The sequence below is a fragment of the Hoyosella sp. YIM 151337 genome (assembly GCF_026041215.1).
In the GTDB taxonomy this organism is placed as follows: domain Bacteria; phylum Actinomycetota; class Actinomycetes; order Mycobacteriales; family Mycobacteriaceae; genus Hoyosella.
On the sequence record NZ_JAPEIQ010000026.1, the window covers coordinates 57672 to 115342 of the forward strand.

General features: G+C 62.5%; 53 protein-coding genes (2 of these 53 cut by a window edge). 22 read left to right on the forward strand and 31 right to left on the reverse strand.

Annotated features, from left to right (window positions below; genetic code table 11):
* Positions 1-1055, reverse strand: the beginning of a protein-coding gene (locus tag ONR57_RS12860) for a non-ribosomal peptide synthetase (protein ID WP_265123891.1). Its footprint begins 13093 nt before the window's first position; the window shows 1055 of its 14148 coding nt (coding positions 1-1055); the start codon lies at positions 1053-1055; its stop codon lies beyond the left edge, outside the window.
* A 724-nt stretch (positions 1056-1779) separates the two neighbouring features.
* Between ONR57_RS12860 and ONR57_RS12865 the strand changes: the two genes are divergently transcribed.
* From ONR57_RS12865 to ONR57_RS12885, 5 genes are read left to right on the forward strand one after another with little or no spacing between them, the layout of a single operon-like run.
* The gene (locus ONR57_RS12865; protein ID WP_265123892.1) at positions 1780-2910 is read left to right on the forward strand and encodes an isochorismate synthase MenF; all 1131 of its coding nucleotides are present in this window, start codon (positions 1780-1782) and stop codon (positions 2908-2910) included.
* Positions 2907-3665: a 2,3-dihydro-2,3-dihydroxybenzoate dehydrogenase gene (locus tag ONR57_RS12870; protein WP_265123894.1), complete on the forward strand. Its 759-nt coding sequence runs from the start codon at positions 2907-2909 to the stop codon at positions 3663-3665. Before ONR57_RS12865 ends, ONR57_RS12870 begins: the two co-directional genes overlap by 4 nt.
* Positions 3658-5289 carry a (2,3-dihydroxybenzoyl)adenylate synthase gene (locus tag ONR57_RS12875; RefSeq protein ID WP_265123896.1) on the forward strand — a complete coding sequence of 544 codons (1632 nt, stop codon included), beginning with the start codon at positions 3658-3660 and terminating at the stop codon, positions 5287-5289. The genes ONR57_RS12870 and ONR57_RS12875 overlap by 8 nt, the downstream gene beginning before the upstream one ends.
* Entirely contained in the window at positions 5286-5933 is a 648-nt protein-coding gene (locus ONR57_RS12880) for an isochorismatase family protein (RefSeq protein ID WP_279347768.1), read from the forward strand. Before ONR57_RS12875 ends, ONR57_RS12880 begins: the two co-directional genes overlap by 4 nt.
* A gap of 29 nt (positions 5934-5962) precedes the next feature.
* Positions 5963-7261, forward strand: a complete 1299-nt coding sequence (locus ONR57_RS12885; protein ID WP_265123897.1) for a lysine N(6)-hydroxylase/L-ornithine N(5)-oxygenase family protein — start codon at positions 5963-5965, stop codon at positions 7259-7261.
* Between the two features lie 38 nt (positions 7262-7299).
* Here ONR57_RS12885 and ONR57_RS12890 read toward each other — a convergent pair whose 3' ends face one another.
* Positions 7300-8094 (reverse strand): class I SAM-dependent methyltransferase, encoded by a 795-nt coding sequence (locus tag ONR57_RS12890; RefSeq protein ID WP_265123898.1) that lies wholly within the window; start codon positions 8092-8094, stop codon positions 7300-7302.
* 107 nt (positions 8095-8201) lie between these two features.
* Between ONR57_RS12890 and ONR57_RS23330 the strand changes: the two genes are divergently transcribed.
* The 4 genes from ONR57_RS23330 (at position 8202) to ONR57_RS12910 (ending at position 12729) form a co-directional block, all read left to right on the forward strand.
* Positions 8202-9842 (forward strand): LuxR C-terminal-related transcriptional regulator, encoded by a 1641-nt coding sequence (locus ONR57_RS23330; protein ID WP_265123899.1) that lies wholly within the window; start codon positions 8202-8204, stop codon positions 9840-9842.
* Between the two features lie 96 nt (positions 9843-9938).
* Positions 9939-10397, forward strand: a complete 459-nt coding sequence (locus ONR57_RS12900; RefSeq protein ID WP_265123901.1) for a hypothetical protein — start codon at positions 9939-9941, stop codon at positions 10395-10397.
* Between the two features lie 138 nt (positions 10398-10535).
* Complete coding sequence (locus ONR57_RS12905) at positions 10536-10691, forward strand: alpha/beta hydrolase (RefSeq protein WP_265123903.1); 156 nt, start codon at positions 10536-10538, stop codon at positions 10689-10691.
* Positions 10692-11295: 604 nt separating this feature from the next.
* Entirely contained in the window at positions 11296-12729 is a 1434-nt protein-coding gene (locus ONR57_RS12910; protein ID WP_265123905.1) for an SIR2 family protein, read from the forward strand.
* A gap of 986 nt (positions 12730-13715) precedes the next feature.
* On the opposite strand, the gene ONR57_RS12915 is transcribed toward ONR57_RS12910, so the two are convergent.
* From ONR57_RS12915 to ONR57_RS12960, 10 genes are all read right to left on the reverse strand, one after another.
* A complete protein-coding gene (locus ONR57_RS12915; RefSeq protein ID WP_265123907.1) occupies positions 13716-14489 on the reverse strand; it encodes a maleylpyruvate isomerase family mycothiol-dependent enzyme in 774 nt (257 codons plus the stop codon).
* A 12-nt stretch (positions 14490-14501) separates the two neighbouring features.
* On the reverse strand, positions 14502-15071 hold the full coding sequence (locus tag ONR57_RS12920; RefSeq protein WP_265123909.1) for a TetR/AcrR family transcriptional regulator: 570 nt from the start codon (positions 15069-15071) through the stop codon (positions 14502-14504).
* A 281-nt stretch (positions 15072-15352) separates the two neighbouring features.
* Positions 15353-15928 (reverse strand): hypothetical protein, encoded by a 576-nt coding sequence (locus ONR57_RS12925; protein WP_265123912.1) that lies wholly within the window; start codon positions 15926-15928, stop codon positions 15353-15355.
* Between the two features lie 20 nt (positions 15929-15948).
* On the reverse strand, positions 15949-16512 hold the full coding sequence (locus ONR57_RS12930) for a hypothetical protein (protein WP_265123914.1): 564 nt from the start codon (positions 16510-16512) through the stop codon (positions 15949-15951).
* A 229-nt stretch (positions 16513-16741) separates the two neighbouring features.
* Positions 16742-17593, reverse strand: coding sequence for a TetR/AcrR family transcriptional regulator (locus tag ONR57_RS12935; protein ID WP_265123916.1), 852 nt, complete (start codon positions 17591-17593; stop codon positions 16742-16744).
* Between the two features lie 50 nt (positions 17594-17643).
* Positions 17644-18297, reverse strand: coding sequence for a response regulator transcription factor (locus tag ONR57_RS12940; protein WP_265123918.1), 654 nt, complete (start codon positions 18295-18297; stop codon positions 17644-17646).
* Positions 18298-18641: 344 nt separating this feature from the next.
* Positions 18642-19493: a hypothetical protein gene (locus tag ONR57_RS12945; protein ID WP_265123920.1), complete on the reverse strand. Its 852-nt coding sequence runs from the start codon at positions 19491-19493 to the stop codon at positions 18642-18644.
* Complete coding sequence (locus tag ONR57_RS12950) at positions 19486-20469, reverse strand: DUF2510 domain-containing protein (RefSeq protein ID WP_265123921.1); 984 nt, start codon at positions 20467-20469, stop codon at positions 19486-19488. Before ONR57_RS12950 ends, ONR57_RS12945 begins: the two co-directional genes overlap by 8 nt.
* Before the next feature lie 12 nt (positions 20470-20481).
* A complete protein-coding gene (locus tag ONR57_RS12955; RefSeq protein ID WP_265123923.1) occupies positions 20482-22764 on the reverse strand; it encodes a hypothetical protein in 2283 nt (760 codons plus the stop codon).
* 24 nt (positions 22765-22788) lie between these two features.
* Entirely contained in the window at positions 22789-25131 is a 2343-nt protein-coding gene (locus ONR57_RS12960; RefSeq protein WP_265123924.1) for a PQQ-like beta-propeller repeat protein, read from the reverse strand.
* Positions 25132-25383: 252 nt separating this feature from the next.
* Here ONR57_RS12960 and ONR57_RS12965 point away from each other — a divergent pair, with 252 nt between their 5' ends.
* Positions 25384-25668 (forward strand): hypothetical protein, encoded by a 285-nt coding sequence (locus ONR57_RS12965; RefSeq protein WP_265123925.1) that lies wholly within the window; start codon positions 25384-25386, stop codon positions 25666-25668.
* A 69-nt stretch (positions 25669-25737) separates the two neighbouring features.
* Here ONR57_RS12965 and ONR57_RS12970 read toward each other — a convergent pair whose 3' ends face one another.
* The 6 genes from ONR57_RS12970 to ONR57_RS12995 all read right to left on the reverse strand — a co-directional run bounded on the left by ONR57_RS12970 (position 25738) and on the right by ONR57_RS12995 (position 31760).
* Complete coding sequence (locus ONR57_RS12970) at positions 25738-26790, reverse strand: hypothetical protein (RefSeq protein ID WP_265123926.1); 1053 nt, start codon at positions 26788-26790, stop codon at positions 25738-25740.
* Positions 26787-27953 carry a sensor histidine kinase gene (locus ONR57_RS12975; RefSeq protein WP_265123927.1) on the reverse strand — a complete coding sequence of 389 codons (1167 nt, stop codon included), beginning with the start codon at positions 27951-27953 and terminating at the stop codon, positions 26787-26789. Before ONR57_RS12975 ends, ONR57_RS12970 begins: the two co-directional genes overlap by 4 nt.
* 2 nt (positions 27954-27955) lie before the next feature.
* Complete coding sequence (locus tag ONR57_RS12980; protein ID WP_265123928.1) at positions 27956-28678, reverse strand: response regulator transcription factor; 723 nt, start codon at positions 28676-28678, stop codon at positions 27956-27958.
* A gap of 142 nt (positions 28679-28820) precedes the next feature.
* A complete protein-coding gene (locus ONR57_RS12985; protein WP_265123929.1) occupies positions 28821-29903 on the reverse strand; it encodes a hypothetical protein in 1083 nt (360 codons plus the stop codon).
* Positions 29900-31096, reverse strand: coding sequence for a sensor histidine kinase (locus tag ONR57_RS12990; RefSeq protein WP_265123930.1), 1197 nt, complete (start codon positions 31094-31096; stop codon positions 29900-29902). The genes ONR57_RS12985 and ONR57_RS12990 overlap by 4 nt, the downstream gene beginning before the upstream one ends.
* Positions 31056-31760 (reverse strand): response regulator transcription factor, encoded by a 705-nt coding sequence (locus ONR57_RS12995; protein WP_265123931.1) that lies wholly within the window; start codon positions 31758-31760, stop codon positions 31056-31058. The genes ONR57_RS12990 and ONR57_RS12995 overlap by 41 nt, the downstream gene beginning before the upstream one ends.
* Before the next feature lie 383 nt (positions 31761-32143).
* Here ONR57_RS12995 and ONR57_RS13000 point away from each other — a divergent pair, with 383 nt between their 5' ends.
* Together ONR57_RS13000 and ONR57_RS23335 are read left to right on the forward strand one after the other, a co-directional pair.
* The gene (locus ONR57_RS13000) at positions 32144-32446 is read left to right on the forward strand and encodes a LuxR C-terminal-related transcriptional regulator (protein WP_374116440.1); all 303 of its coding nucleotides are present in this window, start codon (positions 32144-32146) and stop codon (positions 32444-32446) included.
* A gap of 83 nt (positions 32447-32529) precedes the next feature.
* The gene (locus ONR57_RS23335) at positions 32530-36336 is read left to right on the forward strand and encodes a helix-turn-helix domain-containing protein (protein WP_265123932.1); all 3807 of its coding nucleotides are present in this window, start codon (positions 32530-32532) and stop codon (positions 36334-36336) included.
* Between the two features lie 3 nt (positions 36337-36339).
* Here the strand turns inward: ONR57_RS23335 and ONR57_RS13010 are convergent, their stop codons facing one another.
* Positions 36340-36546: a hypothetical protein gene (locus ONR57_RS13010; RefSeq protein WP_265123933.1), complete on the reverse strand. Its 207-nt coding sequence runs from the start codon at positions 36544-36546 to the stop codon at positions 36340-36342.
* 192 nt (positions 36547-36738) lie between these two features.
* Positions 36739-38103 (reverse strand): class I SAM-dependent methyltransferase, encoded by a 1365-nt coding sequence (locus ONR57_RS13015; protein WP_265123934.1) that lies wholly within the window; start codon positions 38101-38103, stop codon positions 36739-36741.
* Between the two features lie 47 nt (positions 38104-38150).
* On the opposite strand from ONR57_RS13015, the gene ONR57_RS13020 reads away from it, so the two are divergent.
* The 4 genes from ONR57_RS13020 to ONR57_RS13035 all read left to right on the forward strand — a co-directional run bounded on the left by ONR57_RS13020 (position 38151) and on the right by ONR57_RS13035 (position 40173).
* The gene (locus tag ONR57_RS13020; protein ID WP_265123935.1) at positions 38151-38924 is read left to right on the forward strand and encodes a helix-turn-helix domain-containing protein; all 774 of its coding nucleotides are present in this window, start codon (positions 38151-38153) and stop codon (positions 38922-38924) included.
* A gap of 147 nt (positions 38925-39071) precedes the next feature.
* Complete coding sequence (locus ONR57_RS13025; protein ID WP_265123936.1) at positions 39072-39341, forward strand: nucleotidyltransferase domain-containing protein; 270 nt, start codon at positions 39072-39074, stop codon at positions 39339-39341.
* Between the two features lie 54 nt (positions 39342-39395).
* Positions 39396-39773, forward strand: a complete 378-nt coding sequence (locus ONR57_RS13030; RefSeq protein WP_265123937.1) for a nucleotidyltransferase domain-containing protein — start codon at positions 39396-39398, stop codon at positions 39771-39773.
* A complete protein-coding gene (locus tag ONR57_RS13035) occupies positions 39763-40173 on the forward strand; it encodes a DUF86 domain-containing protein (RefSeq protein WP_265123938.1) in 411 nt (136 codons plus the stop codon). The genes ONR57_RS13030 and ONR57_RS13035 overlap by 11 nt, the downstream gene beginning before the upstream one ends.
* An 88-nt stretch (positions 40174-40261) precedes the next feature.
* On the opposite strand, the gene ONR57_RS13040 is transcribed toward ONR57_RS13035, so the two are convergent.
* Positions 40262-41401, reverse strand: a complete 1140-nt coding sequence (locus ONR57_RS13040) for a lipase family protein (protein ID WP_265124127.1) — start codon at positions 41399-41401, stop codon at positions 40262-40264.
* A 295-nt stretch (positions 41402-41696) separates the two neighbouring features.
* Here ONR57_RS13040 and ONR57_RS13045 point away from each other — a divergent pair, with 295 nt between their 5' ends.
* A complete protein-coding gene (locus ONR57_RS13045; protein ID WP_265123939.1) occupies positions 41697-42326 on the forward strand; it encodes an alpha-ketoglutarate-dependent dioxygenase AlkB in 630 nt (209 codons plus the stop codon).
* Positions 42327-42334: 8 nt separating this feature from the next.
* On the opposite strand, the gene ONR57_RS13050 is transcribed toward ONR57_RS13045, so the two are convergent.
* Positions 42335-43189 carry a helix-turn-helix transcriptional regulator gene (locus ONR57_RS13050; protein ID WP_265123940.1) on the reverse strand — a complete coding sequence of 285 codons (855 nt, stop codon included), beginning with the start codon at positions 43187-43189 and terminating at the stop codon, positions 42335-42337.
* Positions 43190-43274: 85 nt separating this feature from the next.
* On the opposite strand from ONR57_RS13050, the gene ONR57_RS13055 reads away from it, so the two are divergent.
* Complete coding sequence (locus ONR57_RS13055) at positions 43275-43805, forward strand: SRPBCC family protein (RefSeq protein WP_265123941.1); 531 nt, start codon at positions 43275-43277, stop codon at positions 43803-43805.
* Here ONR57_RS13055 and ONR57_RS23340 read toward each other — a convergent pair.
* Complete coding sequence (locus tag ONR57_RS23340) at positions 43777-44826, reverse strand: class I SAM-dependent methyltransferase (RefSeq protein WP_265123942.1); 1050 nt, start codon at positions 44824-44826, stop codon at positions 43777-43779. The two genes, ONR57_RS13055 and ONR57_RS23340, sit on opposite strands and share 29 nt — an antisense overlap.
* Positions 44827-44840: 14 nt before the next feature.
* Positions 44841-45665: an MBL fold metallo-hydrolase gene (locus ONR57_RS13065; protein WP_265123943.1), complete on the reverse strand. Its 825-nt coding sequence runs from the start codon at positions 45663-45665 to the stop codon at positions 44841-44843.
* Positions 45666-45824: 159 nt separating this feature from the next.
* Here ONR57_RS13065 and ONR57_RS13070 point away from each other — a divergent pair, with 159 nt between their 5' ends.
* On the forward strand, positions 45825-48677 hold the full coding sequence (locus tag ONR57_RS13070; RefSeq protein WP_265123944.1) for an AAA family ATPase: 2853 nt from the start codon (positions 45825-45827) through the stop codon (positions 48675-48677).
* A gap of 11 nt (positions 48678-48688) precedes the next feature.
* On the opposite strand, the gene ONR57_RS13075 is transcribed toward ONR57_RS13070, so the two are convergent.
* Positions 48689-49180, reverse strand: a complete 492-nt coding sequence (locus tag ONR57_RS13075; protein WP_265123945.1) for a DUF3237 domain-containing protein — start codon at positions 49178-49180, stop codon at positions 48689-48691.
* A gap of 216 nt (positions 49181-49396) precedes the next feature.
* Positions 49397-50335 carry a DUF2867 domain-containing protein gene (locus tag ONR57_RS13080; protein ID WP_265123946.1) on the reverse strand — a complete coding sequence of 313 codons (939 nt, stop codon included), beginning with the start codon at positions 50333-50335 and terminating at the stop codon, positions 49397-49399.
* A 55-nt stretch (positions 50336-50390) separates the two neighbouring features.
* On the opposite strand from ONR57_RS13080, the gene ONR57_RS13085 reads away from it, so the two are divergent.
* Positions 50391-50954: a TetR/AcrR family transcriptional regulator gene (locus ONR57_RS13085; protein ID WP_265123947.1), complete on the forward strand. Its 564-nt coding sequence runs from the start codon at positions 50391-50393 to the stop codon at positions 50952-50954.
* A gap of 39 nt (positions 50955-50993) precedes the next feature.
* The gene (locus tag ONR57_RS13090; protein WP_265123948.1) at positions 50994-52430 is read left to right on the forward strand and encodes a wax ester/triacylglycerol synthase family O-acyltransferase; all 1437 of its coding nucleotides are present in this window, start codon (positions 50994-50996) and stop codon (positions 52428-52430) included.
* A 63-nt stretch (positions 52431-52493) separates the two neighbouring features.
* On the opposite strand, the gene ONR57_RS13095 is transcribed toward ONR57_RS13090, so the two are convergent.
* Entirely contained in the window at positions 52494-53888 is a 1395-nt protein-coding gene (locus ONR57_RS13095; protein ID WP_265123949.1) for a wax ester/triacylglycerol synthase domain-containing protein, read from the reverse strand.
* Positions 53889-54003: 115 nt separating this feature from the next.
* Here ONR57_RS13095 and ONR57_RS13100 point away from each other — a divergent pair, with 115 nt between their 5' ends.
* Positions 54004-54987, forward strand: coding sequence for an alpha/beta hydrolase family protein (locus ONR57_RS13100; protein WP_265123950.1), 984 nt, complete (start codon positions 54004-54006; stop codon positions 54985-54987).
* Here the strand turns inward: ONR57_RS13100 and ONR57_RS23345 are convergent.
* The 4 genes in view from ONR57_RS23345 to ONR57_RS23350 are tightly spaced (each overlapping or abutting the next) and all read right to left on the reverse strand, a layout consistent with a single transcriptional unit that may run on beyond the window.
* A complete protein-coding gene (locus tag ONR57_RS23345; protein ID WP_265123951.1) occupies positions 54959-56128 on the reverse strand; it encodes a glycosyltransferase in 1170 nt (389 codons plus the stop codon). The genes ONR57_RS13100 and ONR57_RS23345 overlap by 29 nt on opposite strands.
* On the reverse strand, positions 56129-56938 hold the full coding sequence (locus tag ONR57_RS13110; RefSeq protein ID WP_265123952.1) for an alpha/beta fold hydrolase: 810 nt from the start codon (positions 56936-56938) through the stop codon (positions 56129-56131).
* On the reverse strand, positions 56935-57276 hold the full coding sequence (locus ONR57_RS13115; protein WP_265123953.1) for an acyl carrier protein: 342 nt from the start codon (positions 57274-57276) through the stop codon (positions 56935-56937). The genes ONR57_RS13110 and ONR57_RS13115 overlap by 4 nt, the downstream gene beginning before the upstream one ends.
* Positions 57276-57671, reverse strand: partial view of a beta-ketoacyl synthase N-terminal-like domain-containing protein gene (locus ONR57_RS23350; RefSeq protein WP_265123954.1) — the end only. 3957 nt of this gene lie beyond the right edge of the window; only the last 396 of its 4353 coding nucleotides appear in the window; its start codon lies beyond the right edge, outside the window; it ends in the stop codon at positions 57276-57278. The genes ONR57_RS13115 and ONR57_RS23350 overlap by 1 nt, the downstream gene beginning before the upstream one ends.

Genomic DNA, 57671 nt, shown 5'->3' on the forward strand with positions numbered 1-57671 from the left:
TATCGCTGATGCGTCCTCATGTCACGCAGCGCCCCCGCCACACGTTGGGCGACATCCCCAAGTTCGTCGTCACTGCGCACGGTGACCCGCAAAGGCAGCACATTCACCACCATCGCCGGAGTGGTGAGCGCGAGCCGGCCTGACCTCGCCATGAGAGGCAGGGCGATGACGACGTCGGAGATCCCCAACAGTCGATGGAGGAACGCGGCGTACCCGGCGATGAGCATGTCCGCCCACGTCACACCCAGGTGTTGCGCTTGCTCACGGAGGGCGTCGAGGAACTCACCTGGAAGGATTGTGCTCGCTTGCACGGTGGCCTCGACGTGGCCGCCCAGCGGGACAGTTCGTCTTTCCAATGGCGGCAGCGGTGTGAGTACGTTGCGCCAGTACTCGCGATCGCGCTGGAATTGTTCACTTGCACGGTAGGTTTCGTCGTCCGCTACGAGCTCAGCAATAGCACCGAAAGGTGCAGGCGGCACTGGTGTGTTGCGAACCAAACCGGTGTAGTGGGCAGCCACCCGGCGCGACAGCAAGGCTGCGCTATATCCGTCGACAATGAGGTGATGGTAGAGCTGGACGCACCATACTTCGCAGTCGGAAAGCCGGATGAGTAAATACGAATAGAGTTGTCGGTCCACCATGTGGCGGCAGTGTTCAGCAGCGCTGCGCCGATGGTTCTCCACCTCTGTGTGGGCGCTCGCTACGGGGTCTGACTCTGATCGAAGGTCGATGAGCCCCGCGATCGTGCCTATGTCGGCGGTAACTACCTGACGCGGACCGTCATCGGTATCGACGAAGCGAAGTCGCATCGTTTCGGCCTCAGCGACGGTGCGCTGAATTGCCGTGGAGAGTAACGTGACATCAATCGGCTCTGATCCGGTGATTTCGAGGACTTCGCCGACGAGATACCGGTCAGACTCCGGGTCAAGGTGTTGCGCATGCCAAATTCCGAGTTGCGCACCAGTGAGCGGCCGTAAGGTCGGGTCGTCTACTGCGGCACTTTCGACATCATTGTTTAGTGTGGCGGTGACCGAACCGACTGCAGTACTCGTCATCAGCTAAGAACCCCAATTGTTTCTGATCGCATCCGTCTGGCAGCACAGTCGGGTACACCACCTGGTGGCCGGTATCGCGGAGAGACTCTTCGGGGAATCCAACGCATATCCGGTTGTCGCGACGGTCGGGGGATCGCCCGGAATGACGACGCTGCCATTTTGTGCTTCGAATGTTCTAGCCTCAGTGCGGCAGTTCCGAGGACCAGCAGAGGCACGGCGGCGATGACCTTCAGCGTCATTGCGTGCATGAACTCGCCTCCCCTGGTACGTCGAATCGCCAATTACTTTGGTTAGCCTTGCCAAAGTTAACACTCTTGCGCCACTTCTCGGTCACCTAGCCCTGTGATCTACAACGCACAGCGAGGTGACACGCTGGCCAGCCAGCTGCATCGCTTCCTTCGCAGCTGGAGCCTCGGGCTGATCGGCCACGCCTGGCTCAACGCCCGGCGGTGTGGCCAAGATCGCATTCCGCTGCAGCGTCCAAGTACGAATAGCCCAGTGGCCTTTCCGGAATTTGCGCAATGTCCTGGACTTACATGACAGCAGTCACGATGTTCACAATGTGCGCAACCGGCTTCCCCTATGCCACTTTGTATTTCGCAAATCGGCCCAATCGGTCGTCCCGCCAGAGGTACTTGACCACAGGTTAGGCTAACCATATATCTTCGGGAATGTTGCGGGAAAACCTGCAGTGTCACGACAAGAACCAGGAGGTATGTGCGACATGCAGACGCAGGTGGCCATGCAGACGCACCACAACCTCCCGGCGAACGGGATCCCCTTCTTACTTTCGCGTCCACACGGCACGGTGTTCACAGAAGGCGTTGCGGACCAATACAGTTCCGCACACACAGCGCTCGAGCACCTGCGCAGTGGCGCAATCAGCGCTGTCGCCGGAGCTCTCCCTTTCAGCCTCGAAGAACCGGCTGCTCTCATTGCGCCTGAACGACTCGTGTGCGACGCCGCGCCGCCCACCGCCGAGCCTGCCTTGCTTCCGCCCATGGCAGTCACCGGGTATGTGCCGGCTGCGTCAGAGCACACGTCGCGGATCGAAGCCGCCATTTCACGCATGAGCGCGAGCGCTCTAGAGAAGGTGGTTCTCGCGCGAGCCGTCACAATCACAGCAAGCGAAGCCATCGCCCCTTCAGCGCTGCTGTCCCGGCTCGTCGAGCGCGACCCCCACGGAAACGGATACGCCGTCGACCTCAGCGCCGCAGGCGGAACGTGGGCCGGGCGCCACCTCATCGGCGCAAGCCCCGAAGTTCTCGTCTGCCGCACTGGACGCATCGTCACCTGCCACCCGCTGGCTGGGTCAGCACCACGCGATCTCGACCCCGAAATCGACCGCACCCACGCCGCGCAACTTCTCTCGTCCGCGAAAAACCTCGCCGAACACGCTTTTGTGGTCGACCACATCCGCGCAACGCTCATGCCGCACTGCCGGGAATTACGTCTGCGAAATACACCCACTCTCACCAAAACTCGGGAACTCTGGCACCTTGGCACCCCCATCCGCGGTGAATTACGCCGTACCGACACCACCGCACTTGACCTCGCTCTAGCCCTGCACCCCACACCAGCCGTGTGTGGCACTCCTACCGCCGCTGCCCGCGACGTCATCGCCAAAGCCGAAGGCAGCAGGGGTTTTTACGCCGGAGCAGTGGGCTGGACTGACAAGAACGGTGACGGCGAATGGATGGTCACCATTCGCTGCGCCATTCTCGATGCCGATCAGACGACACTCACGGCTTACGCAGGCGGCGGTATCGTGGCCGATTCCAACCCGGCTGACGAACTCGCCGAAACCAGCGCCAAACTCCGTACCGTTTTCGACGCGTTCGAGGTGAAGCGTTGAACGGCGCCACTCTGGTCGTAGGGGCTAGCCACGGCATCGGCAAGGCAACCGCCGCGGCGCTCGTCCGAGCAGGGCGACGCGTCGTCATTTCAGACCTCGATGGTGCGGCACTCGCCACAACGGCACAGCTCATAGGCGACGCACCCTATTTTCCGCTAGATGTGCGGGACAAAGCCGAAGTCCAACGCACCATCGCACGTATCGAATCGGAGCACGGCCCCATCGACAGCCTCGCGCACGTCGCCGGAGTGCTGGAAACCGGATCGATCCTCGACACCACACCCGCTGCCTGGCATCAGGTTTTTGACGTTAACGTCTACGGGCTAGTCAGCGTCCTCCGCGCAGTAGGAACACGCATGCGCAATAGGCAACGCGGATCAATCGTGGTCGTCGGATCCAACGCAGCCGGAGTCCCCCGCGTTGGAATGGGTGCTTACGGTGCCTCCAAGTCGGCCGCAGAAATGATCGTTCGAGTACTAGGCCTCGAACTTGCTGAGTTCGGTATCCGCGCAAACATTGTGGCGCCCGGATCGACCGATACCGCCATGCAGCGCTCACTGTGGACCGACGAAGATAACGGACGGCACGCCGTCATCAACGGCAATCTCGGATCCTACAAAGTAGGCATCCCGCTAAAACGGATCGCCGAACCCACCGATATCGCCCACGCTGTGGAGTTTCTCCTTTCCGATCGAGCACGTCACATCACCATGCAAACCCTCTACGTAGACGGAGGTGCGACTCTTCGTGCCTGACATCGGCCTGCACACCCAGTACCCCGACGAATTCGCTGCGCGCTACCGCGCCGCCGGGTACTGGACGGACGAAACATTTCAACAGTTCCTGCCTCATCGGGCCGAACAGTTCCCCGACAACATCGCCGTTATAGGCCATGACGCAACTGGGGCGAAGCGAAGCCTGACGTACACCGAACTTTCCGCGTCAGCTGAGCGGATCGCGGGAGGGTTCACCCAACTCGGCATCCGACATGGTGATCGTGTGGTCCTCCACATGCCCAACATCATCGAATACACCGAGGTGCTTTTCGGGCTCTTCAGGCTTGGCGCCCTTCCAGTCTTTGCGCTCCCAGCGCACCGTAGCTCCGACATTGCGCACTTCATAAACTGCACCGATGCTGCGGCATACGTCATCGCCGACTCGCACAGTGGTTTCGACTACCGCGACATCGCCCGCACAGTGGCAGCGCGCAGTGTCACTGTGGTCGCGGGCGACGCTGAAGAATTCGTGGCACTTACCGACCTGCCTGCGGCAGCACCACAAACGCCAACGCCTGTTGATCCCAGCCATGTTGCTTTCCTGCAACTGTCGGGCGGCACCACCGGTACTCCCAAGCTCATCCCCCGCACCCACGCCGACTACCTCTACTCTGTTCGTGAATCCGCGTCGATTTGCGGCGTCACTGCAGACACACGGATGCTCGTCGTGCTGCCTGTCTCCCACAACTTTCCGATGAGTTCGCCCGGAATCCTCGGCGTCCTCCACGCGGGCGGCACCGTAGTTCTTGCACCCGATCCCAGCCCGGCGACCGCGTTTTCCCTCATCGAACAGCACCGCATCACCACGTCAGCGCTCGTGCCGCCCCTTGCGCTGGCATGGCTCTCCGCGGCAAAAAACACCACGTGCGATCTGACATCACTGGAGATACTGCAAGTCGGTGGCGCGAAATTCACCGAAGAAGCCGCCCGACGCATCGGCCCCGAACTCGGCTGCACACTCCAGCAGGTCTTCGGCATGGCAGAAGGCCTCGTTAATTACACACGCCTCGACGACCCGTACGACATCATCGTGACCACCCAGGGCAGACCCATCAGCCCCGCCGATGAGATTCGGGTGGTCGACGACAACGACCACGAGGTGCCCCACGGAGAAAAGGGGCACCTGCTTACCCGCGGCCCTTACACCATCCGCGGCTACTTCAATGCCGCCGCACACAACGCAACAGCTTTCACCCACGACGGCTTCTACCGCACCGGCGACGTCGTCCGCGTTACGCCCGACGGCTACATCGTCGTCGAAGGGCGCAGCAAAGACCAGATCAACCGCGGCGGGGAGAAAATCGCACCCGAGGAAGTAGAAAACCACCTCATCGCGCACCCCAACGTTCTTGACGCCGCCGTCGTTTCCGTCCCTGACACCTACCTCGGTGAACGCACCTGCGCCTTCATAGTCGCCGACGGCATCCCACCGAATCCGTTGGTACTGAAATCATTCCTCCGCAGCCGCGGCATTGCAGGCTTCAAGGTACCCGACCTCATCCACTTCCTTCCCGAGTTCCCCGCCACCGGAGTTGGCAAGACCAGCAGGTCAGAGCTGCGCCGCGCACTCGCCAGCACCTGGGAGAAAGCGACCTCCCGATGACATCCACACTGCCCAAGGCGATCTCCTACGCACTGCCTCATGTCGAGGTCCGCAACGTTGCCGACTGGTCGATCGACCCAGATCGAGCAGTCTTACTGCTGCACGACATGCAGGAGTACTTTGTCCGATCCTTCGAGCGCAATGCCGAACCGCTAGCAACGGTGATCCCCAACATCGCCCAGATCCGCGCAAACGCCAAGCGCGCCGGAACCCCCGTCGTCTACACAGCGCAACCAGGAAACCAAGACCCCGAGGACCGGGCGCTGCTGTCAGACTTCTGGGGCCCAGGCCTCAGCAACGACCCCCGCGACACAGCAATAGTCAGTGACCTCGCACCAGAGGACTCCGACTTCCTGCTCACCAAGTGGCGCTACAGCGCATTTATCCGCACCAACCTCCGTGCCCTCATGCACGAATGGGGCCGCGACCAACTCGTCATTACCGGTGTGTACGCCCACATCGGATGCCTCACCACCACACTCGACGGCTTCATGCAAGACGTCCAGGTCTTCCTCGTATCCGACGCTGTTGCAGACTTCTCCGCACGCGAACACCGTGAGGCTCTCATGTACGCCGCAGCTCGCTGCGCTGTCGTCCTTCCTACCGCCGACGCTGACGCGGCCTTGCGCGCCGCTCGTGTCTAACCTGCCGCCCCTCGACACTAAGGAACACAATGAGCGTCCAGGCCCCCGCTGAATACGACCTCGCCGGAATTGGTTTCGGCCCGTCCAACCTGGCGCTGGCCATAGCGATCGAGGAACACAACCACACCGCCGCCGAACCGTTGCGTGCCGTGTTCTTCGAACGGCAACAGCGCTTTGGCTGGCACCGCGGAATGCTGCTCGACGGCACAACAATGCAGGTTGCGTTTCCCAAAGACCTCGCGACGTTCCGCAACCCCACCAGCGCCTTCACGTTCTTTTCCTACTTGCACGATCGAAATCGGCTCGCCGACTTCGTCAACCACCAAACCTTCTTCCCGTCCCGCAAGGAATTTCACAACTACCTGGAATGGGCGGCAGGAAAGGTCGACGCGGACGTCCGTTATGGCACTGCCGTCAATCGAGTCACCCCGACATCGGACGGAACCGCACTTCGCATCGACACAGACGGCACACCCGTGATTGCCCGCAACGTCGTCGCGGCGCTGGGCCTGCGTGAACGCCTGCCCGAAAACGTCACCGCCTCCCGACGCTGCTTCCACAATCACCAATTCCTCCACCACATCGAACGGATGCCGCAGCCGCAGCACCAGCGATTCGTCGTGGTCGGCGCAGGCCAAAGCGCCGCAGAAATCGTCGATTACCTACACGGCCGGTACCCAACAGCGGCGGTGCACAGTGTGTTCTCTCGATTTGGATACAGCCCGGCCGACGACTCCCCCTATGCAAACAGGATCTTTGACCCCTCCGTCGTCGACGAATTCCACCACGCACCCCCTGATGTGCGAAACCGCCTTCTTGAACTGCACCGCGGCGTGAACTATTCCGTCGTCGATCCCGACCTCATCGCCCACCTCTACGAGACCGAATACCAGGAACGCGTCGGCGGCCAGCGCAGACTATTCATGCACCGGGCATCGAAACTGGTCGGGGTGGCTGAATCAGCAACCGGCGTTTCGGCGACAGTCCGCTGCGAACTAAGTGAGCTAGAGGAAACCCTCGAATGCGACGCCGTGGTGTTTGCCACGGGCTTCACTCCGACACCGTTGCGTCCATTGCTCGCTGACATCGTCAGTGAACCACCCGCCGTTGCACGCGACTACCGCATCATCACCGACCCCCGCATCCAGGCCGGGATCTACCTGCAAGGGGGCGTGGAACACACCCACGGCATAAGCTCATCGCTGCTATCCAACGTCGCGGTTCGGGCTGGAGAAATACTGACTTCCATCATTCAACGGCGCATCAACGCGAGAGTTCTTGGAGGTACGCAAGCCAATCAGCATGAGGTGTGGGCTACTGCACAGTGATCAACGTGGCTTGCCGCAGTCCACTGTCACATCCACTCCTACTTTTCCGCGCACACCACGAGTCCGAGCAGCGGCGCATGCAGGCGCCCATTCGTTTCCCACTCCCCCAGAGCGTTTCGCGCACGCTCACGGATGCGCTGGTAGGCCTGTTCGCTGATTCGCGAGTACAGCGGTGATCCTTCAATTTCCGTTTTCACGAGGGCGTCAACGGAGGGAAAAGATGCGGTCCCTGGATGCTCTTTCACCGTTGCGACCCTTAGCCCGGCGCTGTTCAGCGCCGAGGTAAGTTCGTCCGCATCCCCGCATGACCAGTAGGTGCTGAGCAGTGCTGCACCTTCGGGGCCAGCCTCGTCCGCGACGATGTCGGTGAGCCTGGAATACGCAGGCTGGTTTTCGATCTTCGACGGCACAACCACGCCGACTTTCCCATCGTCTGTCACCACTCTCGCCATCTCCGAGAGCGCGGCGACCCGGTCGTCGACGAACATCAGGCCCATTTGGCAGATCACCACGTCAAACGACTTGTCCGGGTACGGCAGGTGCTGCGCGTCGGCCTGCTGCCAGGTGAGGTCGGGACGGACACGCCGTGCCACAGTGAGCATCGATTCGTTGAGGTCAGTACCGACTACCGTGCCGTTCGCGCCGAGCGCGTCGGCGGCTGTCCGCGCAGCGATTCCGGTTCCGCAGGCCACGTCCAGTACGGCCTGCCCTGGTGAGACGCCGGTGGCTTCGACGATCAGCGGCGCCCACTCCGCGAAGATGCCCGGAACGAAAAAGTCCTCGTACGCTTCGGCGGCCTCAAGGGATACCTGGAACTTCTCTATTGCAGTCATAGTGCCAGGCTGCCGTGACGCGCGAGCCCATACATCGGTGCACGCACCCATCTCAGCACCTACACGGATTACGCATTCCGGGCAGTCCCACCTGGTAGTAAGGAACTGTGCACGCAGAGACTGCAGAGCAGCTCGAGCAGGGCAAGCGGGCGCTCGCGAACGGAGATTGGAAGACCGCACACGAGATGCTCAGCCGCGCGGTGACCGGTACCGACGACCCGGACGTCCGGTTCCACTATGCCCGCGCTGCCGAGTGGGCTGGCGACTTCCGTGAGGCACTCAAATACTACGAACGTGCCTTCACCGGCTACAGCGAGAAAGGCCGGTTTCGGGAGGCCGCGTACATCGCCGGACGCGAGCTGAGTTTCCTGCATGCCGCTGTGTACGGCAACACCCCTGTAGCCGAAGGGTGGCTGCAGCGTGCACTCGATCTGGCGCACGAGATCGGTGATTGCACGGAGGCCGGGTGGGTGGAACTCGCTGCCGCGACGATGACCGACGACCCGGATACGAAAGACCGCCACATCGCACGGGCCGAAGCAATCACAGAGGTAACCCGGGACGTGAACCTCCGGTTCTGCACGATGGCGCACGCCGGTGTCGCACGAGTCATTCGCGGTCAGATAGTCGAAGGAATTCGCCTGCTCGACACGTCCGCGACCGCGGTGATCAGCGGTGAAGTCACCGATTACGTGGTGGCCGGAGAGATTTTCTGCCACATGCTGTTCAGCTGCGAAGCAGCGCAGGACGTGGTGCGAGCAGATAAATGGCTCACTGCAGCCACCGAGTACGGGGCACGCACCCACGCGGACTGGATCCCAGCGATCTGCCGAACCCACTACGGCGGAATCCTCACCGCAGCTGGACGTTTGACCGACGCCGAAGAGCAACTCTCCAGTGCGCTGACGCTGTACGACGCAAGCTACGAGGCACTGCGCTCGTCTGCGATGGTTCGCCTCGCCGACCTGCGAGTGCGGCAGGGGCGGTTCGACGAGGCCGCGCGGATGCTGGCCGGTTTCGAATTCGATTCCATCGCTGTCCGGCCGCTCGCACGGTTGCACTTCGCCCGCGGCGACCTGGGCATGGCGCGACGCGTCCTCGCCCGTGCGCTTACGAACGAATGCACACCCATGAACGCCGCACACTGGGCACTGCTCGCCGAGATCGCCGTTGTCGCAGACGATATCGCCACAGCGAACGACGCAGAGTCACGCCTCACCCAACTCTCACAGCAATGTGAACTCCCCAGCATCCACGCGTACTCCGAATACGCTTCCGGACTGGTCCGCGAAGCGGCAGGCAACAATGACGAGGCACTGGCTGCCTACGATCAGGCATTGAAACACTTCAGCGCTGCTGCGCTGCCGCTCGAAGCAGCCCGAACCCGCTTCTCGATTGCCCACCTCACAGCAACCACCGACCCGAAAACCGCGGCGAATGAAGCACAGACCGCGTTGGGTGTGTTCGACACAATGGCGGCGCAGTTCGAGGCCGACCAGACCGCCAGCCTGCTCCGACAGCTCGGCCAGCCGGGGCGCCGCTCACCGAGAACACCAGGGCCGCTGACAAAGCGAGAAGACGAGGTGCTGCGCCTGGTCTCGGAAGGATGGACCAACGACGAGATTGCGGCCCGCCTATTCCTCAGCAAACGAACCGTCGAACACCACGTGAGCAGCATCTTCCGGAAACTCGGTGTGTCCTCGCGGGCCGAAGCAATCGCAGTGGCTTTGCGTGGGGAGGAGGGATAATCCGAGACGAGTGCTCAATACTCTCCGCGTAAGCACGAATTCCCCGGCACAATGCATCTACACCGACCGCGTCCCCGCAACGCATGCAGCGGCTACATGACCTCTTCGACTGGATCACCCAACGCAACGACAACCACGGACTGGGTGCCGCGCCCCGCGCGGTCTACGAAAGGTGGTCAGACCGGACCAGGCAGGAACCGGTGCGCCCGCACCCCACCACCAGCCCAGCCCGGCGACACATCACCCGAACTCACCCCCTGGACCAACCGGTTCCTCGCCCGCGACGACGCACTCACCGAACCCGTATGGCGCACATCCCAATACACGCACCGTGGCGCACGGCCCTCGCGGCTTTACGACTTCACCGTTTTCGTTGGCCTATACCGCAGCGCATCATGGCCCGGCATCGCCGACGCCATCTGCCACGGTATGCCCGACGAGGCTACCGAGCCGGTTCCGCTGTCCATGCAGTACGTCATCACCGCGATCACCTGCAATGAAAACGCGAATCCCCCAGCCATCCATAACATCCCGCACACCCCTTGGGTTACCTGACCGGCGGTAACCGGATCGTCGCGGAAGCTAGCGTTTTCGGATCCGGACTCCTCTGCGCGGGATGGGAACCAGTCACCAGCCCCGTACCGTGGTCAGACGAACAACTGCGCAACCCACCGCTCGTCCTGCACCAGACAGGTGACGCCGGCGCACCCCTACGCCAGAGGCCAAGCACTAGCAGCCACATTCGAAGCACAACTGATCACCGTCGACGGTGGTGACCATGGCGTCGCCATCCACGACCTGCCGGAAACTGAACACGCGATCATGAGATATCTGCTTCACGGTGACTGATAGTCGTTGGCTGTCCCTCCGCCTATAGGGACATGCTGCTGCCGCGCCGTCGACACCGCAGCAACGCTGCCACCGCACCACACCAGTGTCGCAACCCCATTCGCCGTGGGCGTCCAGATTCTCGCCGCCGCGATGAAGAGAGTATTCAAACGAGTGAAGAAGCTGCGCGTCTGCCGCAGCACGATTGTTCAATGGGAGCGCTTCCTCTCCCCAGGAGTCTGAACTGGTCCGAGCCGCCATCGATGCTCGCGGACTAGCTTTGGATGTACTGCAAATAACGTTCAGCGACTGGCATGACCTCCTCGCTTGAAAGAGCGTGAGCTTGATTGTCGTGCAGTCATGAAAGGTGCAACGCTGCCCTAGCTTCCGTCCAGAACGCGCGCGGGCCCAAACGTCGCAACAGGGGACTCAGGGCAATCCGTGCCTCCAAGAACTCGCGGGCGGGCCACTCCCGGTCAACTCGAGATAGTGCCCAACGACGACGATTGAAGGACAACGTCCCCTTCATTGCCTCGCTAACCGAGTGGACAGACAACTGGATTAGCGTTATTAACCATCTGGCAAAATCGGACCTTATCGGCGATTCGCACACGAAGCTCGAGTGATGATCTGCAACGATATCTGTGTGAGCGCGGGGGATCTCAACGAGCGAACAATGGATGCTCTCCGATGCCTGGAGACCGAGAACCACCTGTCGGTCCTCCTCGGTGCCGGTGCTTCCGTGGGGGCAGGATTGCCTGACTGGAATACGTTTGCGGTCAACTTGCTTGTCCTCAGCCGAGCCATCCAGGATGAGGAAACTGCCAAGGCGTTCTTGATAGGGCAGGATCCTGCTATCGCCGCTGAAGCAGCCAAGAACGCGGCTGGTTCCGATTGGCCCAATGTCCTCTCCGATGCCCTCTACGGGGGCACCGGCGCATCTCCGGCGCCTTTGCACACCGCAACCGCATCACTTGTTGAATACAGAGAAGCGTCTTCACTCAGCTTCTTCACACTGAACTACGACGATTTACTCGAAACAGCAGTTCAGCAGGTCCTCGATGAACTCGAACTGGAAGCACGAGTGCTTAGCCGCGCAGGCGATCAAAGCAGGGCGAAGATGGGTCACGACTTCGAAGTTCACCACTTGCACGGGCTACTTCGCGCTGGGGATAAGACTGCGGAGACCTTAATTCTCACGCTCTCCGACTACAACAAGCTTGGAAAGGACCCCCATCCATGGCAGGTTTCTTCCCTACAGGAGGCTCTTCGCCGCGGTGCGCTCATCCTGGCGGGTACCTCATACCGGGATCCTGATATCCGACAGTGGATCCACGACCTGACAGAAAACAAGCCAACGGGGAATGTCGCAGTATTTCTTGCGCGTGAAAGCCTCGCCCTCGATCGAATGCAATTCAGCCACGTAAATGAAGCTTTAATCAATCAGTGGTTAGCACTCGGGGTCAATGTTATCCCGGTACAAGACCATGCAGATGCAGCACAAGCACTTCGTGAGCTTCCTCATCTCGGTAATCCAAACTATTTGCCGCCCGCAACGAGATTAGGGCAGTTGTGGCAACACCACAAGGAGGATTTCTCGCAACTTCAAGCGGAGCATTCTGAGAAACTCGCCGCAAACCTAGAAACACTTCAGGGGACGTTGCCCTCTTTCCGCAATCTTACGCTCTGGCTGGGGGACGGCGAAGGCGGCCTTGTGAGGTGGGCAGCGAATGATCGCATTTACCGCGACCCGGCACATCTGCGTTCTGAACGCCCCGGGTTTGATAGCCCGTGGATAGCAGGCCAGGCCCTTGGCCGAAACAACCTGATGGTCCACACCCTTGAAAATGCGTCGGCTACCTCGCGATGGCGCTCAGTCTGGGCCGCCCCCATCGTCGCTGATTTGCCCGGTGGGCCGGAAATGCCATGCGGTGTTGTCAGCGCTGCATCCGTGGAGGAACTCAACCACGATGACGTTCAGGATGAACTGCAGTTGTTTGGTGAGCTATCAATGGAGTGGGGTGCCGAGTTTGAACGCTTGCAAGGGTCGCCACAGTGAGAGCCCAGGTACGCTAAGCTGAAGGCCTTAGAGGAGGTAGACAGCATGACTGCAAAGGACAAACCGGTTGTACGCAAGGTGTCCAAGGACACCTTCCTGGTTTCGAGTGCGTCGACCAGAAGCGCCCGCACCGGCAAGTTCGTCACCTCTGAGAAGGTGAATCGCTTCGCATCGAAGCCTTCAAGAACGCCTCACCGCGCAAGCTAACTGCTTCGCAGTGCTCAATGTGGCGCCGGGCCGCCTTCATCTGACAATGGAGCGTTACGGCGCGGCACGGACGGGCTCTTTACCTGGCATGCCACCCTCGGTTTCACCTATTTTTCTCCTCACATGCTGCTCATAAGTGAAGAATCGAAGCACTCGTAAAAGGGTCAACCACATATTCCCGCCTGCCTTCAAGCTGGCGCACCGGCTAACACATATGAGGGAGCTCTTCTGAAGAGATTCGGTGACCAATGGGAAGCGTCAGCATGTCAGAAGGATTTCAGGAAGCTCGAAATGACGTGAATCATTGTCAGGTTTAAATGCGATACATCAGAACGTGCACAATGGCAGATTTACAATTCGCGCTAGCCTGATTGTTTCCCTCACAAACGAGTTCACGGAAAGCATAAGGGTGATCGAAAGGCTACTGAAGATTAGTTGTGCTAATGGCAGCGTTTTAGAAAGGTATAGGGGATCGGTAGGCAGGATACAACAAACCTGACGACGGACTGCGGAAAATGGTATCGGGACGCGAATAGTTGGTAGCAAAACTACAAACAACTGGCACTAAACCGCCCCGAAGCACAGCTGATAGCCTGCCAATTAAGCCTTGCCGGGCGCCCGTTCCCCTCATGCCGGACCAACGGCCGCGCCAAGCGAGCTTCACCTACACCAATTGCCGACCGTTATTGTGAACTGCCAGCGACCCGTCAACCACCTTCTTCATTTGATCCTGTGGCTTTTAATTCTTTTAGTAGTTCAGGCACGAACTCCCAAGCCCCTCAGAACGGCACCGCTACACCGAGCAGTCCGTCGCTACTCACCCTGCCCGAGAGGATTCGGCAGTACTCGACCGCGTCGATCGTAATTTCCTCCGCGTCCGCGCCGGGGTTTTCGAACACTCCCCCTGCTGGGCCGGTCAGTGTCAGGACAAACGGCTTTCCATGCCGCCGAGCCCATTCGGCAACAATGTCGGCGATGATCCGCCCGTCATGCTTGGCATCGAGGACGGGACTCGCGCCGATGGCACGGCAGAGATCGATGCGATGCAACCAGGTATCCCGGGTAAGAATGATGTCTACCAGGTAGCCGAGCGACCACGTTTCGTCAATCTGATCGCCGATCGTCACCGGGAACCGCGCAAAACGCCGTGCCGCTGCGGGTATCCGGGAACGCCCCCGCGCGGCCTTAGGCGCAAGTTCTGCGCAGAGCGAGACGAGCTCGTCCGTCGGCAGGTGGGCTGTGCGTTCAACCTGAACGGCGGTCATGTGGTCGACCTCGTCGCCACCGTGCTTCTTAGCACGGCGCTTGACTTCCCACTGTTCCCGGATCATCTGCCGCGCGGACGCTGCGGACTGCATGGCCCCCGCGAGGTGCCCGGCTAGGTCACGCACGCCCCACGCGGCGCAATCTGTCTGGTTGCTCCACTGGTCTGGCTGCACCTGCCGCAGCACTGCCGCGAAACGCTCGTATGCCTCGAGCGCGAGGTCATGTGCTTCGCTATGGCTGATGGGCGGGATCGTCGAGACGGTCACTGGTGTCGCCGACATGGTCATGATTCCTCCGGTTCAAAGTCCTATGTGATCGCAGTACAGGTCTACGAGTTCGTCGAGCAGGCGACCCCAACGGTCACCGCCGGGGTCGTTGGACAGCTGCTGGCTGACCAACCCAGTGAGCATCGCCGTCCACATGTCGACGGCGCGTGGATCGGTGACGCCGCAGTCATTCATGAACTGGACGAATTCACCGAGATTCTGTTCAGCGAGTTTGTACGACTCGGGTGATGGCTCGAACTCGGGAATGGTCCGCTGGAACAACAGCAGGTACCGGACAGGATCCCTGACACAGAAGTCGAAGAAGCTGTGGGCGGCACCGCGAACCACATCCCGCGAGCTGCCCATTCTCGGCGTCTCAGCGACCTGGTCCGCGAACTCCTGCTGTCCTTGCGCGAACATCGCGTCGTAGATCGCTTCTTTAGACGGGAAGTAGCTATACAGGCTCGGCGCCCGCATTCCGACGCGCCGGGCAAGATCCCGCAACGACAGGCGCGCGAGCCCGTCCTCCCGCGCCGCAGCCCACGCCGCGGAAAGGATCTCCTGACGGGTCTGTAACCGGCGCCGTTCTCGAACAGTATCCATGCAAACTCCTAACGCTGTTCAGTATTTCGAACAGTGTTAGGTCGGTCAAGCCTTGAGCGTTCAGCACCATTGAGGATTCCTGTGCTACGTCAATCGACCGTCGAGAGTGCGCGGCAGCGCCAGCCGTGCGAATAATGCTCGACACGTGCCGGGGAGCCGGGTTCGCGGGACTATTTTCGTCGGGAACAAATGCCTCCGTCGTGCTCGCCCGGCGGTCCTGATAACTCATCTCTCAGCCATCACCAGCTACGCGGAGTATCGAAGACTCCGGCGGCCGAACGTCATATCCGCCCAGCTGCCTTCTCTCGTTTCAACACATGGGTCGCTGGATCGAGATCGAGTATCGGTGTCAGCAACCAGGGGTACACGTTGTCCATCACAGCTTCCTCAGCCCACCCGGTCTCGCTGGGAAAGCGGGTCAGTCGGATAACACCGGTAGATCCCCGCTCGCCCGCTCGATAGGCAACTTCGGCGACAACAATCGGCAAGCCGGATCCTTTTGCGCGTTTACCGCCTTCGAACTCAAACTCGGTCTGCTCATGCCAGGCGATGCCGATGATAAATCGGCCCGGTTCGTCCTTCTCCGGAATGACCTTGTTAGCCGGGTGGAATTCGCCAGCGTTGATGTGGTCAGCCAGCGCCGTATGGAGCCGATTGGGCGGGATAGTGGTGTGGAATTCCAGTCCGTTGACGTAGCTGTCCATTTTGCTCTTCTCACGGGCCCTGCCTGCGGCCTTGAAGGGAGCCGACATCAACTTCGACAGCCCGACGACGACGCCACCCATTACCAGGTCGACGACCCAGAGAGCGGCGAATACCAGCACAACAAAGACGATGAGTAGAACTACTCCGTCCATTGCAAGTCACCTGATTTCATCTAGTTAAGAGATTGGGATGCGGTGAACGGCCTTTCTCGTTCGTGTTCGTCGACCAAGGTCGCCCTTGCTTGCGGATCCATGGACTGGACGAGTGCGACGAGGTTCTCCCGCAAAGCATTGAAGTGGCGGACTGCTTTACGCATTGCCATGCCGCTTTCTGCCCACTGCAGCATGGCGTGCTCGCACATTGTCTGATTGTCGCTCTCCCTTATCACGACGATCGCTGACAGAATGCATTCGTCCCAATTGATGCGCAATCCGTAGTTCCCGTCCTGGGTGCTCTCCAGCTCGCCAGCTATGTAGAGTGACTCTTCGAACTTTGGCTTGCCGTAGGGCAGCGGCAGGCGAAAGGTGATCTCGTTCCAGAGCTCGGCTGAGTTCACGCTGGTGCGGATCCGTAGCGCGGCTGCACCGAGATCATTGGTGGCCTGGCGTTCTCGCCCGTAGACGGCTTTGTCGGCTAGATCGAGTGCTTTGTCCTCAGCGGAATCGGTGAGGATATTCCAGAACCACCCGAAAACGAAAAGGGCGAGAAGCAAACCGACTGCGATAAGGGTTTCCATTTTCTTACTCGCTTCGAAACAGAAAATAATAAAGCAGAACAGATTCCTGATGCCACGCATTTGACTGGGATGGCACGTCGGGGAAAGATCCTTGGAGTTCTATTCCCGGATCAGTACTTCGCGGCGCTATTTCATTAACTATATGGTGTCATCGGTTTTCTCGGTATCCACGAATTGCGTGCCCCTAGCACTGGGGGCATCCGCAGAGGAGAACACACATCACCCACGCTCACTGAGTCAGCCACTGCTTGGATTCCTCCGCCTCAGCCTCGATGCGCGCGATCGCTTGTCTGACTTTTTCGAGTCGTTGGTCGAGTTCTTTCGACGTGATTTCACCCGACGGACGTGAGAGGGCGAGGAGGTTCGAGGTAAACGAGATCGCCGCTGCGTTCCACTCTCGTTCGTCTCCCGTTTTGAACGGGTCCGCAGTGAAGGTGCGTACGAGATCTGGGAGCCCAGCGCGCCCGTCGTAAACAGTCAGGCTGCGCAGAACCATACCTTCCATCAGCGCCGAGCTGACTGCCGCGAGGTACCGGAAGTCGATACCTGGAATAGTTTCGAATCCCAAGGCTAGCGCCATCGCGTCGTAGAACTCAGCCATACCGTCGACGTAAGATGAACTCGCTTGATTGATCGCGTCTTGCAGTTCTTTTCGATACTCCTCGGGGTACGAGAGGACCGTCGCGGACAACGCCATGTGGGTCTGCCAGGTGTTCCGTTGGCGAATGTCTTCGAAGTTAGTGATGGCACCGATTCGACAGACTTCGATGAGGATTCTGCGTCTGCTTTCTGGTGTCGTCAGCCCATCCCGCAGTTCAATTAGCGCGTTGAGTGCCATCTGCAATGTGGGCGGATCGTACACGACCGGTGATGCTTGTGGGCTCGCTGCCAACTGGAGAAGGAGGTCGTTAATAAACTCCTCGCGACGAGGCCAAACCCGGTATGCAGCACTCCGAGCGACACCCGACGCGGCGACGATAGCGTCCATTGAGATGTGGTCGAGGCTGACAGTGAGACCATGTTCGTAGACCATCTCCAACGCCGTCCCCAGCATGGCATCGCGCACCTCAGTACCGCTCATCCGCTTGCGCCTGGATGTGCTGAGTGGGTTCGGCGGTCCTGAGTGTGGTGTCACCGCGCCTCGCTCGCGTTCCCTCGCTGCCGTCGGGGTACTGGCAGCCAACCGTCCTCGAGCGCGCGTTTGTACAGGTCCATTTTGGTGGGTGCGGGTCTGCCGATTTCCGCGTATTTGCGGCGGATTCTCGTGATGTAGTCGTTGACGGTGTCGACTGAGAGGTTCATTCGCCGCGCGACGGTTGCTGCCTTCTCCCCCGCGGCATACAGCGCAAGGACTTGCTGCTGACGTTCCGGGAGCCGTACTTCTCCATGAGTGACGTCGGTGTCAAGTTCGGAGTCGCATACCCCGTCGACGCTCATAAGCGGATTGTTCGCGGCCGCTAACCGGATCGCGTCCAGCGCCACCTCAGGGGTGTCAGATTTGAATATCACCCCGTGCGCACCCCAGCGGACTGCTGACCTGATCAGGTATCGGTCGTCTTCGCACGTCAGAATGACCACCTTGATCGAACGCTGACGTAATGCGGCGAAGTCTGCCCGCAGCGCCGATGCGTCCGCGAACCGCAGGTCCACAATTACGAGATCCAGAGCATTGTTCTGTTCGAGGAGGGAAAGAACCGTCGGGGCGATCACGTCGAGGTTCAGGTCTGGCTCGTTCTCGAACAGGACTGACAGCCCGATGGCGTATATCTGTTGATCCTCGACCAACCCGATCCGGTACACGCGATTATGCGAGGAGGCACTGTGCGGCGACGCTGTTAGAGACTCTCGAGGCTGGGTGTCGATCATGGGGGTGTCTCCCGGGCATGACAGAGGAAGAGCGCTACGGAGGTTAGGCGGCCGCTCGAAAGCTTTGGCCACACGACGATTCCACCAGCGTGCAAGTCCGCGTTTTGCCGTACTGCAAGGCGCGCATGGCGAATCCTTCAGCGAGCGAGGTGGTTTCCCCGTTGCGGGGCAACCTGGGGTTAATCTCGTCTACTATCCTCGCACCATGCTGAAGGATTCACAATAGCTGTCTTGAAACTTTGAGATACTCTGTCCCAAACTTGTTACCCCGCCACGATCTCGAACGGCAACGATCCCGTCGCCTCACTCCCGTCGGGACCTGTAACCGTTGTTGTGATCGTGTAGATGCCCGGCGTACTCACCAGGAGATCTCCGCGCATACGGCCGGAGCACGAGGCACTGCGGTCGGTGTGCAAATAGTCGCCGGGCCCGGTGACCTTCGAGATCACAGTGCACTTCTCCCCCGTCACCTTGCCTGATTCACCCGATGACTCCCAGCGAAACAGCACCCGCGCCGTCCCATACGTGGTGGCTTGGTACATGTCTGGCCCGATCTTGTGTCCTCCCGCGCGCTCGGTGGTGATCACTACTCGCGTCACCGCGGGCGCCGGTGACTCCCGCACTGGTTCTGTCGTCGTAGTGGCGGGTTCATCGGTGACTTCGATGGCGGCGACCGGCGGCGGAGCCTGGCGTGGTTGCACCGGCTCGGGTATCACGACCGGCACGCGGGTCACTTCGGTGACGACAACCGGCACGCGCGTCACCTCGGGCATCACGGTGACTTCAGGGATCATCACCGGCACGCGCGTTTCCTCCGGGATAACCACGGGTGATCCAGTGAGTTCAGGAATGACAACAGGCGACGCCGTCACGTCCGGCACAACAACTGGCACCCGGGTCACCTCAGGCACGACGACAGGCACACGATTCTCCACGGGCTCGTGCGCAGGCGGGGCCAGGGGTACGGCAGGCGGGACGAGTTCCGGCGCGAGTGACAGTCGCGCTTCCTCCGCTTGGACTTGGTCAGCATCGTTATCGGGGATAGAGAACAGGAAAGCGATCAGCCCGATTCCTGCAACCACCGTCACGACGAGTAGCCATGCAGTCTTAGTCATCTGAACCCTCCATGCGTAACAGCGACGCAGTACGTTCCCGCCGCAACTCGAGATCGTGATAAAGCAGCACCACCACCGCGACGTAGAACGCCCACGCCACCCCGATCAGGAACAGGCCGACACCAAACGTGACGGCGTAGCCGACAATGAGCGCACACCACATCAGCGCCAAGGCAACAACTTGTATGCCTAACGCGCGCCACCACGACCCGCGAATCAGCTGGTCGGATCGTCGCATGGCGTCGATCGTCGTCGCCCCCTCAACGAGAATGATCGGGATTGCGAGTGAGTACCGCACGAGCAGCCAGACCGTGCAGGCCCATACCGCTGGAACGAACACCAGCAGTATCGGGGCGAGCGCCAGGATCGCGGCACCTGCGAAGTACGGTGCCAGCGAAAGCACGCCGTGCACCACCATGTACGCCGCTAGCCGGGGTGTCGACGCGATGATCTGAGCACGCACAGTCGCAGCGTCAATCGCCTGACCGCGGATCGGCGGCTCAGCGACGACGACAACGGCGGTCGCTATCACCGCGAACGCGGCGAGCTCGACCGCGAAGATCAGGAGGAACAGCGTGACGATCGTCGTGATGAAACTCGCCGCGCCCGCATCAATGCTGTCAAGGACGCGTCCTCCAAGCATGCGCGCGATACCGAACCACACCAGCACCATCACAACCGAAACGGCCGCGGGGAATCCTACGAGCCACCCTGGTTTAGCTGATACGAGACGCACCGCCCCAGAGATGATGTCTTCGAGGCGCAACAGCCGCGCTGGGATTATCTCGCGCGGTCCCGCCGCGGCTGCGCCTGCCGCGGGACGTGCGGTCGGCGCGACAATCGCCGTATGAGTCCGCTTCGTGCGTGACACGCGCACCTGCTCGGTCCACGCCACGCCATTCCAGAATCGCTCTTGGCCTCGCTGGCCGGATGGATCCGGATACCAGCCGGGGCGAGCCGCGCTGAATGCAGACACCTGCCACTCCCCTCAGTCCGTCGTTGATTGAGTCTGTGAATCAGCGTGGTTTTCGGAGTCGCCGACACTTTCCAGCCAGGCGATCAGCTCGCCGTAGGCAGCTGGATTCGACGCAACCGCGGGACGCAGGTCGGGACGCGACCGGGCGATGCGCGCGAGATCGCGGCGAGACGTTCGCGGGTCCGATGCCGCGGCGAGATCCGCATCAGCGCCGGACTGCGGAAAAGCGCGCGCCGACGCTGACGCCGGGAACAATGGCATGCCCGCGTACAGGTCCCGGACCGGAGGTGCGAACAGAAGCACACCGGCGACCGCCACAACGAGACCAAGCGCCACATAGTCCATCGTGAGGATACGTCCTGCCCCGCCGACCGCATCGGCGACGAGGATTCTGCCCACCGTCATCACCACGACACCCGCAGCGCACACGAGCGCGAAGTGACGAGGCGGGCGCGGATCTTCGCCCGATGAGTAGCGAAGCTGAAGACTGGCCATGCCGACGACCGCAAGCAACCCGGTCGCAACTCCGAAAGCCGCCAACACTATTGATTGCGGCAGGCTCAGAACACCCGGACCGAGCAGATACCCGACGTCCAGAGCTTCGAGCAGCACGAACAGAACCGCCCTGCCAAAACTCCAGACTCCCACTAGTGCGAACAGGTAGCGGCACGCCGCCAGCCACGTATACCCGCGATGGCCCCCACCTACGGCTCTGGGTGCCCTCGCCAAGACAGCGACCGCCATCGCTCCCGCGGCCGCCCACAGCGGCATCGCGTAGTACGAGCCGCTGTGGAAATACTCAATCCCCTGCGAACCTGAGAACGCCCGCAGCAGTCCAGCGAGCAGCACAGCACCGCAAACACCCGCCAGAGTGAGGCACCAGGGCCCTGGATCCCAGCGGACTCCGATTACGGCCATCAGCACGAGAATGATCGCGGGCAGCGAGACGGCGACGACACCAGCTATCGCGTGCAACGAGTCCGCCGCAAGCGGGCCGACCGCCACCATCCCGACGCTCGATCCGAGCACAATCGACGTCACAGCAAACAACACCGCCAACCCACCCAGCACGAGTGCGCTCGTCATCACCGTGTGTAACGGAGCTAAGGCTCCCTTGGCATTTCGCGACGCGACGTCTTGGGGCTGACGCCAGTAGAGCGCAAGCAATCCGCCTGTCAGCGCGAACCACACTCCCGGCCCCACACCCCTGCTCCACGCAGGGGTGTCGACTAAAACGAGGAGCGAGCGCACAACGTCGGTGACGATAACCACCACTGCAGTGATGAGGTACGCGGAAACACCAATCGTCCTGAACCACGAGTGCCAGGGAGAACTGTCAGCCGAATGCGCCTGTGCCAGATAGGGCCACGCCACCCCAACGATGGCGAGCACAGTGGTGACGCCGATAACGGCGGCGAGGTCCGGCGCAACACTGAGCCGGGCCCTCGCCACGTCGTGATTCCACGGCAGCCACAACGCCACCAGCATCAGCGCGATCGCGGCGCCATCGCACAGCACGTGCGCCCGGGGCCCGCGTGCAATCTCGGTCTTCAGTACCGTCGCTTTGGCGCGCAGAACCGCAACATCTGGCCAAGGTGGAGCGCCGCCTACGTCTAGTCGACCAGATACGAGGCCTGGTCGTTCGGAGGGCCGCATAATATCTGAACGCGTTCCCCCTGAATCAATGGATATTGTTTCCGCCCGCGGTGGCGCCCAACTCGAAGACACTTCGATAAAGCTCATCCCCTTGTCGCTCCGCTGTCCACTGCGTGTCTCACACCATCGTGTCGTCGACGGCGAAGCCGCGAGCACGAGGGTCAAAATCGGAAACAGAAGCGTGACGATGGTGAAGATTCCGGTGGAAACCATCGCGTTTTGGACAAGCGGACCAAACTCAATTGCCGGGTCAAGAATGGCGCTAACCGAGCCCAAAAGCGCCGCCGTAGCAGCCATCGCGGCTATCTGCGCGACGATCACGAGGAGACATCCGATCACGATCCATGTCTGACCTGATCGCTTCTTCTTCAACAAGGCAACTGCACCCGATATCAACAACACCGCTGTCACAGCGTTCGCGAGCTGACTAGCCGCGAGGTATGGCCCCCACCAGCCCAGCTCGGAAAGGGTAACTCCCGCAAGCAAGAAAGCCCGATCGAATCCACCCTCAACGATCATCAAGACAAACGCTGCGATCCCGAGCACTGCCGCACATCCCCCCAGCAACGCCAGCACCGCCGCCGCAATCGCGGTCGCCCCGCTCGGCTGTGGCCCAGCTTCAGAAGCCCTCGAAACCATCGCTCAGCCCTCTTTCGGCTTGCGCTAGCGATAACGCGTCGTGCCAGCTGATCCGCGGTGTGCGCTGATCAGTTTGGCGTAGCAGTGTTCCGTCTCGACGCCGCGTTCGTGGCACCATCCGATTGCCGGGCCGGAGTCATCGAAGGTCAGCCCGGCGACCGTCACCCACCATCCTTTGAGGTCGAAGACGGGCCACTCATCGGTGTAGAGAAGCCGAACCTCGGGGTAGCGGATCCGCAGTTCAAGGTGCTGGCGGAGGATCTCCTGCGCGCTCCAGTGAACCATCGTGCCATCGATGTCCGTGGCGTCGAGCTCGTACCGCTTCGATGAAACCTGCGGCACCCATTTACCTTCCAGACTTTCTAAGATGTACGGCCGGTCGGCGTTGGCGATGGCGCGCAGCGCGTCGATCGCTGTCTGTTCGCTGTCGATTCCCGGCGGCTCGGCAGCACGGGCGGCCGCAATCTTCAGCGCATCACTGGACGGCTCCACCGTGACTTCGCCTGACGCCGGTCCGTGGCTCGTCCCCTCATCGAGGCACTCGACCGACTGCCTGTACGTAGCTCGCGACGAATCAACCCCAGTGGAATCCCCCACCATGATCGGCAGCCGCCAAAACGACCGGATGGGGAACGCGAACTCTCTGACGATGGCAGCGTCCGAAGCTGTTCCAGCCGTGCTTGACGATCCGTTCGTCGGCGGCAAATACATCGGCACCGAAGAGAAGTCGAACACTCCTGCCGCGACAGCAGCACCCTCATCGAACACGGATACCCGCAGCGCATCCGTCGACACGATGTCGCCGCCACCACATGCCGACACAATCCGCATGGTCACGATCAGTTCGTTTCCATTGGTCCGGAAGTCCAGTGGTGTCATCTCAGGCGCCTGGTCGCATTGCGTGACCACCAACTGATCCGGCTGCGATCCAGAACCGTAGTCTGGCGCGGTCACCGCGTTACGCGGCGCGCTTGCTGGACCGCCGGTCCGTGGGTAGAACGCGAGTTCCCGCTCGGTGACGACTACGAAACCCGTACCGGCTGGCTTCAGGACTGCCCATCCCTCGACGCTTCGCGTTTGCCACTCCTGCGCGCCGGTGCGCAGGTTGTACGCCGAGTAGATTCCCGTGGAAGCGCTGGTCGGCTCATAGCCGATGACGCGCTGGCCGTCAGTGGCGGCGGGCACGAACATGCGCGAGACGCCTGTGCGCCACAACAGCTCTCCGGTGTGCAGCGAGTAGCCCAACATGTGGTCCGCTATCCCAACTGGGTCCGGGCTGGCCAGCACCACATCACCGACGATGGTGTGCAGCGTGACGCTGCCGTCGACCGACCAGAGAAGCTCACCGGTCGCGAACTCATAAGCGTCGTGTCCGAGCACCAACGGGCCAACATCAGCGGGATCCGGAGCCAGAACGGACGCAGGCCGCAGGCCTGGACCGAACACGATGCTCGTGTCGCCTCCGGCGGCCGCGACGATGTGCATGCGCGGATCGAAAATTCCCTGATCCCAATGACATTCAGTCCCAACGATTCCCTGGTGTGGGTAGAGATACGGATCGTCGAGCGGCTCCACGGACAGCGGTTCACCATTCTCAACCTCCACCGAAACTCCGTGATGGCCACCCCAGTACCAGGCGATACCCCCCGCTACCGAGAAACCACTGCCACCGCCTGGCCGGCACTTCCCCATCCGGAACTCTTGCCGCCAGTCTTCGGTGACATCAGCGACAGCTCCCTTCGCGATCCACATCGTTTCTGTCGTCGACCCAGCGATGTACACATCGCCGTCGTAGACGTCGACGTTTCGCGCGTCCGGAACAGGCTGGGTGCGCACCACCTGACCGTCAGACAAGCGATAGAACCGCACCTCCGATACGTCCGGCCCCTCCCCAGGCGCACGTGCTGGCGCGACGCACGGAACCAGTCCGTCGATCGATGTGGTCGCGCACTCATGCACCAGAAAACTGACATCATTCACGCGCCACCGCACAGCGCCAGTTGCCGCGTCGATCGCCACCAAAGCTCTGGATCGATACTCGTAATCCTGCAAGGTGACCAGAAGTATGCCCCCGAGATCGCGCGCGTCAGGTCCAGTCATCCCGACACCACCGAAGGTCACCCCGGGCTCGAGATCGCCCGCCCACAGTGTCCATGCCCGGGCCGGTTCCGACGGAAAGGTTCCGCGCAGCTGCGCTGCCGCGTACTCGTCCGTCCCGCTTCCGAGACCGTCGCGCACAACCACAATCGCGCCTGCGCCCACGACAACCGCGACCACGCACAATGCGAGCACCAGCCACGGCATGCGCGGCCATGGCGCTGAGGGCGGCGGAGGTGTCGGCCACGCCGGTCCGTGTCCCGACTGCATGAAGGCGAACCTACGACAGCGTTGTGACCTGCACAATCGCCTAAACAAACGACCAAAACACTCTGTCCCTTACGCTGGTCCCCCAGCTCTGGGGGCACCAAAGTTGCGGGTTTCCGAGGGCCGGATGGCGCTCTAGCGTGTGAGTCAGCAGTCGCACCCTCGCCCCTTCGGCGGCAGAGACAAGAACCTCCCCGGCGCCTTCGAACTGCACCGTGCGGCTGCTCTCACTCTCACTCATCAAAGGGGTCCACCATGAAATCGATCGTCCGCACCGGCGCCGTATCCGCACTCCTTGCGTCCTCCATGCTCATGACGGTGCCCATGGCGAGCGCTGACCCTCTGGAACTGTCCGCGACGCTGTCGATCGGCAGCATGGAGATGATCTCGAACCTGCCGTACTACGGCTACTACGGGTACTACCCCTACTACTGGGGCTATGGGAACGTTCCCGGGTTAGCTATCACCCAGGGCGCCGACATCGCAAACAACGCGATTGACACTATTCCGAAGATTCTCGGCAGCGTCTTCCCCTGGTGATCGAATCCTGTCTGCGTGGGTGCCTGTGAGGCCCACCTGCGGCCTCACAGGTCAGGCAGCCAGAGGCTTCTAACCGGAGATAAGCTCCTTACTCGCCGTGACCCCGCCTGTGGTGTCTACCTCGATCCGCTGCATCTCTTCGTGATCCAAGAGAATTGTGGCGAGCACGTCTCGTCCGGGTGGATGGACACGCGCAGTAACCCTGGCGGCGGGTCCAGCTCGGTCGAGCACCATACAGAGCTCAGCCCGGACGATGGCGGCGAAACGTTTGGGTTGTCCTTCAAGGCCTCCGTCGTCGAGCAGCGTCACTTGTACTCCCCGCTTGCGCGCCGCAGTAGCCAACTTCACCACATGTTCGTCAACCAACGTGCTGCCTCGAATCCTGTCCCGAAGCTGAGCGTCGAGCAGAAGGCACTCGGCTCGTTCGTTGGAGGTCAATTCAGTCCCGGACGCCATTCTTTCCAGCATCGGGCGAACCAAGGCATCCACCTCTCTTAACGCACGGTGCCGTTCTTCGCTGGCCGCGAGAGCCGCCGCCTGCTGGGCTGCACGCTGGTTAGCCTCGGCGCGCAGCGCGAAGATTGCCCTCGCGACCGGACGGACTCGGTATGCGAAGAACGTTGCCATTAACAGTGGCGGTACGTTCACCGGAGTCCACATCAGCCCGACTCCGATTCCTTGCCCCGTCACCATCGCCCAGTAGATAACTACGGCGATCTGCGTGAGCATCCCGATCCAGGCGAGAACCACCGCGCCGCGCACACACATGAAAACGAGGGGCGCAAGCATTATCACGTTGAACCAAAGTTGAGAAGATCCAGTCGGCAACTCCGGGAGCTGGAGGATCACGAGAGCTGAGCCAATTGGTGCGCACAATGCGATTGGGAGCGCAAACTTGAATTTCAAGGGATCTCCCGGCAAAAGGACAACACCCATCACCGCCAACGAAAGGACGATCCACGCGACAATGGCGAACGCAGGACGGTGAAGTTCACTCAAACTGTCGGCTATTTGCGGGAGATGAGCCAAGCAGAAGAGACTGGCGAGTGCGATGCCCCCTCGGCGACGCATTCCTACCACGTCACGAATATCCCAGGATGCGGATCCGCCCGGTTCGTTCATGGTGTCCAACTCATCGTCACTCTGGTCCCTCGACCGGGTTCGGAGTGAACGACCGCCCGAGCGCCTTCTAACTGGGCGAACCGATCCAGAATGCTGGCTCGTACGCCCAGTCGGAATTCGGACGCAGACTCGGTGTCGAATCCGACACCGTTATCTACGACATCGATGCGAACCTCGGTCCCAAGGAAAACCTGGACTTCACATACTGCACACACCCCAGCATGGCGCTGAACGTTGCGAAGCGCTTCAGCCATACCAGCGCAAAATGCGCGACCCACAGTCACGGGGATGGACGCCGAACACTCCTGCGAGGAGGCGGCAACTAGGAGCCTCGCGCTTTCCTTGATCTCAACAATCGTTGCCCTGAGGTTACCAAGAAACTGTGTTGCACTGACTTCTTCGTTGCCAATTTCCTCTTCGGATGCTCGGTCGAGTTCCGCGAGCGTAGTTGCCGCTTGACGGGCAAGTTCCGCGCTCGTGAGGTTGCGTGCCCCCGCGATCAGCGTCGACATAACACCGTCATGCACGAACGCGTTCACACGGCGCTGCTCGGCGGTTCGGGCTTTAGCGACGGACGTCTGTACAACCTGTAGCCGTGTCGCCACAGCCGTCTCATCGAGAATGCGTCCGGCGCGCGCCAACGCGAATACGGTTACGGCGAACAAGAGCACTTGGAGAGTCGTGCTCAACAGTGGCGCTGCGAGGCCGGTCTCTGAGGACCGGGCGACATAACCTGTATATACCCCGGTGGGCACAACAACAGCGACGTACGCAGCAGTGAAACTAAGCCTCCAAATGATCGCACCTGCTACGGCTGCCAGGCCTGGAAAGTAGCTGAACCAAGTACCGGCGTTTGAAGGCAAGGTTTCGCCAGTCCAGGTGAGCAACCAGCTCGTCGACGTGAGGACATTCGCCACCGCAAAAGCGTTAATCGTGACTCGCAGCGCCTTTAAGCTGCCCCACAAGCTTATGGGAATCAGGGCGATAGCAGTGCCAAAAGTCAGAACCGCAAATAACGGTGTCCACCACCAAGGGTTGAGCGCCACCTGTGACGCCACATGAGGCGCCGTCATGATCGCGAAAAACACTGCGCCCCATCCAATGAACTGTGCGAATGTGCGCGCTAACTTCTCAGCTGCACCAGCCTCGAATTTCTTGTGCACGGCTAGCGTCCGTCATGTGAGCGCGTGCGGTGCCTTCGCGGGAGCGGTAGCCATCCATCTTCGACAGCCCGTTTATAGAGATCCATCTTTGTCGGTGCGGGCCTGCCGACCTCCGCGTATTTGCGGCGGATCCGACCAAGATAGTCGTTGACGGTCTCCACCGAAAGGTTCGTTTTTCGCGCAACTGTCACTGCTTTCTCGCCCGACGCGTACAACGCCAGCACCTCACGTTGGCGTTCGGTCAGTTGGACTTCGCACAACTTCGGGTCGCTGTCGATCGCTGCCGCCCAATCGATACTCATCACCGGGCGTCCCGCCGCAGCCTCGCGGATCGCATCAAGCGCAACCAAGGGCGGTTCGGACTTGAGCACGACACCAAGCACCCCGCCGCGCGCCGCAGACCGAATGAGGTAGCGGTCGTCGCCTGAAGTCAGAACGAGCACATCCAGACCGTGTTCGTGGAGTAGAGCGACGTTAGCGCGCGGCGATGAACCGTCGGCAAGGCGCAAATCGAGGACCACAAGGTCGAGCTCAATACTCGACGCGAGAAGCTGATCGACCGTCGGGGCAACCGCGACAAGCTCGAGATCCGGCTCATGTTCGAATAGCGTGGCCATTCCGATCGCGTAGGTTTGGTGATCGTCTACGAAGCCGATTCTCCGGACCTTCTTTGGAGTACCTTCAGTGTCACCGCACTGAGGCTCGGGGTGTTCGGAAACTCCCATATATGTATTTAACACGCGGTGGCACCAGCGGCGGAGGCTATTTGCTGTCCCTGAAGCTGACACCATCTCCACCGGGAACATGAGTAGGACGGACGTACATCACGCCTGGCTCTGCTGACTGCGTCCGGATACGTCTGTGGGCCTAGTCGAGGAAACGGCTAACCGAGAAAAAATCCTCGCCCACAACCCCCTCCGCCACCACGCTGCCCATCAAGTCCACCTCGATGCGATTCTCACGCTCGCCGTCGCGCGCCAGAACCGTCGCTAGGATTGGACGCCCGGGCGGGAGCACGCGCGCCGCGACGCTGCCCGACTGTGCCGCGTCGAGCATCGCACAGAGTTGCGATCGGACGATTCCGGCGAGGACTTCGTTCCCGGCGTCGAGCCCACCGTCGTCGAGCAGGGTCACGCACACTCCTCGCTGTCGGGCTGCGCGTGCTGCGGCGATCACGTGGTGGTCGACGAGTGAGCTTCCCCGGATGCCGTCGCGCAACTCCGCGTCGAGCAGGAGGCACTCTTCTCTATCCGCAGCTGTCAGCGGTGTTCCTGATGCGATGTGTTCGAGCATCGTGCGCACCAAAGCGTCGACGTCTGCGAGTCGGCGGTCCCGTTCGTCGCTCGCGGCGAGGGCGGCCGCCTGTTGGGCTGCTCGCTGGTTCGCTTCGTAGCGCAACGCGGATATTGTCCGTGCGACTGGCCGCACCTTGTAGGTGAACACCGTCGCCATGAGCAGTGGCGGCAGGTTCGGCAGCGTCCACACCAGACCTGTCACGAAACCTTGATCGGTTACACCGGTCCACACCACGACGACGATGCTCGCAGTGATGATGCCTAGCCATGCGCATCCCACTGCTCCGCGCACGCACATGAATACGAGGTACGCAATCATCATCATGTGAAACCACAGCTGGCCCGCATTGGCGGGCGGCACCGGCAGTTGCGACACCACGAGCACGGCTGAGACGGGTGCAGCCAACGTGAGTGGTAGCGCGAACCGTGTTGGCAGTGGGTCACCGGGCAGCCACACCACACCCGCCACGGCTGCCGCCAAGATCACCCATGCTGCGACCACTACAGCCATGTGACGTACTCCGGCGGGGTTGCTCAGCGCAGAACCCAAACCGGCCAGACAGAATGCGGCCGAAAGCCCAACACCGAACGCGGTGCGTATTCCGATGAGGTCGCGGATGTCCCGCGTCCACCTCGTTAGTTCCGGGATGCTCATTGCGGTGCCCATCTCATCGATACAGTGGCACCGCACCCAGGCTTTGACGCGATCGCGGCGAAGCCGCCGGGAAGGTGGTCGAATCGGCCGAGAATGCTGCCGCGCAGACCGAGTTTGGAATCGGGAATTCGCGACGGGTCGAAGCCCGATCCGTTATCGGTGACGTCTATACGAACGTCGTGTCCGACCGCTACCCGCACTTCAGCCTGTGCGTCCGCACCGGCGTGACGCCGCACATTTCGGAGCGCCTCAGCCACTCCTGCGCACAGGGCGTCCTTCACGTACCCCGGTATCCGCTGCGCTGGCTGGCGGGGCTCGGCACTGACTGAGAAGTGCGCGTCATCGTGGATGTCGGAAACTGTCGCACGGATGCTGCTGGCGAGCTCGTCTGCGCTGACGTGCTCAGGTTCGGGGGCGCTGCTTCGCGCGAGTTCGAGTTCATCGATGGTGGCCGAGGCGTGACGAGCGACTGCGGAGCTGTTTCCTGAGCGGGCCGCCGCGATGAGTGTGGCCATCACAGCGTCATGCACGAGTGCGTTGACGCGCCGCCGTTCAGCCGTGCACGCCTCGGTTGCTGACGTTTGGATTGCCTGCGTGCGGGCGGCCAGCGCGGTGGCGTCCAGGATCCGGCCGGTGCGGACGAGCCCGAACACCGCACACGCGAACAACGTCGAGAACAATAGGGTGCCCACCAAGGCTGTGAGCAGCGGTTCGAGGGTGTCCTGCCAACGCACCACATGTCCGGCATAGACACCAATCGAATTCGCCGTAACTAAATACACGAGCAGAAACGTGAAGCGCCAGATAATCGCGCCCGCAACCGCTGCCAGCCCAGGCAGGTAGCTGTGCCACGTGCCCGTTTCTGTGGGCAGCTTCTCCCCCGTCCACGTGACCAGCCATGTCACAGGCACCAGGACATTGACGAACGCATACGCATTGATGGTTCGCCGCAGGGCCGTGAAGGTCCCCCACCGGCCCACTGGGATCAGCGCGATAGCGGTTCCGAAGAGCAGCACCGCAAAGAGCGGCGTCCACCACCATGGCGTGAGGGTGCGCTGCGAAATGACGAGTGGAGCGACCACACATCCGTAGAACACCGCACCCCACCCGATGAATTGGGCGAAGCTGCGGCTGAGCCGCTCCGCTCCTTCGTCAGTTGGCGCCCCGACCGTCTGACGTGCTGGAACGGCCACGCCCATCATGCCTCCTCGGCAATGGCAGCCACCCGTCCTCGAGGGCACGCTTGTATAGGTCCATCTTTGTCGGCGCCGGTCGTCCGGCTTCCGCGTACTTCCTGCGAATCCGGCCGACATAGTCGTTGACGGTTTCAACGGACAGATTCGTCCGGCGTGCCACGCTCGATGCCTTCTCCCCGGCGGCGTACAGGGCGAGGACCTCACGCTGCCTGTCTGTCAGCTGCACCTCTGACAATCCTGGATCGCTGTCGATCGCTGCGGCCCAGTCCATCGTCGCGACCGTTCGACCGGCTGCGGCCTCCCGGATGGCGTCAAGCGCCACCGATGGCGCTTCGGACTTGAGGACCACCCCAAGCACGCCGCCACGTGCCGCCGAGCGTATGAGGTAGGTGTCGTCCCCGGAGGTCAGGACAAGCACATTGATGCCGTGCTCGTGCAGAGCGACGACGTTCGCGCGCGGAGATGAACCGTCGGCAAGCCGTAAATCAAGCACCACCAAGTCGAGATCGGTGCAATTTTCAATTAATTCGTTGGCAGTCTGCGCAATCGCAACAAGCTCAAGGTCGGGTTCATTGGACAAAAGCGCGGCCAATCCAAGCGCATATGTCGAATGATCCTCGACCAGCCCAATACGAAATATACCGCGGGCTTGGGAGGCCACGGGTCGACCACCTCCACTGGTTCCAGATGACGCGGAGAGTCCGATATACGTATTTAACACCGCTAGTGCCCCTTATGTTGTGGGTTACAGCGTTCCGATGCTTACGTCGTTGTCGCCGGCAGGCGGCGCGCCGGAATTGCCCCTTCCGGGCGAAACTTATCGGAAGCTGTGCGCCGAGTGAAGTCGTCAAACGAACGACATCAGCGAGTGTCGCCACGAGTTCCCAGGTCAGCCGATCGCGCACCACCCTCCCGCGTGAATGGCCTTTGTATGGAGATCTCAAAAGCACTGGTGACCAGCAGTTTCACTCGGAAGGATGACGGTATTCAGACGACGCCGTTCAGCTCGTTTCGACCGGGCAAGCAGAGGAGATGACAGTGCCCATGATTCAGCGGAACCGTCCCGAGAGCGACGCCAGGCGGCTAACCTACACCCACGCGGGCAGGGACAATCACCGGGTCGCGCCTACCCTGTCAAACCGGGAAATCGAAGTGCTGCGCGCCTGGTTCATGTGCAACTCAAAATCAGAGACCGCAAGCCAACTCCACATCGCACTCGGCACCCTCAATACCCATTTGGCGCGCATTCGCGCCAAATACCACGCCGTCGGGCGCCCCGCTCAGACAAAAGCAGCCTTGGTCGCGCGTGCCGTTCAGGACGGAATCGTTAATCTCGACGAGCTGTGACCAATCTAGTAATTCCTCACTTATTTCTGGGCCGTCTGAGTTATCTGTTTTGATGATGTCCGGCACGCTTAATATGTCCGGTTGTGACAACAGACGCGAACCATGGGGGCGCCGACCTCACCCAGGTCGAAAACCGGCTCGATCTCGGCGCCGCGCTCAGCGCGCGCCGTGAGCATCTCGGCCTCACGGTCCGCGACGCTGCGACGAAAGCAGGAGTGCCGCTCGGCACCGTTTCGAGCTGGTTTTCCGGACACCACGTGCCGACGCCAGCATTGAAAGACGCGTTCCTCGCGCTGCTAGCCGTGCTTGAGGTCGAGGACGTGGATGCCCAGCAAGAGTGGTGGAACGCTGTTCAGCGTGCACGCCGCACCCCTGGACGGCGAAAGGCCGACAACGCCCAGCCGTACAAAGGGCTGGACAGCTTCAGCGCCGAAGACGCGCAGTGGTTCTTCGGGCGTGACGATCTCGTCAGCGCTGCGCTCCAGAGGATGAAGGAACAGCCGCGAGTCCCGTTAGTGGTGATCGGGCCGTCCGGTTCCGGCAAGTCCTCACTACTGCGGGCGGGCATCGTCGCCGCAGTTCAGGCCGGGCGCGGTGGACTCAACCAGCTCAGCACTGAGCTGATAACCCCTGGCACCACGCCTGCTGACACTCTGTCGTCGCTCTCGGTGTCCCCCGAGACACTGCTGTGTATCGACCAGTTCGAGGAACTGTGGACCCAGTGCAAAGAGGAACGCCAGCGGCAAGACTTCCTCGAAATCCTTGAAGAATACGCTGCGGCGTGCCGGGTCGTGATCGCGCTGCGGGCTGACTTCTACGGCACAGCGGTCACCCACCGCATCCTGCTTGCTGCTTTGCGGGACAACTCGCTGGTGGTCGGGCCGCTTTCGGCGCAGCAGTTGCACGCCTGCATCACCGAACCCGCCCGGAAGGCGGGCTACATCATCGAGGACGACCTCGTCCGCATCATCACTGATGATCTAGCACCGCGCGACTCAGCTGACACCCACGATGCTGGTTCCCTGCCGCTGCTGTCACATGCCCTGCTCAACACGTGTCTGCTAGCGAAGCGCAAGCGGATGACCGTTTCCGACTATCTCGCGACGGGCGGGATCCGCGGGGCGCTGCAACAAACCGCTGAAACCGCGTACGCGAACCTGAGCGACGATCAGCAAGTCGCCGCTCGGCGGGTGTTTCAGCGTCTCATCACGGTCGACGGCCCGACAGAGACCCGTCGGCGTGCGCCGCTCGCCGAACTGTTTGACGTTGACGACAGCGATGACGTCCGCACGGTGATCAATGCGTTCGCCGATCAGCGCATGCTCACGCTCGCGCGGGATTCGGTGGAGATCACCCACGAGGTACTGCTGCGCGAGTGGTCGCGGCTGCGCGGCTGGGTGCAGGACAACAAAGACAGTCTTGTTGTTCATCGCCGGATCACGCTCGCCGCACAACTGTGGGAGGACGCGGGACGCGACGACAGCGCACTGCTCGGCGCCGGGCGTCTCGAAGTGTTCAGCCAGTGGGCGCGGGTAGACAATCATGAGTCTGAACTGAACAATCTCGAACGCGAGTACCTCGCGGCGAGTGCTTCGCACCATCAAGCTCTTGCGGACGCGGAACGCCGGCGCCAGCAGAAGCTGCGCAAGCTGAACGTCACCCTCGCGTTGATCGCGGTTATCGCCGTGGTCGCGGCGCTCGGAGCGGTGGGTGCGGGTGTGTACGCGAATGTGCAGCGTCAAGGTGCTGAACTGGCGCGAAACGAGGCGCTTTCCCGCGAACTCGCGCTGGAATCACGGCTGATCCGGGCCGACCAGCCGGAGCTTGCCGCGCAACTCGCGCTCGCCGCCTACCGGATCCACCCGACGGTCCAGGCGAACACCGCGCTCCTCGACGCCACCTCTGTACCCACACCAACCCGCTTCCGCCATGAGCCAGGTTCGATGGCTCTCGCCGTCAGTCCTGACGGTTCGCGGTTCGTTACGTCAACGAGTGACGGTATCGCGCGGGTCTACCCGCTCGGCAATCCTGCTCCCGAGCCGGGACCGCTGGCAGAGTTCCCGGCGCTCGATGACGGCTCCCCCGCCGCCTATGCTGCGGCGTTCTCCCCGGACGGATCGATCGTCGCGCTCGGGGGCAATGGACTCGCCCTCTGGAACGTGGCTGGTACGAGCCCCGAAAGCATCGCACAAATCGACGTTCAGGATGAATCAATCCAGGCCGTCACCTTCAGTCCCGATGGGTCCGTCTTGTCCGCGGGGACACCCGATGGTGGCGTGCTGAACTGGGATATCACCAACCCGGCGTCACCGGAGCCGCTGCCTCCCATCACAGTCGAAGAACCGCTCGCCGTCACAGCCGCCGCGGTCGCGTACAACCCGGACGGCACGATGCTGGCGACCTCGGCTGGTGGCAACCTCGTCAAACTTTGGGACGTCACGGACGCTGCTGCCGGAGCAACCGAGATCCACAGCTTGCCGCTGCACGGCGACGCCAACGTCACCGCCCTCGGTGTCGCGTTCAGCCCCGACGGCCAATTCCTCGCCGCCCCCACCAACGCGACGGACGTGCGGCGCTGGGATGTCAGCAACCGGGAGGGCCCCCAGGAACTCGAGCCGTTCGACGGGTTCGACAGCTGGGTCAACGACGTGGCGTTCAGTTCCGACGGACAGCACCTCGCTGTGGGCAGCAGCGATCAGACGGCACAAATCCGTGATTGGGACGACGGCTCGGTGGTTGCGCGCTTCCCAACCCCGGCGCTGGTCACGTCGGTCGCGTACACACCCGACGGTGCTCGCCTGATCGCCGCGGCGGACGACGGCACGGCGCGCGTGTGGGACATGCCCGGTCCAGTGCTCTCGGGAATCACCGGTGTCGTGTTCCAGATGCGCTACAACCAGACTCGCGACCAAGTGATCGTCACCGCCGGCCGTGGCGACCGGGCAGTACATGTCGTGGACGTCAGCGACGCCGACGACCCGCAGCGACTCGCACGCGTCGACGTGCCCGAGCACAGCGCCGCCGGTGCCGTCAGCGCGGATGGACAGTTCCTCGCCGCTGGGACACTCGAGGGAGAGGTCTTACTCTTCGATCTCAGGGCAACCGAGGATGCGCGAGAAGTCGGCAGGGTACGGAACGACGATGGCACGCTGATCCCCTCGCTGGCCGTCTCGCCCGATGGTTCGCTCGTGGCCGCACCGTCCTACTTCGACGCGCGCGTGCACGTGTGGGATGTGCGCGACCCCGGATCCCCACGGCCACTTCCCCCGCTCGACCTCGGATTGGGTACCGGTGAGCTGATCGACTTCAGCCCCTCTGGCCACTATCTGGCGGCCGGATCATCGGCCAGCGAGTTCAAACTGTGGCGGGTGGGCGAGGACATGACGTTCGAGGAGATGAACGCCGACGCCGGCGAGTTCCTGGGCTCGGTCCCAGCGGTGCGGTTCAGCCACGACGAGGAACTGCTCGCCGCAGCGGGCGGCGGTGGCGACAATCGCGTGCGGATCTATGAACTCCGCGGCGGCGACGTCGAGATCCTCAGCACCCTCGTGGGGCCGCGGGCGGAAATAACGTCGCTCGATTTCAGCCCGGACCGTTCACTGCTGTCCGCCACCACGGGTGAGGAACTCTGGATCTGGGACATCTCCGATCCGTCCGGGCCAGATCTTGTCGCGACGCCCGCGTCGTACGACGGTCGTGTCAACGACGCGGTATTTCTCGGCGACGGCAGTCGTATCGCTGGCGCCGGGTGGGCGATGGACGTGCGCTTCTGGCACACCCGTCCTGACAGCGCCGCGGAACATATCTGTCGGCACCGCGGCACCCCGATTACCGCTGACGAATGGACGCAGTACGTTCCGGGTGTCGAGCAGTTTGAGATCTGCAGCTAGATGTCACATTTTCTGCGGCTGCCCAAACAGGCTGCCCAGCGATCCGAAGTCAAAGAACCCCGCAAACATGTCCATCGGTGACTGCTGCTGGTACGGCGCTTTGTCGTTGTGGCTCGGTTCCGCGGATGCTATCGCCGGTGCAGCAATAAGCGCAGCTGCGGCGAGCGTTGCGGCGGCAGCAGGACGGGCAAGTTTGGTGAGATTACGCATGGGGCTTCGCCTTTCGGTTTCGGAAACTCCCGCTGTGGGAGTGATATGACTATCGCCCGCAGATGCGCATCGTCACCACCGGCCCTAGGGGTGGTCTCTCGCCACCCCGCGCGGCTAGGTATACCTCGCACACTGGTTTAGCGAAGTGCTAAACCGTTGGCCGGTTACGACGCGGCGGCACTGAACCCTCGTTCAGGGACGCGCTTCGAGCACCATGAACGTGGGTGTCTCGGCGGCACGGCGGAACCTCGTGAAGCCTGCCTCGGTGACGACACGTCGCAGCGCATCCTGACCCGCTTGCGCACCGAGCGCCTCGGGCCCGTCCTGGGACAGTGCGCTGGGGGTGCATACGAATGTGGACACCGAGTAGAAGGTTCGGGCGCGGACGGATGTGACGAGCTCGTCATCCGTGCGCGGTTCGGTGAACATCCATATCCCATCTGGCGCCAATGCGTGACGAATGATGCGCGCAGCCGAGACCGGGTCGCCCCATTCGTGCAGGGCATTGAATACGCAGATGAGGTCGAATCCCCTGCCGGGAAAGTCACTCGCGGTGGCCGTCTCGAAGGACACCCGGTTGTCTACCGCCGCCTCGGCGGCCAGTTTGCGGGCCGCCTCCACCGATTCAGCGTGGGCGTCATAACCCACGAACGTCGACTTGGGGAACGCCTGCGCCAGCAGGATCAGCGCGGCGCCGTGGCCGCATCCGATGTCAGCTGCGTGAGCGCCCGCCTCCAGCCGCTCTTGCATACCGTCGAGCGCCGGAATCCAGTGCTCCACGAGATTCGCCCGATACGCGGGTTCGAAGAACCTTCGTGTCCCCTCGAACAGATCGGGATGGTGTTCGCCCCAGTCGAGACCGCCACCAGCGGTGAACGCCGCCATGACGCGTTCGGCATCCTGGTGGACCGAGTTCACGACCAGAGCACCGCCAACCACGAAAGTTGGACTCTCAGGATCGGCGAGGCAGGCAGCCTGCTCCGCCGTGAGCCAGTACCGCTGCTGGGTGGCGTCATACTGGCAGTACGCACTCGCGACCTGCGCGTTGGCCCATTCGCGCACGAGACGCGGGTGGCAGCCGGTGGTTTCCGCGAGTTCTTCGGCAGTGGCCGCGCCCAGCTCAAACATCGCTTTGTACAAACCCAGCTTGTCACCGATCACGACGGTGGCCGCATGCATCGCGGCGGCCTGGTCCGCTCCGAAGCGGTTCAGGAAGTCCTGCAGCCGATCCGGGTCGAGGGCCGCGCGCGAGGTCTCCGGTGCCGCGCTGCCATTTTTGCTGGATCGATGTGCAGGGAGCTGGCTTCCCGGCAAGCCGACGGCCTGTTCCTCAAAAACCTGGAAGTAACGCTGGGTGCTGGAGGGCTCAAGTGCCGGGTCGATGTAGCTGCGCAACTCGTCGATTGAGTGGACTTCCCATAAGCATGCGGCTTCTGTATGGTCCAGCGCCGTGACGAACTGGTGACGACACATAGTGTCCGGCGCCGGAGGCATCCGGCTGACCTTCTCACTGAACAGTTCTTGGTCGTGGATCTCGTGGTGGACAGACACGAACATGGTTCGCCTCCCTTGAAAATACCCCCGCATTTCCGGATGGGTTTCGAATGTCATCTCTCTTTCAGCCTGGCAGACTGGAAAGCACGTTCAAGTCTGATTTCTGGACCTTCACGCGCAGGGAGGTGCTGGTGAAGAGCTATAACCAGTACTGCCCGATCGCGCGCGGGGCAGAGGTGTTTGCTACCCGCTGGACACCAGTGATCATCCGCAACCTGTTGCTCGGGTGCCGCACCTACACAGAACTGCGTGACGGCGCTCCGGGCATTTCGCGTTCGCTGCTGTCCGAACGCCTGGATCAGCTCGAGCGTCTGCGTATCATCGAGCGCCAACCGAACCCGAGCGGCCGCGGATGGCTGTACGCGCTGACACAGGCGGGCAGAGACCTAAAACCGGTGTGCGAAGCCCTCGGCGCATGGGGCTCAGCCTGGGTTGAACTCGGACCCCAGCACCTAGATCCGTACGCCTCACTGTGGGCGATGGCACGGGGCCTTCGAAGCGTCACCCTGCCCGCTCACCGGATTAACTGCCGCTTCGAATTTCCCTCCATGCCATCGAACAAGCGGCATTTCTGGTTGCTCGTGCAGAAGCCTGAGCCGGAGATCTGCGTCAAACACCCTGGCTGCCAAGAGGATCTGGTGGTGACCGCCGACCCCGAGTGGTTAGCACGCTGGGTGCTGGGTCAAATCTCGCTGGCGCAGGGACTCAAATATGGATCCGTTGAGACCTCCGGCCCGGATCGACTCGTCCGCACCCTGGGGCGCCTGGGTGAGCAGAGCGCCTCGGCGCTGCAGCGGTGGGGGGAACCGATCGCCCCGGCGTAACCACCAGCGCGCTGCTCTGGAAGAGGAGCGCCTCCATACTGTGTCCTCCTCATCGGTTTAGCGAAGTGCTAAACCGCCTGCACAGCTACACGGGTCCGAGGCAGGTGAGCGCCCGGGCGCCCGGGAACATTCGAGTACAGTTTCCTCATGGACGTTGAGCTGGCAGCCGAGCGGCTGGCTCATATTGGCCGCTCACACCCGTCTGTCGACCTTCTGATGCTTTATGGATCACGCGCACGCGGCGACGCGCACGCCGGATCTGACTGGGACTTAGGATATCTCGCTCGCACCACCGTCGATCACCTTGGGATGCTGAGTGAAGCCACTTGCGCACTTGGGACCGACAACGTCGACCTTGTTGATCTGCGGAGAATGCGGACGCCCTTGAGCCGATGTCCGATGCGACCGACGCAGTAATTCTCCATCTATGGCAGGCCGTAAACTTCATCCGGACTGTGAGATTCTTGAATCGTGAGTGAGGCTTCGCTACTCAACCAGACCGTCGAAGCGCTGCGCGAAGCGGGCGCGCGCTTCGCTCTGATCTTCGGAAGTCGCGCGCGTGGCGATGATCGGCCGGATTCCGATTACGACGTCGCGGCATGGTGGGATCATGACCCGCCGCAAGCGTTCGACGTCCTGGTACCGCCCCGGGTGGACCTCGTCGTTGTGAACACCGCCCCTCTCGAACTGCGTGGCCGGATCGCCGTGGACGGCAAAGTCCTCTTCGAGGACTCGCCCGAGGACCGGGTTCACTGGGTGGCGACTACTCGGAAGATCTACTTCGACGAACTTCCGCGAATCGAACGCGCCCACCGCGACTTCGCGCAGGGAGTGCTCGATGGTCGATGAGAAACGTATTCTTCGGCTGTTGCGCTCAGTAACTGACGACATTTCCGTGCTTCAGGCTGAAGCCGCTGCCGATTCACACAGACGCAGCGACGCCCTGTGGCTACGAGGCATCAAGTACACGTTCATTACCGCAATCGAGGCGTGTGTCGATGCAGGCCAGCACATTTGCGCATCAGAAGGCTGGGGCCCGCCCGCGGACAATGGCGATGTAATGCGACTGCTACACACGCATGGGGTGCTCGCGGAACCCACCGCGCGAGCGATGAGGATGGCGGTTGGCTTTCGGAACGTGCTGGTACACGAGTATGTCGAGGTGGACGACGAGATTGTGCTGCGCCGCCTTACCGACCTGGGGGATCTCCGGCGGTTTGTCGAGGAGATCATTCAGTGCGTGACGTAGGAGCCGCACCCCAGCCCTGCTGTCTGTCCACCTCGCCGACCGTTTAGCAAAGTGCTAAACCCTCTGCGAGGGTTTAGGAACACCCCGGTCACCTGCAACTAGTCGGTGCCGGAACACCCCGGAACCGTGCGTCGAGGTAGTCGAGCGCCTCAACGAATCCCGCGGCTGCGGGAATCATGTGCTCCGCCACTTCGTGTGTGACGAAGTGCAACGTAGCGCCAGCGTCACAGTAGCGCCGGGCAACCTGCGCGACGGGTTCGTACGGGGTGAGTGGGTCGAGCCGCCCGTGCCACATATGCACAGGCATTGTCGGAATCCCATCGAAGTGAACGAGGCTGTTCTCCCGCATGACAGACCTGGCCGCTTCGCTGTGAAACCAGTCGGGCGAATTCGTCAGGTCGTTGGCACTGCGAAACGCGCCATGGAACAGAATGCTGCGCCGGCATTCGTTGCTGAGGAAGTCACGCAGCCAGAGGCCGTGGTGGTTCAGCTCTTTTTCCATCTCGAAGCGGTCGGGGTATTCGCGTTCGAGACCAATTGCGGCGGCAAACGCGAGGCCGAATCCGGGATGGTGTTGCTGGCCGATGATCTCGGCCATCGCTTCAAGGTCAGCTGGCACACCACCCTGCACCGCACCGGCGATGTCGAGGTCGGGCGCATACTCGCCAGCCATGGCGGCTGCCCACGCGGTCGCCATGCCGCCGCCGCTGTAACCGGCAAGCCCCACGCGGCTGTCGGTGAGGCCAAGTTCCGGCAGTTGACGCAGCGCACGAATACTGTCCAGCGTGATCATGCCCGCCAGCGGACCAGCACCGTAGGCCCCGTGCTGACCCGTGTGATCGGGGAGGTTCAGGGCCCATCCCCGATCAAGGGGCAGCAGGTAGCCCGGCGCTTCGGCTTGCTCCAGGTTGAACAGGGCTCGTGATGGCGCGCACCGCGCGCCGAGCGCATTGACAATCGGCTGGTAGGAAAGTACGGGTATACCTGCGCGCGCTCCAGGTGGCAGGAGCAGTGTAGTGACGGCAAGTATCGGCTCACCGTGTGAATTCGTCGAGCGGAACGCGATATTCCACCCCGAGGCACCGGCGTAAATCGATGCGTCGGTCGGCCGGAAGCGCACGACGTCGCCCGGACTGTATCTATCCAAATCCTCCGGAGCCCGGTAGAACGGGTCCGGGTCGGCCACGGGATACGCCGGCCGCGCGGCGGCCTCATTCGGGCCCGCCATGTGCGCGGTCACCCCCAGGCACGCGAGCGTCGCAAGCGAGAGCGCGAGTGTTCTGCGCCAATGGCGTGACGCAGACGCGCCAACCTTATTCCACATTGTTCCCCCCGAATCCAGCGAATCCACCACGATGCCGAAACACCGTGTGTCACTTACCCCCGTGCGTCCCAGGCGCTTGAAAGCTGACTGCCGTGGTCGCGCGAGTCACATTACACCCGCTACTGCGTTCGCCACCACACCAAAGGCGATCTTCCCTGGATACATACCCCTGTCAGACCCCTCCTATACAATCGAACATGTGTTCCCATCGCATCAGGCATCGCTCTTCGACGTATGCACCGCCGAACCCTCTATCGGCGATCTCGCAGGTATCCAGCGCACCGCGCTAACCGACGGCGCCTGGGTTGATAGATGCCCGAACTGGATCACCGGCTCGGAAGTTCTATTCGACGATCTCGTCGCGCACGTACCGTGGCGGGTTGAGCGGCGCCGAATGTACGAGCGTGTCGTCAACGTACCCCGGCTCGTGTACTTCTACGAAGAGGGCGTACCGCTGCCGAATCCGCTGCTGACGCGGATCCGTGAGGCACTGGACCGCTACTACGCGCGCGAACTCGGCGAACCGTTCGTCACTGCCGGAATGTGCTACTACCGCGACGGTTCCGACAGCGTCGCCTGGCACGGGGACCGCATCGGCCGCAGCAGCACCGAAGACACCATGGTGGCGATCCTGTCGCTGGGCGACGCGCGGCCCCTCATGCTCAGGCCGCGCGGCGGCGGGCAGTCGCTGCGATTCTCGGTCGGCCACGGTGACCTCCTCGTCATGGGCGGTTCATGCCAGCGGACGTGGGAGCATTGCGTCCCCAAGACCTCACGCCCGGTCGGGCCGCGGGTCAGCATCCAGTTCCGGCCCCACAACGTGCGATGAATGCATCGTTACGAACGGCTGTTATGGTGCGCCTGACCGAGAGTGAGAACGAAATCAAGTTTGTTTGCGTCCTCAGTGCCGGGCGCGGCAGTGTAAACGACCATTCGCAAGTCGTTTCCCGGCAGGACAAGAATGTCGCAGTCCAGCCGGATAACACCCGCCTCCGGGTGACGCAGTGTCTTTGTTTCGGCCAGATGCTCGACGGCCACTCCTGCGCGCCACCAAGAGTCAAATGTGTCGCTCGCCAGCTTGAGTTCGGCGATGAGGCTCTTCACCGCAGCATCATTCGGATACCGGGTCTGGGCAGCTCTCAGGTCCGAGACAAGTGCCTGCTCAAAATGCTCGCGTTCCGGCCCGCTGAGTTCGATCACATCACCGAGGAGTCCATGGAAGTGCAGCCACACAAGATTCGAATGGGGAGGACGTACCGCCGAGAAGTCACCAAACAGACACCGCCATGCGAGATTTCCGGTCACATAGGTCCACGCCGCATCAAAAACCGCGGCCGGCAGTCCAGTCATGCGGTTAAGGATGCGCACACCGCCCGGCGAGAGAGTCCGCGGCACAACACCGGAAGGCTCTGGCAGTTGCCCGGCGGCGAGAAACAGCTGGCTGCGTTCAGCACGAGTGAGTTGCAGTGCACGCGAAAGCGACTCGAGAACTTCCGGGCTCGGATGCGTCGCACGCCCCTGTTCGAGCCGATCGATGTAGTCAACCGACACGTTTGCGAGCACCGAGACTTCGGAACGCCGCAGACCGGTAATTCGCCTGTTGCTCCCGGCAGGCAGTCCGGCGTCCTCGGGCGTCATCCGGCGCCGCCATGATGTGAGCAGCTCAGCGAGCTGACCGCTGTCGTTGTGCATAGTTCAGTATCGCCGCACGTCCGCGCTCGTGGGTGGTACTCACATTCCTACCGGTGCACGAACGATCAGCCGGATTCTGAGAAGCATGCACACGAGAACGCGAACTGAGCACCTCCCTGTCACTGTGGAATCACCGTGCACTGCCCCACCAAATCACACCTTCAGTGTCATCGCACCGATCGAACTTCCGCAGATTTTCAAGGCGTGGGGGCCGTTGCCCGGTGTCACCGGCGTGAGCGGGCAAAACGGCGCATGGGATCAGGCTGGGCGCAGCCGTGTGGTCCGATTCACCGACGGCGGTACAGCGCGAGAAAGCCTCGTCGAATACACGCCACCGCACAGCTTCGCGTACGAGATCACCGAATTCACAAACACGTTGCGGCACGCTGTCCAGTCGATCAGGGGCGAGTGGACGATAACGCCCAATGGGCGGCACAGCACCGTGCGCTGGACGTACGGTTTCCGTCCTGTCCCCCGCCGGGCATGGCTGCTCCGCACCACGGTTGTTCCGCTGTGGCGACGCTACGCCCACCGCGCGTTAGCCCTCGCTGTCCACGCGGCAGAAACACCCCAACCGCCCCGGCCGACTAACGACGGAGCTCAAATACTCCGTTGACGGGAGTCTGTGACACGAGACGACACGTCGAGAAACCAGCCGATGCCGCGAGACGCGTCACCGCTTTCGGCCCGGCCTGCGCGCCGAGAGCTGCCGCGCCCGGCTGCGAGAGCGAAGCTGGCACACATTGAAACGTCGAGCCGGTGTAACTGAGCGCTGCCATCGGATTCGCAATGTTGGCTGCGAAGTCATCCTCCGCATGTGGTTCGACAACCAGGACGGCACCGTTCGGTGCGAGTACACGCCGCGCATGTACTAGAGCCGCCTCTGGGTCACCCAGGTCATGCAGCGTGTCAAGCAGGCATATCAGGGTGTACCCGTCAGCTGGATAATCCGCCGCCCCAGCGACTTCGAACCGCACTCGGTCACTCACCCCGGCTTCCGCCGCGCGTTTCCGCGCGACGCCGATAGATTCCGGATGGAAGTCGAAGCCGCGTACCTCAGCTTCCGGGAAGGCCTGGGCAAGCAGCACGCTTGCCGCGCCATGCCCGCACCCGATGTCCGCAATCACCGCCCCCGCAAGGTTTTCGGCGATACCGCTCAAAGCCGGAATCCAGTCACTCGTCAGACTCGCGGCATAGCCAGTTCGGAAGAACCGCTCGGTTCCCTCGAACACGGCCGGATGCTGCATGTGCCACGGGATGCCCTCACCGGTGCGGAATGCGGTCACAAGCTGGTCGATGCCAGCGAACCAGCCATGTGCGAGCGTCGCGCTGCCCGCCATGAACACGGGTGACTCTGGGTCGGCAAGAACCGCAGCCACTTCATCGCTGAGCGCGAATCTTTGTGTCTGCGGCCGGTATTCGACGAAACCGGCCGCGGCCTGCTGCGAAAGCCACTCACGCACATAACGTTCGGCGGTCCCGGTACGCGCTGCAAGTTCAGCGGGTGTCGCTGGTCCTGCGGCGAGCCCGCGATAGAGGCCGAGACGGTCGCCGACCACGATCATTGCGGTGGTCGCCGCGCCCGTCACCGCGGTGAGTAACTGCTGTGCGAATTGGTCGATCTTTTCGGGGTTCACTATTGATCTCCTGGTCACTGACTGTCGGCTGGTTCGAGCGTGGCGAGCAGAGCCTCAAGTTCGGCTTGGGTGGTACCTGGTGCGGGTGGTGCATCGGGTGCTGCTGCGAGGTTCGCGAGCATCGCTTCCGTGTGCCCATGCGCCGGTGGAAGATGTGAGCTGAGAATCGCCGTGGGTTCGAGCCGCCGGATCTTGTCCAGGCTGCGGGCGAAAATGTTCGTGTCGACGCTGGTCACCCACGGGCTATCCACTGCCGCCCAACTCATCTGTCCCTGCGTCAGCGTGAGAGGATCGATCTCCGCTATCGACGTCACTGCGGCCTCGTCGAGGCTTGGCAGTGGCGCGCCGAAGCAGTCTGAACTGAAAAGAACACCCGAGCTGTTGTCGAGAATCCCTGTCGTACTTGGGCTGTCGAATAGCGGTGGTCGTATCGCTGTGAGGTCGCGATCCCCCACGCTTATCCGGTCGCCTTCCGTGACGACGTGCAGGCGGTCCAGCGGAAACGACTGTTCCGGCCCGAGCCGGCCGATGGCAAAGAAATCCGCGATGACCCGTGCGTTCGGGGCGAGTTCGAGCAGCCGGTTGAGGCTGCCCGTGTGGTCGCGGTCTTCATGAGTGAGCCAGATCCAACGTATTTCGTCGAGTCTGATGATTGACGCGAGGGCGTCGAGGAACTGTGGCGAAAGCAGGCCCGCCCCCGTGTCGACCAGTACCGGCTCTGCCGCGTGGAGCAGGAATGCGTTCATAGGCAAGTACCCGACATTCGGGATTGGCCACAGCGTCGGGATGACGTGGACCTCACGGGTTGCGGAGAAGGGTTCCGCGACGACAGGTTGCATTGGTGTCTCCTCGTTTAGTGTGACGCGGTTTGTCCGGACACAACGTTCCTCGCAACTCCAGCGCTGCGACCCGGTGCCGCACCCCCACTTAGCTCTGCACGTCACCCAGCTAAGGGTGCGGTCTTGAACGAATGTCACCGGGCCCGGCATGCTCAAGCAGTGACACTGCTGCTGTCGCCTGAGTTGGTTGGGCGTGAAACCGAATCGGCCGGTCTTGAACGTGCGATCGATTCTGCGCGCAACGGTGCGGGCGGCGCTTTCGTGCTCATCGGTGAACCCGGTATCGGGAAATCACGACTGCGCCGTCACGCCGAGGCGTACGCACAGGCGCGCGGGCTACTGGTCTTGTCGGGACGGTCGGTGGACGGCTCCTTCGCGACCCCGCTGCGCCCCTTTGCGGAGGCGCTGAGCAGCGGTTTCCGCGAGGCGGGCATGCCACGTGAGGCCGCGCTCACCCCCATCTTGCCCACGCTTGCGCATCTCGTGCCGCACTGGTCCTCGAAGCAAGCGCCCGAGATCTCGGCGCTCACTGTTGCGGAAGCACTGCTGCGTCTCCTTGAGGTCAGCGGCCGTGGCCGGGGCGCGATGCTTGTGCTGGAAGATCTTCACTGGGCCGATCAGGACACGCTCGCTGTCGTTGAGTACCTGGTAGACAACGTGGCGAGCCACGGCGCGCTCTGCCTCCTCACCATGCGGCCGGAGCCACCGGCGGCGTCACAATTCGCGCGCCGGGCCGCCGATCGCCGCGCGGCAGCCGTGCTGGATCTGCGTCCACTCACTCCCCGTCAGGTTGACGCGATGACGCTCGCCTGCCTCGGACAGGACGCCGTGTCCGCTGACCTTCTTGCCTTTGTACGGGCCCACGCGGATGGCGTCCCCTTCTTCGTTGAGGAACTGCTCGCCGGCCTGGTCCGCACGGGAAAACTCACCGCCACTGACGGCGAATGGGCGGTTTCGGGCCCCTTGACTGCGGAGGTTCCGACAACTTTCGCCGAATCCGTCACCCGCCGCGTCGCTGGCCTCCTGTCAGAGGATCGCACCATCGTTTTTGCTGCCGCGCTGCTGGGACGTGACTTCGACTGGTCGGCGTTGTCAGCGATAACAGGTCTCGCAGACCGCACGATTATGGAAGGCCTGCGCAACGCTACTGCGGTGATGATTCTCGAGAACGCGGGCGGCGTGGTGCGGTTCCGTCACGCGCTCACACGTGAGGCGATCCTGGCGTCAATGCTGCCGCCCGAGCGAGTTGAGCTAGCGACACGTGCCCTCGCCGCCGGGACAATCCATGACCCCGGTGTGGTGGCAGAGCTTGCGATCCATGCTGACCTGCCAGGCCGAGCCGCTGCTGCGTTGCTCGAGGCGGCCGAACAAGCGCGTGATCGGGGTGCACTTGCAACTGCTGCCGCTCGACTCAAACTCGCGTCGACGTTCGATCCAGCGTATGCCGACCGCCTGCTCATGTCGGAAAGGCTCGCTGACGTTCATGCGCTTGCCGGCAACACTGATGCGGCTATCGCGTTGGCTGAAACCGCGCTCGCGGAACGTGTTGTGTCGGGCTCGGATACCGGGCGGCGCATCGACCTCGAACTTGTCCTGGCGCGGGCCCTGCTCACCAGCGGGTTGTACGCCAAGGCGCAGGAGCACGCTGACCACGCCTATCAGAGCGCCCTAGCTGAGGGTGATACCGCTCGGCAGGCACGAGCAAGTGTCGTTGCCGCGCAGATCGCAGCGGAGGCTGGTGACGTCTCGGTCGCGGAGCATCTCGCGCGAGAAACCCTCGGCTCGATAGGAACAATGCAGCCCGAGGTGCGCTGCGAGGCTCTGGAAGTACTCGGACGATGCGTCCGCCTACGAGATGTCGCTGACGCAGAGCGAATCTTCGAATCGGCACTCGAGGTCGCGGAGCAGCACGAACTCAGCTTGTGGCGGGCGCGGGCGCTGCACGAACTCGGGACAATCGATCTGCTTGACCGCATGGCGACCGATCGGCTCATTGCGGCGAGACGCGCCGCGGTGCAAGCCGGGGCACCAGCACTGGCCGCGGTTGCCGATTTCCATCTCGCGTCGGCGCTGATCTCACGCAACAGCATCACCGACGGACGGGTCGCGGCCCAGCGAGCTGTGGGTCTCGCGGAACGCCTGAAGCTGTCAGTGCTCGCTCCGGCCCTCACAATTCTGGCCCGCTCCTACGCGCACGAAAGAAATCATCAGGCGGTTGCCGAGGTTGTCGCGCGCATCCAGACCGCCGCGCCCGGTGATCCGGCAGTCGCGGCGGGGGTTCGGAGCCACGTGTACGCGATGCTGGCCCTGCACGAGGCAGATCGGGAAGCAGCCCGCACCGCACTCAGTGAAGCAGCAGAGTTGCTGCGCCAGCGCCCGGGCACACACGACCCGCACCGGGGACTGTGGGCTTTGCTCTGCACGCTCGACGGGGATGGACGTGCCGAGCGGACAGAGGCTGCCGAGGCGGCGGGAGCGGATACGCGATTCAATCGCGCCATGCTCCGCGCGGCGGATGCGGTGGCAGCCGGCCGCGACGGAAACACAGCCACGGCTGAGGCGCTGTTCACGTCAGCGGTGGCGGATCTTCGCGGATATCAGGGTGCGGAATGGATGGTGCAGCTCACCAGCTGGCTCATCGCTCCCGCAGCGCTTGCGGATGGGTGGGGCGAACCGGCGGCCATGCTGCAGACAGCAGTCCGCTGGTTCGCCAGCCACCATTACGAGCCGCTCGCGGCGTCATGCCGGATCATGCTGCGTAACTCCGGCGCGCCGGTGCCGCGTGCCGGGCGAGGCGTGTCCGCGGTGCCCGACCAGTTGCGCAAACTCGGTATCACCAGTCGCGAGATGGACGTCATGCAGCTGGTCCTGGCCGGATTGACGAACCGCGAAATCGCGGATCGTCTTGTGCTGTCACCAAAGACCGTGGAGAAGCACGTCGCGAGTGTCCTGCATAAGACCGGCAACGATGACCGCACGCAGCTGCGCGGGCAATTCGGTTCCAGGGTCTGAAGCCCCCGGTCCTATACGCGGATCATCTCGCCCTGCGACTGCAGGATTCGGTGCGCCACGACGGTCAGTTCGCCGGTCGCCATGTTGGCGCGGCCGGTGTGGACGACAGCCATGCTGTTCAGGTGTCCGAACTCAGCGGCAGCGGTTTCGAAGGTCGCGAGTGCCTCGATCGTGAATGCTGCGTCAGGCCACGTGAAGTCAGGGGCGGTCAGCGCGGCAAGCGAAGGAAACTCCATGTCCGCAGGCGGCAGCACGTAGCCAGTGACGTGTACCGCGATCACCTCGTCTTTGTAGTGGATCATTTCACGAGCGTCGACGACGCCAACACCGTCGGCCCGGATCCGGAAGAAGTCAATCCCGGTCATCTGCGCTCCCGCGAGTGCACCGTCAGTGATTGTGCCCGCGAATTCGTTGTCCATCCGGAGACCGTCGGCGACCAGTCCGATGGAGCCGAGCTTCGTGAACCCGCCCTCGAGCCGGTAAAAGAAGTTGTCGCTGCTCATGTCGCGCCTTTCGTATCGGTTGTGGCGCCGGAGTTGTCGCGGCGCCCCGAGTCAAGAGTCCGCGATTCACGTGTTCTGGTCGCGGGTGGCGGCTCCCCAGTTAGCGCCACGCCAAACCCAGTTAAGTCACTCAGTAAGGCACTTCGCAACGCAAGGAGACATGCCTCGACATGAGTAGGCCGCATTAGCACTCTGCTAAACACGCAAACAACAGTGTCATCCGAGGCGCACAACCTCTGCCCCTACCCGGCCCGCAGCCCGATTCAGCATCGCGCGCACCACAAGCGCATGGAACGGACGGATCAACGCGAAATACGCACGCCCCCGCCGATTGTGCAACTGAACCGTGGTGGTGAGCAGAGTGCTCTCCGCGTCGCGCCGTATTGAGGCACGGAAGTTCAGATGACGAGCGTCAGAACCAAGAACGACCTCATTATCGTCGCGAGCGATGACCGCGAACGTCTCGGGCGTGCTGCGTTCAATCCCTGCGACCTGAACCAGACGATCACGCAGACCCATTAGGCCCGTCACCCATGCTGGCGGGTCGTTGAACACCGCGTCTGCCCAGGCTTGCGGATCATCAGAGACGTTTCGGCGCCGCTCGATCGCAAACGCATCAGCGTAGTCGACGCGGTCGAGCGCCCCGGAAAGCAGAGCACTGCGCGCTGGCTCAACCTTCCGGGCACGCGGACGCTCGATACGGCGCAGGACGCGCGCATACACCGATGGTGCTGCTGGACGTTCCGGAGGCGCACCAAGCTCAGCCTGAAGACGATCCAGCACACACTCGAGTACGGCGTCGTGCGACGAGCGGATCACCGCCTGCCACCCGAGCCACGCCACCACAGTGGCGTCGGCGTCGACCTCGTGACGCACAAGCGACTCGCTCGGCCCGAGCTGGCGAACCGTGAAGGTGTGCGTGCCGGTGATACCCATACCGCCCGGGAATGTGAACTCCAGGAGACACCCCGGTTCGTAGGCACTGATCGTTCCGTGGGTTCCCGTAGCACCGATAGCGACAGGCCCGTCCAAGCGCATCGGCTGCCACTGCGGCGGGTAGAGCACATCGCCTGGCTGACCAAGGCTTGCTAGTAATGGCGCGATGTCGTCGGGGGTGCCACTGACGACGCGCTCGTGGACATTGTGAATCTTCATACAACCGCCTCCGTACGGTACCGTATGGTCACTAACCATACGGTACCGTACGGGAATGACATCGCGAAAGCGCCTGTCGGCTGAAGACTGGACCGCCGCCGCTCTCCGCGCCCTCAGCGAGGGTGGGCTTGCTGCTGTGGCGGTGGAACCGCTCGCTGCCCGGCTAGGTGCAACAAAGGGCAGTTTCTATTGGCATTTCTCCGGCCGTGACGCACTCATCGAAGCCGCCCTAGAGCTATGGGAGCGCACCGGCACCGAAGACGCCATCACCGCGATCGAGGCCGAGCAGGCGGGACTGCCCCGGCTCCGCGCCCTCATAGTGGGTGCCGTCGTGGAGCACACCGGCGAGGCGGCCCGCGTAGAGCTGGCGCTGCAAGCTACCGCGGCACACCCATTGGTTGCGCCCGTGCTCGCACGCGTCACGCGGCGGCGCCTCAGCTACCTCGCCGGCCAGTTCGAAGAACTCGGCTTTCCGCCCGGTGAGGCCGCACGCCGCGCCCAGCTCGCCTACACGAGCTACCTCGGGATTTCACAGCTCGCCCACGCAACCCCCGGGGAAACCGATCTGTCGCCCGCCTACCTCGACACAATGGTCACAACCCTCACCGCATACCCGTAATTTCGGGCCCGGTTCTGCCCGAGCGAGTACGTTGTGGGGATGGCGAAGTGGCTGTCCCCGCTCGACGCGATGTTCCTGTACATGGAGTCCCCCGATTCGATGATGCACGTCGGAGGGCTCGTCGAAATCGAAGTCACCGACGGCACAAGCGGTGACATGAGCAGACGGATCCGCGACGAACTCGAGGAAATGACATCTGCGCAGGCGCCGTGGAACCTCAAACTCGCCACCCCGAAGTTCCTCAAGAATCCCGCGCACCGCTGGATCGAGGACCCCGAGTTCGACGCGATGTACCACGTGCGCCGCTCCGCGCTCCCCAGCCCGGGTGGCGAGCGTGAACTCGGTGTGCTCGTTTCGCGGCTGCACAGCCGGCCATTGGACTTCCGCCGCCCGCCGTGGGAGTGCTACATCATCGAGGGCCACGAATCGGGCAACTTGATGATGTACGCGAAGGTTCATCATTCCCTCGTCGACGGCTACACCGCCGTGAAGATGTTCATGCGCTCGTTCTCCGACTCCCCCGACGCACCCGATGAGCCGCTGTTCTTCCAGATTCCGCCCGCGGAAAGGCGGCCGAAGCGGAAGAAAAGAGCAGAGCGTGAAGCCGACTCCCCTGCCGACCAGGGTTCCTTCGTCAGCGCGGTAGCAGGTCACATGACGTCCGTGCGTGACATCGGCAAAGGCCTGGGCCGCCTCTCGCGGTCCCGGTTCCGCAAGGATGACCCGATCGTCACCATCCTGCAGGCGCCGCGGAGCATCCTCAACGGGCGGATCGGCCGCAACCGGCGCTTCGCGACCCAGCAGTACGACATCGGCCGGATGCGCAGAATTGCCGACGCAGCCGGTTGCACTCTGAACGATGTTGTCCTCGCCGTGTGCGGGGGCGGTCTGCGCGACTATATGCAAAGCATCGGCGCGCTCCCAGCGAAGCCTCTGATCGCGTTCGTGCCCGTCAACATCCGCCCGAAGGACGATCCCGGCGGCGGCAACATGGTGGGCGGAATGCTCGCCTCGCTCGGCACCGATGTCGAGAGCGCGGAAGAGCGGCTCAAAGCTGTCGTCGCGTCGACAACCGCCGCGAAAAAGCAGATGGAGAAGATGAACCGTGCCGCCATCATCGGGTACACGATGTACGTCGGCTCGCCGCTGCTCGTCCAGACCGGCCTCGCCCAGTTCGGGCTCGGCAAAGTCTTCCCGCCCAGCTTCAACGTCGTAATTTCCAACGTGCCCGGCCCAACGAAGCCGCTCTACTTCCGCGGTAACCGCCTCGCCTCGGTATACCCCGTATCGTTCCTGATGCATGGCGGGCCACTGAACATCACGTGCGAGAGCTACGGTGACACCCTCAATTTCGGGTTCGTGGGATGCCGCGACACCCTGCCGCGTTTGCAGCGTCTCGCGCTCGCGTGCGGTGACGCCGTTGACGAACTCGAAAAAGCGTTCGTCGCCGATGAACACCATGGTGCCCACATCTAGCAGGGGTGTTTAGCACTCTGCTAAACACGGGAAACGACATTGTGTTAGGGGGCAGACACCCCGTCAGCCCGCGATTTGCCCTAGCGGCCTTTCGCCCAGCTCCGCCATGTCGCTGAACGCCTTCTGCAGCAACTCCCGATATCGCTGGGGCTCGCGCAGCGCCCCCGCCCCTCCAGACAGGGAAACCATAAGTTGCCCTTCGAGGTTGGTGACCTGGTGCGACAGCGGCGCGCCCTTGTTCAGCGCCGACACGATATGCGTGCGCACACAGCGGGCGTCACCGAGGTACAGCGGGTCTGCTCCGCGGAACACGTTCGTGACGACGGCATTCGCCCGTCGTCCCTCCACCGTGTCGCGACGGTGACCGCGTGCGGCGAGTGGCGCGAACAACGTCAGCGCAGCCTGCTCCACGGCGATTTGCGGGCCACCCGCGATGCGGGTCTTCACGTCGGCGATGGAGTCGTGCGTACGGCGCAGCCGTTCAGCATCGTCCTCAATGCACGTCCACAGCGGAACCGTTCCGCGGGTGATGTGGTTGCCCTCGGTCCGTCCCGACGCCGCGGGCACGGCGATGGGAACGAAGCACCGCAGCGGCTCGCCGGGCAGTTCGCCAATCTCGTCGAGGTAATGGCGCAACGCGGTCGCGACTGCCGCTACCACCACATCGTTGACTGTCGCTCCTGGCGCCGCCGCGCGTGCCCGCTTGATCTTGGCCAGCGGCACCGTGAAGAACTCGTTGACGCGTGCAGGCTCATCCGGGTCGGTGTCGATCGCTGACACCACCCACGTTTCCTCAGGAGCCTTTTCCGTTTCCTTCCCGATCCGCCGCGCCTCGCCCGCCAGCCGCACGAACGTGACGATCCGCGTGAACAGCAGCATCAGTGCGGTGAGGAAGATCAGCAATCGGGACGGGATGGCCGTGTCAGCAGGCTTCACCATGGGCGCTTGCCGTGGCCAGCTTGCTGGTTCCGCAGTGAATAGCTGCCGTTCGATGGCGGCGCGAGCTGTCCCGTCCATCGCGGCGTGGTCGGTGCGCAATGCCACGACGATCGCGCCTTCGGGCAGCTGCGGATGGGCACGCACGCCTTCGAGCAGGATGACTTCTAGCGGGACGGCGCACGCATCCGGTTCCGCCGCGATGCCGGCGAGCGTCGCGAGAGTGTCCTCCCACGTGCCTGCGCCCCGCACGGTTCGCGCTGAGACCCGCGCAGCCCCGGGTTTCTCCGTGTCGGCCACCCACACGGGGTTGTCGAGGTTCAGCGGTGTGGGGACGAGTCTGCGATGCAGCAGCGGCTGATCGCCGATGCGCGCCAGCACATAGGTGGACAGCTCCTCGAGCGTCGTGGGCACTGAGCTGGAGCCTTGAGCATCGAACGCGTACATCGCCACGACTGCGCGGCGGTGCGGTTCCTCGAACAGGTAGTACAGCATGGCCCCGACACCATCGATACGATCCACTGAGGCTCCCTCCGCCTGGCAGCGGTGACGTGCCGGTGCTGCTGCACCGTCAGAGAGTGAGTGTAGCTACACTTGCTGAGTCTCAAATCACAGACTGTGTTTAAGTGAGGTCCCCGTGACATTGTGGTCACGTTTTCCCGCGCGGTCAGCTATTTTCGCGCCCATTGTGGCGCTGGCTGCGGTCACCATCCCGGTAACTTCCGCGACCGCCTCGCCACCGCCTGCCGCCGTTGCGCAGGTGGATCAGGTCTCGCCCACGCGGACCGACCTCATGGTTGATTCCCCGGCAATGCAGCGCACAATTCGCGTGCATGTCCTGCACCCCGCGCACTCGTCACCGCGTCCGACGTTCTATCTGCTCGACGGCAACGAAGCGACGTACGAGCAAAGCGACTGGATCGCGAAGACCGACATCACCGAGTTCGCTGCGACGAAGGACGTCAACATCGTTCTGCCGGCGGGTGGTGAGGGCAGCTACTACACCGACTGGCAGCAGCCCGACCCGGAGTTCGGCGTGTACAAGTGGGAAACGTTCCTCACTGAGGAACTTCCGCCGATTGTCGACAGCTATTTCCGCGGCAACGGCCGCAACGCGATCGGCGGCATCTCCATGGGCGGGCAGGCGGCGTTTACCCTCACTGCGCGCCATCCCGATCTGTATCGGGGGGTGGTTGCGATCAGTTCCTGCCCGCTCGTCGCGCCGGAGCCTTACCAGGACTCGGTGCGCGCCGGTATCGCGTACCGGGGCGGCGACGCGGACAACATGTGGGGGCCGAGGAACGCGGCTGGCTGGTTCGAGCACGACCCGGCACAGAATCTGGACGGGCTCCGCGGCAAACCGCTCTACCTTTATGCCGGGAGTGGCGCACCAGGCCGTCATGAACAGCATTTCGATGACGACACCCGCGCGACCATCGTGGTTGGCGGCCCGATCGAGGCGGCAGCACTGGCGTGTTCCACTGATTTCGCGGCACGCCTCGCGGCTGGCGGGATCACACCGACGCTGGATTTCCGTCCGTCGGGAACGCATTCGTGGCCGTACTGGCAGGACGCGATCCGTTCCGCGTGGCCTACCGTCGAAGCTGCTGTGGAGCAGTGACGAGTTCTTCCAGCACGTCCGCAGCCCTGCCCGCTCCCCCGGCTGCGCGAAATGATTGGCCGATGCGGGCAGCTGCCGCTAGGTAACCTGCGGCGGGGTCGAGCACAGCATCGATCCCGCCGATGATGTGCTCGGCAGTTGCGCGACGGAAGCGCAGCCGCACCCCAGCCCCGGCGTCGGCGACGTGCTGTGCCACCACCGGCTGATCGTCGCGGATCGGCGCTGTGACCAGCGGGACGCCGTTCCACAGCGCCTCGCACACGGTGTTGTGCCCCGCGTGGCACACCACCGCATCAATGAACGGCAGGAGCGCACGCTGCGGTACGAAGGGGCGTACAAGAACGTTCGCTGGTACCTCACCCACCGCGCTATCGGGGTCGACGAGGACCGCACGGAACCGGTCTGCGTTCGCTCCGATCGCAGCTGCGGCTTTACGCAGGAACTCCGCACCGGTTGTGCCGTTTACAGTCCCCATGCTGATCAGCACAGTGTGCGCGCCGGTATCGAGAAACTCCCACGGGAAGTCAGTCTCAATGCTGTCGCGTAGCGCGGGGCCGACCATCCAAACCCGTTCGGCAGCGATGGCTGGCCGCCCGGCGAGGTCCTCCGTGGTAAACGCGAGAATGCCGTGTGGGGAGAAACGCGGGTCGCTGTCGCCGGCTGGATCCCCGATTTCGCTTCGCAGCCCTGCCAGCACCGAGTCGATCCAAGCTTTGACTTTCGGCATGCCTCCGAGCGGGTCGGACAGCTCCGTCGACGTCGTCGCGGACGTCACCCACGGGATTCCCTCCCGCTCCGCCACCAGGCCGCCAGCGAATGCTTGCTGGTCCGCAACCACGACGTCCGGCGAGAACTCTCGCACCGCTTTCGTAACGAAAGGTTCCATGGCCCGCGCGAGCGGCACCAGGAACCGTTCGATCAGAAACTGCAGCGCCGCAGGTCCCGTGAGGTCCCCGCGCTCGCCGGACGGTTCAGCGTCGTAATCGAAAACACGTGCTTGCTGATCGCCAAGCGCCCGGATCAAACGTTCAGGCCCCGACCACGCGACGTCGTGTCCGCGCTCGCGCAGTTCCGCGGCGACCGTGAGCGCCGGGTTGATGTGCCCGACGAGCGGCGGCACGACGAACAGAAACCGGCTCACTCAGGCGCCGATCTTGCCCGCGTCACGCAGCGTCGCCTGATGCCCGCCGAACAGCCAGTCCGCAACCATCGTCCGGGTCAGCGCGGGCTTTTCGACGAGCACTGAATGCCCCATGCCGTCGAGGATCTGCACGTCAAACGCAGGGAGCTTCGCGCGAAGCAGGTCAACCTGGTACGACAGCCCCGTCTGGGTGCCGAAAACGCCGAGCACGGGACACGTGACGTCAGCGAGGTCTTCGCTGATCAGAGCACTGCTGGGGATGTCGTCGACGATCGTGGTCGACTGCAGGATCTTGTACGCCGCTTTGGACAGCCGCGCGGGGTGTGACCCATACGTTTCGGCGATGTAGTCGAACGCGTCAGGCTTGCCGAGCCGCTGCACCGCATCGGTGAGGCCTTCACGGATGTGGATCGCCCATTGGCGGACGGGCGGTTCCGCTTCCATGAACAGAATGCTCGCGGTCCGCTCCGGGTGAGCGGCAGCGAAACCGAAGGCGATCGTGCCGCCGAACGAGTTGCCGACCAGGTGGACCGGGTGGTTGATGCCAAGTTCGTCGAGCATTCCGCGCAGATCGTCCACGAACTGTTCGAGTTTGTAACCACTCGCGGGCCGTGAGCTGCGCCCATGCCCGCGAAGGTCGTACATCACCACGTCGATGCCAAGTTCGGCGAGCGCCGGGCCGACCGTGAAGTAGTAGCTCGCGAGGCTGTCATATAGCAGACCGTGCAGCAGCACGACCGTCATGGAGGCGTCAGCGGGCCCCATGCGCTGCACGTGGACGTCGAGGTCACCAACTTTAAGCGTGGTCATGGTTGTTCCCCGACGGCCGGGGCCGGGGCGTTGAGGCTGTCGACGACGAAGTCCACGAGCTGCCCTACGGTGACGTGCATGATCTGCTCGAGTTCCATCCCCGCGATGAACTGCGCGAAGTTCACTTGCTCGCCCCACCGTTCGCGCAACTGCCCGGAGAGCGCCACGAGGTCGATGCTTTCCATTTCCAGGTCGTCGTGGAACTCCGTGCCGCGGGTGATCTCGTTCGGGTCGACGTCGAACACCTCAAGCATGTCGGCCAGCATCGACGTAATCGCGTCGAACACCTCGGATTCATCGACGGTGCCGGAGTCGTTGCGCACCGGGTTTTCGCTCATCAGTTCTCTGTCTCCTCGTCGGTGTGGCCCGTCCAGGCCACAACATACCTGCGTGACGGCAGCGAAGGCGGGTTCTCGGTGACGACCGTCGAGACCTCGAATACGTCGCCAGCGGCTGCCACGGACAGTCGCGCGCCGCTACCGGCACCAGGATGGACCGCCACGATCTCGAATCGTTTCGGTTCACCTTGCAGCCCAGTGCCCAGCCGCTTTGCTACCGCTTCCTTCGCGGTCCACAGCCGCGTGAACCACAGGGCACGCTCGCCGGACAAATCATCAAGCAGAGTCTTTTCGGCCGCGGTGAGTGCGGCGAGCTCGGCGGCGGCGTCTCTGACGCGAATCTCTTCGGCGTCGATTCCGCACGCGCCGTCGCGAGCGATCGCCACTCCGATTTC

What these genes read in the sequence shown, in the direction of transcription:
- ONR57_RS12935 (WP_265123916.1), bottom strand. Translation starts at nt 17,593, where the DNA reads ATGAGCGGTACTGAGGTGCGCGATGCCATGCTGGGGACGGCGTTGGAG.
- ONR57_RS12910 (WP_265123905.1), top strand. Translation starts at nt 11,296, where the DNA reads ATGATCTGCAACGATATCTGTGTGAGCGCGGGGGATCTCAACGAGCGA.
- ONR57_RS12930 (WP_265123914.1), bottom strand. Translation starts at nt 16,512, where the DNA reads ATGGAAACCCTTATCGCAGTCGGTTTGCTTCTCGCCCTTTTCGTTTTC.
- ONR57_RS13000 (WP_374116440.1), top strand. Translation starts at nt 32,144, where the DNA reads ATGATTCAGCGGAACCGTCCCGAGAGCGACGCCAGGCGGCTAACCTAC.
- ONR57_RS13090 (WP_265123948.1), top strand. Translation starts at nt 50,994, where the DNA reads ATGGCGAAGTGGCTGTCCCCGCTCGACGCGATGTTCCTGTACATGGAG.
- ONR57_RS13040 (WP_265124127.1), bottom strand. Translation starts at nt 41,401, where the DNA reads ATGGCGGGCCCGAATGAGGCCGCCGCGCGGCCGGCGTATCCCGTGGCC.
- ONR57_RS12925 (WP_265123912.1), bottom strand. Translation starts at nt 15,928, where the DNA reads ATGGACGGAGTAGTTCTACTCATCGTCTTTGTTGTGCTGGTATTCGCC.
- ONR57_RS12890 (WP_265123898.1), bottom strand. Translation starts at nt 8,094, where the DNA reads ATGACTGCAATAGAGAAGTTCCAGGTATCCCTTGAGGCCGCCGAAGCG.
- ONR57_RS12945 (WP_265123920.1), bottom strand. Translation starts at nt 19,493, where the DNA reads ATGACTAAGACTGCATGGCTACTCGTCGTGACGGTGGTTGCAGGAATC.
- ONR57_RS12920 (WP_265123909.1), bottom strand. Translation starts at nt 15,071, where the DNA reads ATGGATACTGTTCGAGAACGGCGCCGGTTACAGACCCGTCAGGAGATC.
- ONR57_RS13050 (WP_265123940.1), bottom strand. Translation starts at nt 43,189, where the DNA reads ATGCACAACGACAGCGGTCAGCTCGCTGAGCTGCTCACATCATGGCGG.
- ONR57_RS12980 (WP_265123928.1), bottom strand. Translation starts at nt 28,678, where the DNA reads ATGGGAGTTTCCGAACACCCCGAGCCTCAGTGCGGTGACACTGAAGGT.
- ONR57_RS12985 (WP_265123929.1), bottom strand. Translation starts at nt 29,903, where the DNA reads ATGAGCATCCCGGAACTAACGAGGTGGACGCGGGACATCCGCGACCTC.
- ONR57_RS12865 (WP_265123892.1), top strand. Translation starts at nt 1,780, where the DNA reads ATGCAGACGCAGGTGGCCATGCAGACGCACCACAACCTCCCGGCGAAC.
- ONR57_RS12915 (WP_265123907.1), bottom strand. Translation starts at nt 14,489, where the DNA reads ATGACCATGTCGGCGACACCAGTGACCGTCTCGACGATCCCGCCCATC.
- ONR57_RS13035 (WP_265123938.1), top strand. Translation starts at nt 39,763, where the DNA reads ATGGTCGATGAGAAACGTATTCTTCGGCTGTTGCGCTCAGTAACTGAC.
- ONR57_RS12970 (WP_265123926.1), bottom strand. Translation starts at nt 26,790, where the DNA reads ATGAACGAACCGGGCGGATCCGCATCCTGGGATATTCGTGACGTGGTA.
- ONR57_RS13065 (WP_265123943.1), bottom strand. Translation starts at nt 45,665, where the DNA reads ATGCAACCTGTCGTCGCGGAACCCTTCTCCGCAACCCGTGAGGTCCAC.
- ONR57_RS13075 (WP_265123945.1), bottom strand. Translation starts at nt 49,180, where the DNA reads ATGAGCAGCGACAACTTCTTTTACCGGCTCGAGGGCGGGTTCACGAAG.
- ONR57_RS13010 (WP_265123933.1), bottom strand. Translation starts at nt 36,546, where the DNA reads ATGCGTAATCTCACCAAACTTGCCCGTCCTGCTGCCGCCGCAACGCTC.
- ONR57_RS13020 (WP_265123935.1), top strand. Translation starts at nt 38,151, where the DNA reads ATGTCATCTCTCTTTCAGCCTGGCAGACTGGAAAGCACGTTCAAGTCT.
- ONR57_RS13110 (WP_265123952.1), bottom strand. Translation starts at nt 56,938, where the DNA reads ATGACCACGCTTAAAGTTGGTGACCTCGACGTCCACGTGCAGCGCATG.
- ONR57_RS12965 (WP_265123925.1), top strand. Translation starts at nt 25,384, where the DNA reads ATGAAATCGATCGTCCGCACCGGCGCCGTATCCGCACTCCTTGCGTCC.
- ONR57_RS13025 (WP_265123936.1), top strand. Translation starts at nt 39,072, where the DNA reads ATGGACGTTGAGCTGGCAGCCGAGCGGCTGGCTCATATTGGCCGCTCA.
- ONR57_RS12885 (WP_265123897.1), top strand. Translation starts at nt 5,963, where the DNA reads ATGAGCGTCCAGGCCCCCGCTGAATACGACCTCGCCGGAATTGGTTTC.
- ONR57_RS12880 (WP_279347768.1), top strand. Translation starts at nt 5,286, where the DNA reads ATGACATCCACACTGCCCAAGGCGATCTCCTACGCACTGCCTCATGTC.
- ONR57_RS12955 (WP_265123923.1), bottom strand. Translation starts at nt 22,764, where the DNA reads ATGGTTTCGAGGGCTTCTGAAGCTGGGCCACAGCCGAGCGGGGCGACC.
- ONR57_RS13085 (WP_265123947.1), top strand. Translation starts at nt 50,391, where the DNA reads ATGACATCGCGAAAGCGCCTGTCGGCTGAAGACTGGACCGCCGCCGCT.
- ONR57_RS13115 (WP_265123953.1), bottom strand. Translation starts at nt 57,276, where the DNA reads ATGAGCGAAAACCCGGTGCGCAACGACTCCGGCACCGTCGATGAATCC.
- ONR57_RS13015 (WP_265123934.1), bottom strand. Translation starts at nt 38,103, where the DNA reads ATGTTCGTGTCTGTCCACCACGAGATCCACGACCAAGAACTGTTCAGT.
- ONR57_RS12960 (WP_265123924.1), bottom strand. Translation starts at nt 25,131, where the DNA reads ATGCAGTCGGGACACGGACCGGCGTGGCCGACACCTCCGCCGCCCTCA.
- ONR57_RS12900 (WP_265123901.1), top strand. Translation starts at nt 9,939, where the DNA reads ATGACCTCTTCGACTGGATCACCCAACGCAACGACAACCACGGACTGG.
- ONR57_RS13055 (WP_265123941.1), top strand. Translation starts at nt 43,275, where the DNA reads ATGCACACGAGAACGCGAACTGAGCACCTCCCTGTCACTGTGGAATCA.
- ONR57_RS13080 (WP_265123946.1), bottom strand. Translation starts at nt 50,335, where the DNA reads ATGAAGATTCACAATGTCCACGAGCGCGTCGTCAGTGGCACCCCCGAC.